This window comes from Polaromonas sp. (genome assembly GCF_036676035.1).
GTDB lineage: Bacteria > Pseudomonadota > Gammaproteobacteria > Burkholderiales > Burkholderiaceae_C > Polaromonas.
In genome coordinates this window covers 1-51,524 of the sequence record NZ_JAKFDR010000065.1, presented here as the reverse complement: position 1 = coordinate 51,524, position 51,524 = coordinate 1, and the positions used below count along the sequence as shown (strand labels likewise).

General features: G+C 62.3%; 53 protein-coding genes and 1 riboswitch. Of the genes, 34 read left to right on the top strand and 19 right to left on the bottom strand.

The features are described 5' to 3' along the window. The coding region (locus tag V6M61_RS11055) for an ABC transporter substrate-binding protein (protein ID WP_332776628.1) at window positions 1–832 on the top strand (832 nt) is incomplete at its 5' end. Window positions 833–854: 22 nt separating this feature from the next. Here the strand turns inward: V6M61_RS11055 and V6M61_RS11050 are convergent. Continuing rightward, the gene (locus V6M61_RS11050) at window positions 855–1,757 is read right to left on the bottom strand and encodes a LysR family transcriptional regulator (protein WP_332776627.1); all 903 of its coding nucleotides are present in this window, start codon (window positions 1,755–1,757) and stop codon (window positions 855–857) included. 132 nt (window positions 1,758–1,889) lie between these two features. Here V6M61_RS11050 and V6M61_RS11045 point away from each other — a divergent pair, with 132 nt between their 5' ends. Together V6M61_RS11045 and V6M61_RS11040 are read left to right on the top strand one after the other, a co-directional pair. Continuing rightward, window positions 1,890–2,882 carry a tripartite tricarboxylate transporter substrate binding protein gene (locus V6M61_RS11045; protein ID WP_332776626.1) on the top strand — a complete coding sequence of 331 codons (993 nt, stop codon included), beginning with the start codon at window positions 1,890–1,892 and terminating at the stop codon, window positions 2,880–2,882. Window positions 2,883–2,893: 11 nt separating this feature from the next. Continuing rightward, window positions 2,894–4,066, top strand: coding sequence for a M20 aminoacylase family protein (locus V6M61_RS11040; RefSeq protein WP_332776625.1), 1,173 nt, complete (start codon window positions 2,894–2,896; stop codon window positions 4,064–4,066). Window positions 4,067–4,210: 144 nt separating this feature from the next. Here V6M61_RS11040 and V6M61_RS11035 read toward each other — a convergent pair whose 3' ends face one another. From V6M61_RS11035 to V6M61_RS11025, 3 genes are all read right to left on the bottom strand, one after another. Further along, window positions 4,211–6,439: a malate synthase G gene (locus tag V6M61_RS11035; RefSeq protein WP_332776624.1), complete on the bottom strand. Its 2,229-nt coding sequence runs from the start codon at window positions 6,437–6,439 to the stop codon at window positions 4,211–4,213. A gap of 48 nt (window positions 6,440–6,487) precedes the next feature. Next, window positions 6,488–7,228: a haloacid dehalogenase type II gene (locus V6M61_RS11030; RefSeq protein WP_332776623.1), complete on the bottom strand. Its 741-nt coding sequence runs from the start codon at window positions 7,226–7,228 to the stop codon at window positions 6,488–6,490. Window positions 7,229–7,304: 76 nt separating this feature from the next. Then, a complete protein-coding gene (locus tag V6M61_RS11025) occupies window positions 7,305–8,054 on the bottom strand; it encodes an IclR family transcriptional regulator (protein ID WP_332776622.1) in 750 nt (249 codons plus the stop codon). A 97-nt stretch (window positions 8,055–8,151) separates the two neighbouring features. Between V6M61_RS11025 and V6M61_RS11020 the strand changes: the two genes are divergently transcribed. The 3 genes from V6M61_RS11020 to V6M61_RS11010 are packed head-to-tail and all read left to right on the top strand — an operon-like array spanning window position 8,152 to window position 11,288. Next, the gene (locus V6M61_RS11020; protein WP_332776621.1) at window positions 8,152–9,093 is read left to right on the top strand and encodes a hydroxymethylglutaryl-CoA lyase; all 942 of its coding nucleotides are present in this window, start codon (window positions 8,152–8,154) and stop codon (window positions 9,091–9,093) included. Beyond that, the gene (locus tag V6M61_RS11015; RefSeq protein WP_332776620.1) at window positions 9,086–10,288 is read left to right on the top strand and encodes a CaiB/BaiF CoA transferase family protein; all 1,203 of its coding nucleotides are present in this window, start codon (window positions 9,086–9,088) and stop codon (window positions 10,286–10,288) included. The genes V6M61_RS11020 and V6M61_RS11015 overlap by 8 nt, the downstream gene beginning before the upstream one ends. 4 nt (window positions 10,289–10,292) lie before the next feature. Further along, window positions 10,293–11,288: a Bug family tripartite tricarboxylate transporter substrate binding protein gene (locus tag V6M61_RS11010; RefSeq protein ID WP_332776619.1), complete on the top strand. Its 996-nt coding sequence runs from the start codon at window positions 10,293–10,295 to the stop codon at window positions 11,286–11,288. Between the two features lie 294 nt (window positions 11,289–11,582). Here V6M61_RS11010 and V6M61_RS11005 read toward each other — a convergent pair whose 3' ends face one another. Together V6M61_RS11005 and V6M61_RS11000 are read right to left on the bottom strand one after the other, a co-directional pair. Further along, complete coding sequence (locus V6M61_RS11005; RefSeq protein WP_332776618.1) at window positions 11,583–12,233, bottom strand: MAE_28990/MAE_18760 family HEPN-like nuclease; 651 nt, start codon at window positions 12,231–12,233, stop codon at window positions 11,583–11,585. Then, the gene (locus tag V6M61_RS11000) at window positions 12,230–13,339 is read right to left on the bottom strand and encodes a DUF262 domain-containing protein (protein ID WP_332776617.1); all 1,110 of its coding nucleotides are present in this window, start codon (window positions 13,337–13,339) and stop codon (window positions 12,230–12,232) included. Before V6M61_RS11000 ends, V6M61_RS11005 begins: the two co-directional genes overlap by 4 nt. Window positions 13,340–14,016: 677 nt before the next feature. Here V6M61_RS11000 and V6M61_RS10995 point away from each other — a divergent pair. Next, window positions 14,017–14,175: a hypothetical protein gene (locus tag V6M61_RS10995; RefSeq protein WP_332776616.1), complete on the top strand. Its 159-nt coding sequence runs from the start codon at window positions 14,017–14,019 to the stop codon at window positions 14,173–14,175. A gap of 42 nt (window positions 14,176–14,217) precedes the next feature. Here V6M61_RS10995 and V6M61_RS10990 read toward each other — a convergent pair whose 3' ends face one another. Beyond that, window positions 14,218–14,655, bottom strand: a complete 438-nt coding sequence (locus V6M61_RS10990; RefSeq protein WP_332776615.1) for a methyltransferase family protein — start codon at window positions 14,653–14,655, stop codon at window positions 14,218–14,220. Between the two features lie 231 nt (window positions 14,656–14,886). Here V6M61_RS10990 and V6M61_RS10985 point away from each other — a divergent pair, with 231 nt between their 5' ends. Then, the gene (locus V6M61_RS10985) at window positions 14,887–16,818 is read left to right on the top strand and encodes a hypothetical protein (protein ID WP_332776614.1); all 1,932 of its coding nucleotides are present in this window, start codon (window positions 14,887–14,889) and stop codon (window positions 16,816–16,818) included. Window positions 16,819–17,492: 674 nt separating this feature from the next. On the opposite strand, the gene V6M61_RS10980 is transcribed toward V6M61_RS10985, so the two are convergent. The 3 genes from V6M61_RS10980 to V6M61_RS10970 all read right to left on the bottom strand — a co-directional run bounded on the left by V6M61_RS10980 (window position 17,493) and on the right by V6M61_RS10970 (window position 19,280). Next, window positions 17,493–17,897, bottom strand: coding sequence for a type II toxin-antitoxin system VapC family toxin (locus V6M61_RS10980; protein WP_332776613.1), 405 nt, complete (start codon window positions 17,895–17,897; stop codon window positions 17,493–17,495). Between the two features lie 9 nt (window positions 17,898–17,906). Beyond that, window positions 17,907–18,227 carry a type II toxin-antitoxin system Phd/YefM family antitoxin gene (locus V6M61_RS10975; RefSeq protein WP_332776612.1) on the bottom strand — a complete coding sequence of 107 codons (321 nt, stop codon included), beginning with the start codon at window positions 18,225–18,227 and terminating at the stop codon, window positions 17,907–17,909. A gap of 114 nt (window positions 18,228–18,341) precedes the next feature. After that, window positions 18,342–19,280 carry a LysR family transcriptional regulator gene (locus V6M61_RS10970; RefSeq protein WP_332776611.1) on the bottom strand — a complete coding sequence of 313 codons (939 nt, stop codon included), beginning with the start codon at window positions 19,278–19,280 and terminating at the stop codon, window positions 18,342–18,344. Window positions 19,281–19,394: 114 nt separating this feature from the next. On the opposite strand from V6M61_RS10970, the gene V6M61_RS10965 reads away from it, so the two are divergent. From V6M61_RS10965 to V6M61_RS10905, 13 genes are all read left to right on the top strand, one after another. After that, complete coding sequence (locus V6M61_RS10965) at window positions 19,395–20,333, top strand: ketopantoate reductase family protein (RefSeq protein ID WP_332776610.1); 939 nt, start codon at window positions 19,395–19,397, stop codon at window positions 20,331–20,333. Window positions 20,334–20,352: 19 nt separating this feature from the next. Then, on the top strand, window positions 20,353–20,751 hold the full coding sequence (locus V6M61_RS10960; RefSeq protein WP_332776609.1) for a VOC family protein: 399 nt from the start codon (window positions 20,353–20,355) through the stop codon (window positions 20,749–20,751). A 30-nt stretch (window positions 20,752–20,781) separates the two neighbouring features. Further along, complete coding sequence (locus tag V6M61_RS10955; protein WP_332776608.1) at window positions 20,782–21,285, top strand: MaoC family dehydratase; 504 nt, start codon at window positions 20,782–20,784, stop codon at window positions 21,283–21,285. A 51-nt stretch (window positions 21,286–21,336) separates the two neighbouring features. Then, on the top strand, window positions 21,337–22,569 hold the full coding sequence (locus tag V6M61_RS10950) for a CaiB/BaiF CoA transferase family protein (RefSeq protein ID WP_332776607.1): 1,233 nt from the start codon (window positions 21,337–21,339) through the stop codon (window positions 22,567–22,569). Window positions 22,570–22,600: 31 nt separating this feature from the next. Beyond that, entirely contained in the window at window positions 22,601–23,446 is an 846-nt protein-coding gene (gene aroE, locus V6M61_RS10945; RefSeq protein WP_332776606.1) for a shikimate dehydrogenase, read from the top strand. 54 nt (window positions 23,447–23,500) lie between these two features. Further along, window positions 23,501–24,190: a TetR/AcrR family transcriptional regulator gene (locus V6M61_RS10940; protein WP_332776605.1), complete on the top strand. Its 690-nt coding sequence runs from the start codon at window positions 23,501–23,503 to the stop codon at window positions 24,188–24,190. A gap of 117 nt (window positions 24,191–24,307) precedes the next feature. Beyond that, window positions 24,308–24,847: a TRAP transporter small permease gene (locus V6M61_RS10935; RefSeq protein ID WP_332776604.1), complete on the top strand. Its 540-nt coding sequence runs from the start codon at window positions 24,308–24,310 to the stop codon at window positions 24,845–24,847. Between the two features lie 17 nt (window positions 24,848–24,864). Further along, window positions 24,865–26,145, top strand: coding sequence for a TRAP transporter large permease subunit (locus tag V6M61_RS10930; protein ID WP_332776603.1), 1,281 nt, complete (start codon window positions 24,865–24,867; stop codon window positions 26,143–26,145). Window positions 26,146–26,240: 95 nt separating this feature from the next. Next, complete coding sequence (locus V6M61_RS10925; RefSeq protein ID WP_332776602.1) at window positions 26,241–27,248, top strand: TRAP transporter substrate-binding protein; 1,008 nt, start codon at window positions 26,241–26,243, stop codon at window positions 27,246–27,248. A 100-nt stretch (window positions 27,249–27,348) separates the two neighbouring features. Beyond that, window positions 27,349–28,410, top strand: coding sequence for a Gfo/Idh/MocA family protein (locus tag V6M61_RS10920; RefSeq protein WP_332776601.1), 1,062 nt, complete (start codon window positions 27,349–27,351; stop codon window positions 28,408–28,410). A gap of 21 nt (window positions 28,411–28,431) precedes the next feature. Then, window positions 28,432–28,878, top strand: a complete 447-nt coding sequence (gene aroQ, locus V6M61_RS10915) for a type II 3-dehydroquinate dehydratase (RefSeq protein ID WP_332776600.1) — start codon at window positions 28,432–28,434, stop codon at window positions 28,876–28,878. Then, window positions 28,875–29,708 carry a shikimate dehydrogenase family protein gene (locus tag V6M61_RS10910; protein WP_332776599.1) on the top strand — a complete coding sequence of 278 codons (834 nt, stop codon included), beginning with the start codon at window positions 28,875–28,877 and terminating at the stop codon, window positions 29,706–29,708. Before aroQ ends, V6M61_RS10910 begins: the two co-directional genes overlap by 4 nt. Window positions 29,709–29,861: 153 nt before the next feature. After that, window positions 29,862–30,758, top strand: coding sequence for a DMT family transporter (locus V6M61_RS10905; protein ID WP_332776598.1), 897 nt, complete (start codon window positions 29,862–29,864; stop codon window positions 30,756–30,758). 161 nt (window positions 30,759–30,919) lie between these two features. Here V6M61_RS10905 and V6M61_RS10900 read toward each other — a convergent pair whose 3' ends face one another. Then, a complete protein-coding gene (locus tag V6M61_RS10900; RefSeq protein WP_332776597.1) occupies window positions 30,920–31,336 on the bottom strand; it encodes a lysozyme inhibitor LprI family protein in 417 nt (138 codons plus the stop codon). Window positions 31,337–31,354: 18 nt separating this feature from the next. Further along, window positions 31,355–32,326, bottom strand: a complete 972-nt coding sequence (locus tag V6M61_RS10895; RefSeq protein ID WP_332776596.1) for a hypothetical protein — start codon at window positions 32,324–32,326, stop codon at window positions 31,355–31,357. A gap of 300 nt (window positions 32,327–32,626) precedes the next feature. On the opposite strand from V6M61_RS10895, the gene V6M61_RS10890 reads away from it, so the two are divergent. After that, window positions 32,627–33,541 carry a LysR family transcriptional regulator gene (locus tag V6M61_RS10890; protein ID WP_332776595.1) on the top strand — a complete coding sequence of 305 codons (915 nt, stop codon included), beginning with the start codon at window positions 32,627–32,629 and terminating at the stop codon, window positions 33,539–33,541. 4 nt (window positions 33,542–33,545) lie between these two features. Here the strand turns inward: V6M61_RS10890 and V6M61_RS10885 are convergent, their stop codons facing one another. Further along, window positions 33,546–34,220 carry a LysE/ArgO family amino acid transporter gene (locus V6M61_RS10885; protein ID WP_332776594.1) on the bottom strand — a complete coding sequence of 225 codons (675 nt, stop codon included), beginning with the start codon at window positions 34,218–34,220 and terminating at the stop codon, window positions 33,546–33,548. A gap of 134 nt (window positions 34,221–34,354) precedes the next feature. On the opposite strand from V6M61_RS10885, the gene V6M61_RS10880 reads away from it, so the two are divergent. Both V6M61_RS10880 and V6M61_RS10875 read left to right on the top strand, forming a co-directional pair. After that, entirely contained in the window at window positions 34,355–35,269 is a 915-nt protein-coding gene (locus tag V6M61_RS10880; RefSeq protein WP_332776593.1) for an HTH-type transcriptional regulator ArgP, read from the top strand. Window positions 35,270–35,301: 32 nt separating this feature from the next. Further along, the gene (locus tag V6M61_RS10875; RefSeq protein WP_332776592.1) at window positions 35,302–35,580 is read left to right on the top strand and encodes an acylphosphatase; all 279 of its coding nucleotides are present in this window, start codon (window positions 35,302–35,304) and stop codon (window positions 35,578–35,580) included. Here the strand turns inward: V6M61_RS10875 and V6M61_RS10870 are convergent. Beyond that, window positions 35,577–37,091 carry an MFS transporter gene (locus V6M61_RS10870; protein WP_332776591.1) on the bottom strand — a complete coding sequence of 505 codons (1,515 nt, stop codon included), beginning with the start codon at window positions 37,089–37,091 and terminating at the stop codon, window positions 35,577–35,579. The two genes, V6M61_RS10875 and V6M61_RS10870, sit on opposite strands and share 4 nt — an antisense overlap. A gap of 152 nt (window positions 37,092–37,243) precedes the next feature. Here V6M61_RS10870 and V6M61_RS10865 point away from each other — a divergent pair, with 152 nt between their 5' ends. Beyond that, window positions 37,244–38,140: a LysR family transcriptional regulator gene (locus tag V6M61_RS10865; protein WP_332776590.1), complete on the top strand. Its 897-nt coding sequence runs from the start codon at window positions 37,244–37,246 to the stop codon at window positions 38,138–38,140. Window positions 38,141–38,201: 61 nt separating this feature from the next. Here the strand turns inward: V6M61_RS10865 and V6M61_RS10860 are convergent, their stop codons facing one another. Further along, the gene (locus V6M61_RS10860; RefSeq protein WP_332776589.1) at window positions 38,202–39,506 is read right to left on the bottom strand and encodes a D-amino acid dehydrogenase; all 1,305 of its coding nucleotides are present in this window, start codon (window positions 39,504–39,506) and stop codon (window positions 38,202–38,204) included. Window positions 39,507–39,727: 221 nt separating this feature from the next. Next, window positions 39,728–39,819, bottom strand: a riboswitch (glycine riboswitch). A 107-nt stretch (window positions 39,820–39,926) separates the two neighbouring features. Between V6M61_RS10860 and argS the strand changes: the two genes are divergently transcribed. The 8 genes from argS to V6M61_RS10820 all read left to right on the top strand — a co-directional run bounded on the left by argS (window position 39,927) and on the right by V6M61_RS10820 (window position 48,561). After that, window positions 39,927–41,612, top strand: a complete 1,686-nt coding sequence (gene argS / locus V6M61_RS10855; protein WP_332776588.1) for an arginine--tRNA ligase — start codon at window positions 39,927–39,929, stop codon at window positions 41,610–41,612. A 53-nt stretch (window positions 41,613–41,665) separates the two neighbouring features. Next, window positions 41,666–42,301 carry an SPOR domain-containing protein gene (locus V6M61_RS10850; RefSeq protein WP_332776587.1) on the top strand — a complete coding sequence of 212 codons (636 nt, stop codon included), beginning with the start codon at window positions 41,666–41,668 and terminating at the stop codon, window positions 42,299–42,301. A gap of 107 nt (window positions 42,302–42,408) precedes the next feature. After that, window positions 42,409–43,143 (top strand): thiol:disulfide interchange protein DsbA/DsbL, encoded by a 735-nt coding sequence (locus V6M61_RS10845; protein WP_332776586.1) that lies wholly within the window; start codon window positions 42,409–42,411, stop codon window positions 43,141–43,143. 161 nt (window positions 43,144–43,304) lie between these two features. Further along, window positions 43,305–43,937, top strand: a complete 633-nt coding sequence (lptA, locus tag V6M61_RS10840; RefSeq protein ID WP_332776585.1) for a lipopolysaccharide transport periplasmic protein LptA — start codon at window positions 43,305–43,307, stop codon at window positions 43,935–43,937. Window positions 43,938–44,185: 248 nt separating this feature from the next. After that, complete coding sequence (gene lptB / locus V6M61_RS10835) at window positions 44,186–44,959, top strand: LPS export ABC transporter ATP-binding protein (RefSeq protein WP_332776584.1); 774 nt, start codon at window positions 44,186–44,188, stop codon at window positions 44,957–44,959. A gap of 142 nt (window positions 44,960–45,101) precedes the next feature. Beyond that, window positions 45,102–46,637: an RNA polymerase factor sigma-54 gene (locus V6M61_RS10830; protein ID WP_332776583.1), complete on the top strand. Its 1,536-nt coding sequence runs from the start codon at window positions 45,102–45,104 to the stop codon at window positions 46,635–46,637. 79 nt (window positions 46,638–46,716) lie between these two features. Beyond that, window positions 46,717–48,042, top strand: coding sequence for a THUMP domain-containing class I SAM-dependent RNA methyltransferase (locus V6M61_RS10825; RefSeq protein ID WP_332776582.1), 1,326 nt, complete (start codon window positions 46,717–46,719; stop codon window positions 48,040–48,042). Between the two features lie 108 nt (window positions 48,043–48,150). Next, window positions 48,151–48,561 (top strand): putative toxin-antitoxin system toxin component, PIN family, encoded by a 411-nt coding sequence (locus V6M61_RS10820; RefSeq protein ID WP_332776581.1) that lies wholly within the window; start codon window positions 48,151–48,153, stop codon window positions 48,559–48,561. Between the two features lie 99 nt (window positions 48,562–48,660). Here the strand turns inward: V6M61_RS10820 and V6M61_RS10815 are convergent, their stop codons facing one another. Genes V6M61_RS10815 through V6M61_RS10800 form a run of 4 tightly spaced genes read right to left on the bottom strand, consistent with a single transcriptional unit; the run spans window position 48,661 to window position 50,074 of the window. After that, window positions 48,661–48,984: a type II toxin-antitoxin system HicB family antitoxin gene (locus V6M61_RS10815; RefSeq protein ID WP_332776580.1), complete on the bottom strand. Its 324-nt coding sequence runs from the start codon at window positions 48,982–48,984 to the stop codon at window positions 48,661–48,663. Then, window positions 48,981–49,229, bottom strand: a complete 249-nt coding sequence (locus tag V6M61_RS10810) for a toxin HicA (RefSeq protein ID WP_332776579.1) — start codon at window positions 49,227–49,229, stop codon at window positions 48,981–48,983. Before V6M61_RS10810 ends, V6M61_RS10815 begins: the two co-directional genes overlap by 4 nt. Window positions 49,230–49,280: 51 nt before the next feature. Continuing rightward, on the bottom strand, window positions 49,281–49,802 hold the full coding sequence (locus V6M61_RS10805; RefSeq protein WP_332776578.1) for a GNAT family N-acetyltransferase: 522 nt from the start codon (window positions 49,800–49,802) through the stop codon (window positions 49,281–49,283). Further along, the gene (locus V6M61_RS10800; RefSeq protein WP_332776577.1) at window positions 49,802–50,074 is read right to left on the bottom strand and encodes a type II toxin-antitoxin system TacA family antitoxin; all 273 of its coding nucleotides are present in this window, start codon (window positions 50,072–50,074) and stop codon (window positions 49,802–49,804) included. Before V6M61_RS10800 ends, V6M61_RS10805 begins: the two co-directional genes overlap by 1 nt. Before the next feature lie 151 nt (window positions 50,075–50,225). On the opposite strand from V6M61_RS10800, the gene V6M61_RS10795 reads away from it, so the two are divergent. Continuing rightward, window positions 50,226–51,053: a UPF0149 family protein gene (locus tag V6M61_RS10795; RefSeq protein WP_332776576.1), complete on the top strand. Its 828-nt coding sequence runs from the start codon at window positions 50,226–50,228 to the stop codon at window positions 51,051–51,053. Window positions 51,054–51,524: the final 471 nt, after the last annotated feature.

Sequence of the window (51,524 nt, the reverse complement as noted above, 5' to 3'; positions counted from 1 at the left end):
CTTCACGCAGGCCACGGCCATGCCCAAGGTCGCCCGCTACATCAGCGAGCAGGCCAAGCTCAAAAGCATTGCCATCATTTACGTGAACAACGACTTCGGCAAGGGCGGCCTGGACATGATCAAAAAGGCGCTGGAGCACTCGCCCACGGCCATTGCCGCCGAAGTCTCCACGGATTCCGGCCAGGTGGATTTTTCCGCCGCCGTCCTGAAAGCCAAGCAGAGCAATGCCGAGGGCGTCTTCGTCTATACCAACGAGGAAGAGTCGGCCCGCGCCCTGCGCGAGTTGCGCAAGCAGGGCTGGAACAAACCCATCATTGGCGAAACCACGCTGACCGGGCAAAAAGTGATTGAACTGGCCGGCGAGGCCGCCAACGGTGCGGTGGCGCACGTGGGCCTGACGGTCGATGCGCCGGTGCCGGCGATCCGGGCTTTCAGCGCCAAGTTCGAGAAAGAGTACAAATATGTGTCCGACCACAACGGCATGAAAGGCTACTCCGGCATCTACATCCTGAAGGCCGCGATTGAAAAGGCCGGCAAGCTCGATCGCAAGGCCGTTGCCGATGCGATGCGTGGGCTCAAGGTCAACAGCGACCGCTACCCCGGCGCGCTGATGTACACCGAATTTGATGGCAAGGGCGATCTGGACCGCCTGAGCTTCATGGTCGCCGTCAAGAATGGCCGGCAGGAAGTCATTGCCTTCGTGCCGCCGCTGGGCCTGGTGAAGACGGCGGCTGTTCCTGCCGCGCCGGCCACGGCTGAAGCCAAAAAAGCCGCCGCGCCGGCAAAACGCACCGAGGCTTCCGCCAAGCCAGCGCAAGCCGCCGCCCGCTAATCGTCAGGCCTGTATCGGCGTCTCAGTCGCGCAGCCGCTCAGCCACAAACTGGCGGAACAAACCCATAGCCGGCGCCTCGGTGCGCCCGGCCAGCGTGACGAACGCAAAGAGCGGGCCGTTGATCAGCTGGGGGTCGGTCGCCAGTTCGACGAGCTGGCCCGCCTCGATGCCGGCGCGTGCGGCTGCCAGGATGCCAAGGTAGACCGCGTCCGAGGCCTTGACCGTCTCGATCAGGCTCGTGATGTCGTCGCAACGCAGGCTCACGGCCTGCTGCGGGTCGGCCCGCGGCCCGAAGCGGTTGACCAGGGCATGCGCCACTTCCGTGCTGAGCGGCGTCGAGGCCAGCGGGTAGCGCAGCATGTCGTCAAAAGACACTGGCCTGCCGACCTGCAGCAAGGGGTGGCCGCGGCGGCAGACAAAGCCGGCCCGCATTTCGGCCAAGCGCTCAATGGTCAGGTCAGGGGCCGGCGCAATGTTGCGCACCTCGACCACCAGTGCATCCAGCGTGCGCTGGCGCAGCTGAACCAGCTGCAGTTCAATGGCGCCGGACATGATGCTGACGCGTACGTCCGGGTGCTGCTGCGCGATGTGTACCAGAAACGGTGTCGTGAGCATCGCGCCCGGCCCCGAGCCCAGCCCGACGCGGATCGCACCGACGCTGCCCTGCTTGAGCAGCTCGGCGCTGCGGCGCAGCTCGGCCGCTTCGAACACCATGCGCCGGGCGCGCACAGCCACAGCCTCGCCCAATGGGGTGAGTTCGTTGCGCTTGCCCGTGCGGTCGATCAGGCGGGCGCCCAACTCGTCTTCCAGCACCTGGATGCTGCGGCTCAGGGCCGACTGCGTCAGGTGCAGTTGCTCGGCGGCGCGGCTGAACGAGCCGGTTTCCGCCACGGCCAGCAGGTGTTCCAGTTGTCTCAGGTTCATTGGCTTTGTCTTGGTAATGAGTTATTTTGCTGACAATCACAAAAATTATGCATTAGACAAATATCCCGGGGGTTTCTAGTATTTGCCTGTATCACCCGTGCAACCCCCATCCACTGTTTGACAGGAGACAACGTGAACGCACCACTCGCATTGACCAAAAAACTCGGCACGCTGCTGGCGGGTCTGCTGCTGGCCGGCGCCGCGACGGCGGCCGACCCCTACCCGTCCAGGCTGCTCACCCTGATGGTGCCCTACCCGGCGGGCGGCCTGTCGGACGCGATTGCGCGCGCCATCAGCGTGCCGCTCGGCAAGGCGCTGGGCCAGCAGGTCATCGTGGACAACCTCGGCGGGGTCAGCGGCGCGCTGGCCGCGCAAAAGGTGCTCAATGCCCCGGCCGACGGCTACATGCTTTTCCTCGGCTCGCCGAATGAGGTGATCCTGTCGCCGCTGGCCAATGCCGCGGTCAAGCTGCGCGCCGAAGACTTCAGGCTGCTGACCCAGCTCACCGTCAACCCGCTGGTGATGTTGGCGCGCAAGGACCTGCCGGCCAACTCGATCGACGAGATCGTGGCACTGGGCAAAAGCGCCGGCAGCAAGGGCCTGACTTACGGCAGCGTGGGCGTGGGCTCGATGTACCACCTGGTGACCGAAAGCATGGCGCAGCAGACCGGCATCCGCGTCACCCATGTGCCGTACAAGGGCGGTGCCCCGCTGCTGCAGGACATGGGCGGCGGCAATGTGGACATTGCCATCCTGCCTTATGCCACCAGCTACCGCGGCCTGGCCGATCAGGGGCGGCTGAAGCTCGTGGGCTGGGTTGGTGACCAGCGCAGCAAGCTCGACAGCACCATCCCCGCCTTTGGCGAAGGCAAGGTGCTGAAAAATTTCAACCAGCAGATCTGGGCCGGCATCATGGTCAAAAAGGGCACGCCGGAGGATGTGGCGGTGCGCCTGCATAAGGCCTTGGCCGAGGTGATGCAGGACGCCGAGGTGCGCAAGGCGCTGGAGGCGACCGGCTCGGAAGTCGCCAAAACCAACAGCCTGGTCGAGGCCAGCAAGCTGCTGGAGGCCGAAACCGCCAAGTTCCGCGCCATGGCCAAAAGCATCAATCTGCAGCCGCAGTAAAGGCCGCCACCATGCATGCTGTACTCGATGCCCTGAACGCGCAGGCCGATGAATTCATTGCGGTGCGGCGCGACATCCACCGCCACCCCGAGCTGGGTTTCCAGGAGCACCGCACCAGCGACCTCGTCGCCGAGCGGCTCGCGCAATGGGGTTATGCGGTGGAACGCGGCCTGGGCGGCACCGGCCTGGTCGGGCAGCTGAGGCGCGGCAGCGGCACCAAACGGCTGGGCTTGCGCGGCGAAATGGACGCGCTGCCGATTGTCGAAGCCACCGGGCTTGCGCACGCGAGCTGCCACGCCGGCGTGATGCACGCCTGCGGCCACGACGGCCACACGGTCATGGTGCTGGCCGCGGCCAAGTACCTGGCCGAGAAAGGCGAGTTCAACGGTACGCTCAACCTGATCTTTCAGCCTGCCGAGGAAGGCTTGGGCGGCGCCAAAAAGATGATGGATGACGGCTTGTTTGCCAAGTACCCGTGCGACGCGGTCTTTGCGATGCACAACATGCCCGGCCAGCCGCAGGGCCGGTTGCTGCTGCGCGATGGCGCGGCCATGGCCTCGTCCGACAATGTGAGCATCACGCTCGAAGGCGCAGGCGGCCACGGTGCGCTGCCGCACCACGCGGTTGACCCCGTGGTGGCGGCGGCCAGCATCGTGATGGCGCTGCAGACCATTGTGTCGCGCAACGTCGACCCACTGCAGACGGCCGTAGTCTCCGTGGGCGCGCTCAACGCCGGCAAGGCCGGCAACGTGATCCCGCAAACCGCGAGCTTGCAGCTCAGCGTGCGCTCGCTCGACCGGGACGTGCGCGAGTTGCTGGAGCAGCGCATCAAGGCGCTGGTCCATGCGCAAGCCGAGAGCTTTGGCGTGCGCGCCAGCATCGACTACCGGCGCGGCTACCCGGTGCTGGTCAATACCCCGGCCGAAACCGAATTTGCCCGCAAGGTGGCGCTGGAACTGGTGGGTGCGGATCGCGTGGAGTTGCATGCCCGCCCGCTCACCGCCAGCGAAGACTTCGCCTTCATGCTCGAGCAGGTGCCCGGCAGCTACCTGCTGATCGGCAATGGCGATGGCGACAGCGTCGGCGCCTGCATGGTGCACAACCCGGGCTATGACTTCAATGACGCCAACCTGCCCCTGGGCGCGGCCTACTGGGCGCTACTGGCACAACGCTTCCTGGTCTGAGGCAGCTCCACAGTGCCATGAAAGAGAACGGCGCCCGAGGGCGCCGTTTTTTTCTCACCGTATTTTCAAGCCAAACCGGCTGTTAGTCCTTGTAAACACTGTGCAAATAGCTATCAAATAGATAGCGTTTATGTGCTGACCCGTTCAAGCCGCCCCGGCCTTGACCTTCAGCCGCCAGGCATGCAACAGCGGCTCGGTGTAGCCGCTGGGCTGCTCCAGGCCCTTGAACACCAGGTCGCAGGCGGCCTTGTAGGCGGCGGACTTGTCGAAGTTGCCGGCCATGGGCTTGTACAGCGGGTCGCCGGCGTTCTGGCCGTCGACCACGGCGGCCATGCGGGCTAAGGTTTTCTGCACCTGGTCCTTCGTCACCACGCCGTGGTGCAGCCAGTTGGCGATGTGCTGGCTGCTGATGCGCAGCGTCGCGCGGTCTTCCATGAGGGCGACGTTGTGGATGTCGGGCACCTTGGAGCAACCGATGCCCTGGTCGATCCAGCGCACCACGTAGCCCAGGATGCCCTGGGCGTTGTTGTCGAGCTCCTGCTGCCTGGCCTCTGCGCTCCAGTCGGGCGTGGCCGTGACGGGGATTTGCAGCAGCCCATTGAGAAGGTTGTTGCGCTCCTTGTTGGCATCGGTCTTCTCCAGCTCCTTCTGCACCTTGCTGACCTTGACCTGGTGGTAGTGCAGCGCATGCAGCGTGGCGCCCGTGGGGCTGGGCACCCAGGCGGTATTGGCGCCGGCCCGGGGATGGGCAATCTTTTGCTCCAGCATGGCCTTCATCAGGTCGGGCATGGCCCACATGCCCTTGCCGATCTGCGCCTTGCCGCGCAGGCCGCAGGCCAGGCCCACGAGCACGTTGTTCTTTTCGTAAGCGTTAATCCAGACGCTGGTTTTCATGTCGCCCTTGCGGATCATCGGGCCGGCCTGCATGGCGGTGTGCATCTCGTCGCCGGTGCGGTCCAGGAAGCCGGTGTTGATGAAGGCCACGCGGCTGGCCGCCGCTGCGATGCAGGCCTGGAGGTTGACGCTGGTGCGGCGCTCTTCGTCCATGATGCCGAGCTTGACGGTGCTGTCGGGCAGGCCGAGCACTTTTTCCACGCGGCTGAACAGCGCGGCCGCGAACGCGACCTCCGCCGGGCCATGCATCTTGGGCTTGACGATGTACACAGAGCCCTTGCGCGAGTTCTTGATGCCGGGCTTGCCCTTGCGTTTGAGGTCGTGCATGGCAATCGTGGTGGTGATCATCGCGTCCAGGATGCCTTCGGGAATTTCACGGGTGCTGCCGTCCGCGGCGGTGTAAAGAATGGCCGGGTTGGTCATCAGATGGCCGACATTGCGCACGAACATCAGCGAGCGGCCGTGCAGCGCCAGCGGTTTGCCCTTGGGCGATGTGTACTCGCGGTCGGGGTTCAGGCCGCGGGTGAAGGTCTTGCCGTCCTTGGTCACACTTTCGGTCAGCGTGCCCTGCAAAATGCCGAGCCAGTTGCTGTAGGCCAGCACCTTGTCGTCGGCGTCCACCACCGCCACCGAATCTTCGAGGTCGAGAATGGTGGACAGCGCCGCTTCGACGACGAGGTCGCAGACGCCAGCCGCATCCAGCTTGCCAATCGGTGTGGCGCGGTCTATCCGGATGTCGATGTGCAGGCCGTTGTGCTGCAGCAGCACGGATGACGGCGCGGATGCCTTGCCCTGGTAGCCGATGAGCTGGCCGGCGTCTTCGAGCGTGGTGGTTTCAAAGCCCTTTTTGCCGCCCTTGAGCGTGACAACCAGTTTGCCGCCCTTGACCGCGTAGCCGGTCGAGTCGATGTGCGAGCCTTTTGTCAAGGGTGCGGTGCGGTCCAGCACGTAGCGCGCGTATTCAATCACTTTGGCGCCGCGCACCGGGTTGTAGCCCTTGCCCTTTTCAGCGCCGTCTGTCTCGGCGATGACGTCGGTGCCATAGAGCGCGTCGTACAGGCTGCCCCAGCGCGCATTGGCGGCGTTGAGCGCGTAGCGCGCGTTCAGGATGGGCACCACCAGTTGCGGGCCGGCCTGCTTGGCCAGTTCGGCGTCCACGTTCGCCGTGGTGATGCTGACCTTTTTGGGCTGGGGCACGAGGTAGCCGATTTTCTCCAGAAAAGCGCGGTAGGCCTTCATGTCGGTGATGGGCCCGGGGTGGGCTTTGTGCCAGGCGTCGAGTTCGGTTTGCAGGCGGTCGCGCTCGGCCAGCAAGGCAATGTTCTGCGGCGCCAGGTCTGCCACGATGGCGTCAAAGCCTTTCCAGAATGCATCGCTGGCCACGCCGGTACCGGGGAGCACCTTGTCTTCAATAAAGCGGTAAAGCCCGGTCGCCACCTGGAGGCGGTGGCTGGCGGTGCGTGCGGTGTCGGTCGTCATGTTGTGGTTCCTTGTGAAAAATGAAATGAGGATGTGAAATCAGGCGCCTCAGGCAGGCATTTTTTGCTGCGGCAGGCCGGGCATGGACAGCACATCGCGCAGGTTGCTGCCGGTGTACACCGGCTGCGTGCCGAGCTCTTCAAACGGCAAGTGATAGCGGTTGACCCACAGCGTCTGGTAGCCGTACCAGGTGGCGGCCAGCGCGTCCCAGCTGTTGCAGCTGACAAAAGCAATCTGCCGTGCCTCAAAGCCGGTGGCCTGCGGGCCCAGCGCGTAGGCGTCGGGATGGGTTTTGTATTTGCGGATGCCATCGACACTGAGCACATGGTCCAGCAGGCCCTCGAGTCCGGCGGATTTGACAGCCACCTCAAGCAGGGCCGGATCACCGTTGGACAAGATGCCGGTGACGATGCCGCGCTCTTTCAGCGCCTGCAGCACCGGCTTGTTTTCAGGAAAGGCCGACAGATGCCGGTACTGGTTCATCAGCTGCTGCTCGCGCTCGGGTGTCAGCGCCAGCTCAAGCTTTTTGCAGGCGTAGCGCAGGCCGGCGCGCGTCAGCTCCCAAAAGGGCTGGTAGTGCGTGCCGTGGTTGCTGGTGGTCACCAGGCGCGTGTATTCAATCTGCTTGTCGCGCCACAGCACGCTCAAAGCCTGGCCGTGGCCGGGAAACAGCTGCTCCGCCAGCAGGCCCACGCTGTACACGTCAAACAGCGTGCCATAGGCGTCAAACAGCACGGCGCGGATGGCGCGCTGCGGACTGGCCGGGTGGACGGGGCGGGATTTTTCCATCCCCTTACTGTATTTGATACTTAAGCAAAGATTAATTAACGAAAATTTGTTTAATCCGTGACTTTTATCGGCGTAATCAAACCTGGCCGCTGAGTTTGCGCGCTGATTCGAGCACTGGTTTGACGTACCGGGCCTTGTAGCGCGAGGCCGGCATGGTCAGCGTGAGGGCGCCCGCCAGCGTGCCGTCGGCCTTGAAGACCGGAGCCGAAATGCCCGCCACCTCGGCCAGCCGGTCACCTACGGCGGCGTAATAACCTTGCTCGCGGATTTTGGCGTACAGCGGCTTGTTTTTGGCGCCGTTTTCGCCCGTGGCCCTGGCCATTTCTGCGTCGAACGCTATCAAAATGCGAGCGCCCGTACCACGGTTGCCGGGCAGCACATCACCGGCCTTGAGGTGGTCGCGAACCGGGTGCGGTGAATCCACCCGGTACAGGCACAGCCGCACCATTCCCGAACCCTGCCCTTGGCGCACATGGTAGGCCGCGCTTTCGCCGGTCGCGGCCACCAGCTCGCGCAGCACCGGCAGCACCAGCCGGTCGAGTGAAAACGAGGCGGCATAAATGGCGTTTAGGCGGGCCACCTCGCTGCCCAGGCCATAGCGCCCATCATCCAGGCGCTGCATCAGCCGGGCATGCTCCAGCGAAGCCAGCAGCCGCAGCACGGTGCTTTTATAGAGCTGCGTGCGGCTGGCCAGCTCGCCCAGGCTCAAAGACGCATCACCCGGGCGAAAAGCCGACAGCAGGGTCAGCGCACGGTCTACCGCTGCGGCGCCGCCGGGGGCGGCGTGGGTGTCGGCGACGGATTCAGTCTGGGCTTTGCGGGGCATGGGAAAACCTTTAGGGGGTGGCTTGACAAGTATGCAGGGGATGCATCATTATTTCATTAGAAAGAATATTGTTCTATCTTACAGAATATCAAAAAACATGCAAGCCAACCCTGAGCCCCATGTGCTGATCAGCGAAGTCGGTCCGCGCGACGGCCTGCAGTCGGTCAAGGCCACCATGCCCACAGCCGACAAGAAGCGCTGGATCACCGCTCTGTATGACGCCGGCCTGCGCGAGATCGAGGCCTGCTCGTTCGTGCCGGCCAAGCTGCTGCCGCAAATGGCCGACGCCGCCGAAGTGGTGAAACACGCGCTGACCCTGCCGGGCCTGACCGTGATGGCCCTGGTGCCCAACCTGCGCGGCGCGCAGGCCGCGCTCGAAGCCGGCGTGCACAAGCTGACGATTCCGGTGTCGGCCAGCGCCGCGCATTCGCTGGCCAATGTGCGCAAGACGCGTGAAGAAATGATCGACGAGGTGCGCCGCATCGCCGCCCTGCGCAAGGAGATCGCGCCCGGCGTGAGGATCGAGGCTGGCATCTCCACGGCCTTTGGCTGCACGCTGCAAGGCGATGTGCCGGAAGATGAGGTGATCCGGCTGGCCACCCAGTGCATTGCCGCCGGGGCCGACGAATCAGGGCTGTCCGACACCACCGGCTACGCCAACCCCGCGCAGGTGCGGCGCCTGTTCAGGCGCTTGCACGCCGAGATCGGCAGCCAGGCCGGCGCGGCGCACATGCACAACACGCGCGGCCTGGGCCTGGCCAACTGCCTGGCGGCCTATGACGAAGGCGTGCGCACGTTTGACGCATCGCTGGGCGGTCTCGGCGGCTGCCCGTATGCGCCGGGCGCTTCCGGCAATGTGGTCACCGAAGACCTGGTGTTCATGTTCGAGGCCATGGGCGTCCGCACGGGCGTGAACCTTGAACAACTGATGGCCGCGCGCGCGCCCCTGCAGGCGGGTTTGCCGGGCGAGCCCCTGTACGGCATGACACCGGAAGCAGGACTGCCCAAGGGCTTTGTACAAGGAACCGTGAATGTCTGAACAAAAACAAGCGCAGAAACAACTACCTTTGGCGGGTATTCGCGTGGTCGAATTCACCCACATGGTGATGGGCCCGACCTGCGGCATGGTGCTGGCCGATCTGGGGGCCGAGGTCATCAAAGTCGAGCCGATCGCGGGCGACAACACCCGCAAGCTGCTCGGCTCGGGCGCGGGCTTTTTCGCGCTGTTCAACCGCAACAAAAAAAGCATTGCGCTCGATCTGCAGACGCCGCAAGGCAAGGAAGCGGCTTTAAGGCTGATCGCCACGGCCGACGTCGTGAGTGAAAACTTCAAGCCCGGCACCATGAAAAAGCTCGGGCTTGATTACGCCAGCCTGTCCAGGCTGAACGAGCGCCTGATTTACGTGAGCCACAAGGGCTTTCTGCCAGGCCCCTACGACCACCGCACCGCGCTCGATGAAGTGGTGCAGATGATGGGCGGCCTGGCCTACATGACGGGCCGCGCGGGCGACCCGCTGCGCGCCGGCACCAGCGTCAACGACATCATGGGCGGCATGTTTGGCGCCATCGGTGTCATGGCTGCGCTGGCCTCGCGTGCGAAGACCGGCAAGGGGCAGGAAGTGCAGGCTGCCCTGTTCGAGAACAATGTGCTCCTCGTGGCCCAGCACATGATGCAGTTCGCCGTGACGGGCCAGGCCGCCGACCCGATGCCCAGCCGCATCTCGGCCTGGGCGGTGTATGACGTGTTCACCGTCAAAGACGGCGAGCAGATTTTTCTGGCGGCGGTCAGCGACACGCAGTGGGCGCTCTTTTGCGACGCGTTCGGCTTTGAAGACCTCAAGGCCGACCCGCGTCTTGCCAGCAACAATGACCGTGTGCGGGCACGCGAATGGATGATGCCCGTGCTGCGTTCGCGCCTGGCGGCGTACAGCGCCGCGAACTTAAGCGCGGTGTTTGAAAAGAATGCCTTGCCGTTCGCCCCCATCACGCGCCCGCAGGACCTGTTTGACGACCCGCACCTCAATGCCACAGGCGGCCTGGCGCCGCTGACCCTGCCCGATGGCCGCGCCACCCGGGTGCCGCTGCTGCCGCTGACGCTGGACGGCGAGCGCCCCGGCGTTCGCCTGAACCCGCCGCGCCTGGGCGAGCACAGCACCGCCTTGCTGCAGGAAGTCGGCTACAGCGCCGCAGAAATCGAATCCCTCAAATCCAGCCAGATCACCCAAGGAGACTGAACGCATGAAGATCACCCCTAGCCGCCGCACACTGATGGCCTGTGCCGTGACGGCGGGCCTTGCCTGCATCGCCGGCCCCGCGCTGGCCCAAGCCCCGTGGCCTAGTAAACCCATCCGCATCATCGTGCCCTTCCCGGCGGGTGGCCCCACCGACATCACGGCGCGCGTGCTGGGGCAAGCCATTGGCGAGTCGCTGAAAACACCGGTGGTTGTTGAAAACAAGGCGGGCGGCCACGGCTTCATTGGCGTGGGCGAGGCCGCCAAAGCCCCCGCCGATGGCTACACCCTGATGATGGCCAGCATAGGCACCATGGCCATCAACCCCAAGCTGCACGAGAAAATTCCCTACGATGCCAACCAGAATTTTGCTCCGGTGTCGCTGGTGGTGACGGTGCCCATCGTCGTGGTCGTCAACCCGCAGGTGCTGCCGGTGGGCACCCTGCCGGAACTCGTCAAACACCTCAAGGCCAACCCCGGAAAGGTCAATTTCGCATCGGCCGGCAACGGCGGCTCATCCCATCTGGTGCCGGAATACTTCAAGCACCGCACGGGCACCTTCATGACCCACATTCCCTACAAAGGCTCCGGCCCGGCGATTGGCGATGTGGTGGCGGGCCAGGTGCAGCTGATGTTTGACACCTTGCTAACCAGCACGCCGTTTGTGAAAAGCGGCAAGCTCAAGATGATAGGCGTGACCACCGCGCAGCGCCTGCCGCAGTACCCGGATGTTCCCACCGTGAGCGAGGCGCTCAACATGAAGGACTTTGAAGCCTCGTCCTGGTATGCGCTGTACGCGCCTGCCGGCACGCCGCCCGACATCGTTAAACGTCTGTCGGCCGAGGTGGACGCCGCACTCAAGCAACCGGCCGTCGCCAAGCGCCTGACCGACCTGGGCGCCGTGCCGGTGGGTGGTTCGCCCGAAAAGCTTGCTGCCTTTCAACGCGTCGAGCAGGAGAAATGGGGCAAGGTGATTCAGGCGGCGAAAGTCAAGCCGGATTGATCCGGCCTGTCCCTGCAGTTTGCTATCAATTAAGTAGCCGTTTGCGCCCTAATTTAAAGGGCTGGAGGCTTGTTCTTACCTCAAGATCAATGGAGTGTGAGGCTGTTTTTCGAATGAGCGAATGCGACCAAAGCCGGTCGATCAATCCTTCCAGCTTGGGTGTCTGCGCTGCAGCGGAAGCGGGCACTCACGTTTGGTTGGAGCAGTGGAGCTATCAGCTAGGAGCAGACATTGTCGATCTGCGTTCACCCATCAGTGGTGCTTGTAGACACCAACAAAGTTTGTCGGTACTGTCTACGACACGGCCTTGTAGCCTTTAAGGTAAATGCGATTTTCAAGAGCGTCGCCAAAGCTACGCATAAGGTTGATTGTCTTGTCTACGAGTTCCACCAAATCTTCAACGCTGACAAATGTGTCCTCACCGTGAGCTATTGCATTACGCCTTTTTAGCAGCATGACGTCGATAAACGTTTGCTCGTCTTGGTAGCTATCTATCGAGAGGCCGCAGATTAAGCAAATATCTGAAAATACGTCGAAACTAAGATTGGAGCGCGTGTTGACGAGGTCGTGATTCACTCTCGAGAACTTAAGATTACTTGCATCGAAAATGTCGTCGATCAACGAGCACAGCTCTGTCACGCTTCCTCTTGATGAAGACAGTGATGAAAGCCGAGGGAGAAAGTAATTGCGCAAAAACTGGCGATTGAGTTCGCCATAGGAGAATTGTCGAAGCGCTATGTGTTCAAGATATTTTCGGGCTGCAAAGCGAACATAGCCTTCCCAGTGGGCATAGCAGATAGTAACTAGCGCTCTGAGAAGAACTTTCTTCTGGATGGTATCTGCACGAGTAATCGCAGACTTCAGGTCGGAAATTTCTCTGATGCGCCATGTACGATCTTCAACAAGCTGATGCGAGAGGTCCGCTTCAGTTCGCGGTTTACTCATGGGCGGAACCAACGTGCACCGAATGGGACAGTACGCTGTATTCGGGTGGTTCCACGCAGTCCCGGCGACGTGAAGCTGTTGGCCTCGGCTTGGTGCCAGAAGTCTTGTAGTCGCTGCCGTACAAAAGCAATGGGATCAGCTTGGGCAAGAATATCGTCAAGGTTCTTTGCCACTCCCACCGCAATTCCTTCCAGGCCAACCAGTCCAACTTTTCCTACGTGCCGATCACCGTCAAATCGCCGAAGTGCATCGCGGCCTCCAGCGGCGTTCAGCAAGTCGAAGGTTTGATTCATCACCTGTATGACTTTAATCGCATCCCCAGATGTGGCAAGCTTGACGATTCCGTCATCGATGAACTCCTCTACGTCTAGTATTCCGTCATAGGGCAGATTCGCGTGAACGAGGAACCTGACGGTCAACTCCATATGGCGCTGTCTCTCAGTCTGCTCCTCCGAAACGTCAATCACAGTGGTGAAGGCTGGACGTTCAGCTGCTGCCTTTATGGCTCGAAAGTAGTCTCCGTTGACCATCAACATAATGCAATTACGAAGCTCCTGGGGATTTGCCTGTGTACCACCCGCGTTGAGTCTCTGAAATAAGTCATATTTCGTTTGATCATCACTGGGCCTCTTGAGAATTTCGACGCCAATTCGTGCCCGTCGAATCGCTAATTGATAACTCTTTTCTAGTGCGACCTGCTCTTCAAGCGAAGCGCTGGTAATTTTGTCTGAGGATTCCCATACTACGTTGTGCAGAGAAGGAAGGTACTTTGTCGCCTCCAGGATCGACGGTGCCTGCTTGCCTCCCTCTGGGTTTTTTAATTGCCCCATGAACTCCAAAATTGTGGAAATCCTTTGAAGTCCGTCAATTAGCTCCCATTTTCCATCCCCCTTTTCAAAAACGAAGATAGAGGGAAGAGGGATGCCGAGCAGCAACGATTCAATGAGTTTTGATTTCTGACCAATATCCCATCGAAACAGACGTTGAAACTCCGGATCGATGATGATCTCTTCAGTTTCGTACATGCTCACAATCTCACCGATTGACATCTGGTAAGCATCGGTACGCACGAGACGTTGGGCTTGAGTAATTTCTTTAGTAAGCATGTGTGCGTAACCTTTAAATTGTGCTGAAAAAGAATCCCACGATTGTTCTCCGCAAGGGTCTAATAAGCTCTTTGGTCCTATACCAGTTTAGCAATGTCGTTCCTTAAGCCCTATTTGCCTCACATATCACTAGTAAGGTCGGGCGCTCTGGGGCACTCGCGAAAACTGGATGACCATTTCAGTTTTTTCTCGCCCCTCGGCGATGCACGCTTTACCGTTGGGCGTTGACCGACAGCAGTCTTGGTGCAACACGCCATTTCTCTATGAAATCGGCCTATAGCCCAGGTGAAACGGGTGCCACGAGCTATCAAAAACAGAGCATTTTCAGTTTGCCCCAACCTGCTGCTGGGCTCCCAGCGCCAGGAAGGCTGCACGTGAAGCAACCGTGTAGACGCGTCGGGCGCTGCCTGTGCGGGCCAGCCGGCCACATGCTGCTGCGTGAGTTCACAGCCTAAAACGCTATCAAATCAGGAGCTACTTGCACCCGTACTGTCTGGGCTGGAGGCACTTCTCATGAACAACTCGGCGCACACGCCACGCAGCCAGCGGTTGGCCGCATCGTGGTGGTAGCGGGCATGCCAGTACTGCTTGACGGTAAATCCCGGGATGGCTAGCGGGCAAGGCAGCACGCGCCCGCCGGCACGCCACCGGAGCTGGTCAAGCGCCTGTCGGCTGAAGTGGACGCCGCACTCAAGCAACCGGCCGTCGCCAAGCGCCTGACCGACCTGGGCGCCGTGCCGGTGGGCGGCCCGCCCGAAAAGCTGGCCGCCTTTCAACGCGTCGAGCAGGAGAAATGGGGCAAGGTGATTCAGGCGGTAAAAGTCAAGCCGGATTGATCCGGGGCCCTCTACCTATAACTGGATAGTTGCCTGCCGTCCTTAAAACAGCCCAGGCAAAAAGCGTTTGCTCCTGAGAGCGTAGGCGGCATACCCAGGATGTTTCTCGCGCATCCATCGCTCTTCGAGTGTTGATTTCATGAGCAGGACAATTGCCAGCATTGACCATGTACCCCACCCTATGAAGGAGCTGGACGTCCACGCCAGCGCTCCTGCGCCCAGAAGCACCGCCGTGTACATGGGATGGCGAATCCACCGATAGGGCCCGGTTGTAACCAAAACGCCCCGAAGCTTGGGAGTAGGGCGGATGTTGAAGTTCCCCGGCCTGTTGTGAACAAGCGCCCACACGACGAGCGCGACGGAGATCACCGCCATCATCAACGCTCCTGCGGGAACGATGCCCTGCAAAACCGCAGGTGCCGCTAACGCTGCCAGCACGAAAAGTAGGCCGAATTGCAGAGCCACCAACAAGGTACCCATCAGACTTCGATTCAAAGCGGATAACAGTAGTATGTTCGCACTTTTCGAGCGGAAGATGCAACGAGGCATGCCGGGTGGCGCAGACAAACCCCGGCTCCATCTTGAGCTACCGCTTTGGGCCAAAGCGGACCTCACCGAGGAGTGGGCCGCTTTGACCTAGAATCGTTGGCCGCATATGCGTGGGATTCAAATCTCTCTAGGCATGCACCAACCGACTTAGGAGCACGTGCGATGGCAATCGCCCAAGAGGTCCTTGAGACTGGACGCCAGGTCGCCGCCGTCAGCGCAGGGACGCTTTCAGCCGACTTACGAGCGGGAATCGAACGGTATGTCGGCTGGCCGTACAAGGTAGCGTCTGCCAGCGTTGTCGATGGCGACGGCGCGGTGTCGGATACCTTTGCAGCCGTCGTGTACGCGGCGAAGGAAAAGGCACCGGCTGCGGCTCCTGCGCAAATACCGGCGGATTCCGCCGCAGTCGTTGTTGACGCGACCGACGGCCTGATGATCGACAACTTCCGGGCAGCTTACGCGCGCGTTGCACGCGCGAAGCGGTTGAAGAAATCGCCAGCACCGAAGCTGGATACGCCGACGACGACCGTAACACTCGGCGTGATCTACGCTCAGAGGTCGGATTTGCCGCTGGAGGCTTTTGCCGAAGAGCTTGAGCGGCTCAACGCCGCGACTCCGAGCAGGGAATGGCCCGACATGATCGTCGTTGCCTCGATGGGCGCGATCCAGTATGCGGCGCAGTTCCCTGGAGAGTCACTGAGCGGCGACTATCTGCCGCCGGCAGAAGGTGCGCTCAACAACTACATACCGGCGGTCTACGTCGTGATTGTCCTGAGGCCAACGGGCATGTTCACCTTTAACAAGATGATGTCTTTTGTTGTCGCGCACCTTGGCATCTTCTCGCCGGGCGCGAAGCTTTCCAACTTCACCGAATTTCTGGACGGCGTACCGAAGACGGCTGTGGTGATTTCCGGCTATCAGTACGACCTCAAGGGCAACCTAAATCCCGTTCCAAGCAATCAGTACCAAGACCGCTTTGTGCCGGCTCCACCGTTCCAGATCACGGACCGGCGCGGGCAGCGCTTGGCCACGATTCAACTTATCCCATGGCAGGACGGAGGCACGATCCTTCTTAAGGGTAAGTTGCCACTGCTCGGCCTGCTGCCGTTCTTCGGGAGGCATGACATACTGAAGGCCGGAGTTGTCACCCGGCCGGACGATTTGCAAATTTCGTATGTCCTACCAATTACGCCGGCAGATTTTGACGACATGCTGACTCGGTTTCAGCAACGGTCAAACATGCTGGTAAAGCAACCCCAGAGTCAGTGGATTGTTCAGAAGCTCGCCGACGAGGGCTCTGCGTCGCCCTTCATGGCGCGTCTGTTCATGGGCCTCATGCGGCTGCGCGACGCCGTTTATTCCGATCTTGTAGCGCGCGAAAGCTTCGACAAGGCTTTTGACTTCGTCCCCACCTCGCTTTTCACGGCGCGAACAACGGCTAAAGAAATATCCGAGCTCTGGGCAGGACACGCGCGCAAAGTCGCCGCCGGGGAAGTCGTACGTCGGCAAGGTGTGGCAATCCACATTGACGAGAACATCGACAAGGAACTCAGGAAGCAGGTGGAGCACTTCCTGAACAGCGCCGCACGCGTCATCAAGCAAGGCATGCAGGGACTCACGACGCAGCTTGGCGTAGACATCGGCTTCATGTTCAAGCAGCAACCTGCCTTTGAACGCGGTATTGCTGCACTGAAGGCAACTGATCCGCTGCTGGCAGATTATCTAGAGAAGAGCCGGCAGACGTGGTCAGAGCGGCTTATCAAGAGTCGCATCGACCTTGAGCACAACAACTGGTCCTTGCCACGCGTCACGTATGACACTTCTGGCGCGAACATCGTCGCAGTCGAGCCCCTCGTCGCCGGTCAGCTAGTCACGGAATTTGTACAAGCGATGCTTGACCGCGTGTGTTGTTTTGTTGAGGCCGTAACTGCACATTGCATACAACAAAAGATGGCGGCGCCGATTACCATCACGGAAATCCCGTTGGCGGAGCGTCGTTCGGAAGCGCCCGAGCGCTTCCAACTCACTCTTGCCGTAGGCGGCCAGCCTCGCTGGAATATTTCCTACCAATCCTCTTCGTTCGAAAAGGTGTGAGAGCGGGCATTGCGTTGAAGTCGCATCGCCTATCCACGGGTCGTTAATGTCCGCACTTGGCCGACAGCAGTCTTGGTGCAACACGCCATTTCTATATGAAATCGGCCTATGGCCAAGGTGGAACGGGCGAAACGAGCTATTAAAAACAGAGCGTTTTCAGTTTGCCCCAACCTGCTGCTGAGCTCCCATCGCCAGGAAGGCTGCATGTGAAGCAACCGTGTCGGCGCGTCGGGCGAGGCCTGTGCGGGCCAGCTGGGCACATGATGCTGCGTTAGCGCATGGTCGAGGACGCTATCAAATCAATAGCTTGTTGCGACCATGTTGTCTGGGCTAGAGGCAATACTGTTCAGTTATTCGCCATGAGCCGGAATGGCAAAACGTTGACTTGTCATTGCGGGCTCGACCCGCAATCCATGGATCCCGGATCGAGTCCGGGATGACAAACCAGGGCAAGGGCTTAACTGAGCGGCAAGCATGTTCAGCACAGCCCTGGAGGCGTTGTAACCCATCACGTTGACGATGCGTGCGCAAGAAGTTTGTGTCCATCACACGCTGAACGGCATCGATGCTGATGGCCTTCAGCTCACGGTGGTGGTCCCCGGCTACGCCCAATACAGTTCAGTTAGTCACCACACTCCGTTCAGGGTGAACGGCTTAACTAAACGGTATCGCAGCTACGCCACAAATGGATTCAACACCCCAACGCCGCAGCCATCGAAGTCGCGCACGTTGCGGGTGACGATGGTTAAAGCATGAATTTGGGCGGTGGCCGCAATCAGCATGTCGGCTTGGGTGCGGATGTGGCCCCGCGTCTGCAACTGACCTCGCAACTCACCTGCACGTCCGGCAATGTCAGCGGTCACGGGCAAGACTTCATGGCGCATCAGGAAGGCATCGAACCAGGCCAGCAGGCGAGCGGTGGGGCGCCACGTCAGGCCGAACATGATCTCGTCAACGGTGATGACTGAGATCGTCAGGCGCGGTGCTAGCTGTTGGCGGCTCTGCAGCCATGACAGCACGCCCGCATCGGGTTGCTGACGCATCAACTCGCTCAGGATATTGGTGTCGACCAGTTGCATGGCGGGCTTTCAACGCGGGGGCGCGATGTTGCTCACGGCTTCTTCCTCGAGCATTTGTAAAAAAGCGTTGGGTCGCTCTGCCGCCCCTCGTGCGGGAAGATCCAGCCCCTGCAGTCCAGCTTCTCGCAGGGCTGCTCTCAGGTCGTCGAACTGTGCCGTCAACGAAGACTCACGCTGTGCGCTGCGCCATTGCTTGAATTGTTCAAACTCGGTTGCGTTGACCAGCATGGCGACCGGTTTTTCGCGGTTGTAAATGGCTTGAGGTTCTTGTGCGGACAAGCGCACCACCTCAGAAAACTGCTGTTTGGCTTGGGCGATATTCCAGCTCATGATATGTCCATATCTTAAGTGCTTAATGGGCATTATAAAGGTCTATTAGCTAATCTGCCCATTTGGTTGAAAACCCAGGACGCATCAAAACTAATAGCTAATAACGCTTTGTTTTCAAGGGCTAGAGCCACTTTTAATGAACAACTCGGCGCACACGCCGCGCAGCCAGCGGTTGGCCGCATCGTGGTGGTAGCGGGCGTGCCAGTACTGCTTGACGGTGAAGCCGGGGATTTCAAACGGGCAGGGCAGCACGCGCAGGCCGCTTGACCCGGTAGAGCGGGCCAGGGTTTCGCCGATGTGGCGGGGCAGGGTGGCGATCAGGTCGGTGGTGGACAAAATGGCCGACAGGCCCAGGAAGCCCGGCAACTCCAGCAGCACCCGGCGCGAGACCTGGTGTGAGGCCAGGGCGCTGTCCAGCAGCTGGTAGCCGGTGCCGGAACTGATGGCGATATGCGCCTCGGCCTGGTAGACGTCCAGGTTCCAGTCGTCACCCGACTCGCTGACTACCCGGGGATGCCGGGCGTTGGCCAGGCAGATCCAGTCCTGGCCGTACAGCGTCTGCTGGTAAAAGCCGGCGTCCAGCCAGGGCAGATAGCCCAGCGCCAGGTCGGCCTCGCCCGCCTGCAGGGCGCGCGCCAGGTCGCCGTCAATGCGCCCGGCTTCCAGTGCCACGCCTGGTGCCACGGCCCGAACGTGCGACAGCAGCCGCGGCAGCAGCGTGATGTGGCTGGCGTCCGTCATGCAAATGCGAAAGCGCCGGCGGGCGGTCGGCGGGTCAAACTCGACGCCGGACTCGGCCAGCCGCTGCAGGCCGCCCAGCACCTCGCGCACCGTGCCCATCAGCGCATCGGTGCGCGGCGTGGGCAGCATGCCCTCGGCCGTGCGCACAAACAGCGGGTCGTTCAGCTGCTTGCGCAAGCGGGCCAGCCAGATGCTGACCGTGGGCTGGCTCTGCCCCAGGGCTTCGGCCGAACGCGTGACGCTGCGGGTGGTGTAAAGCTGGTCCAGCAGGCGCAGCAGCTTGATATCGAGCAAATCAAGGTCCTTGTCCATACCCTCTATTGTCTATCTCTATTGCGTTTTGCAATGATATGTATTGCACCCATTGCATGGACAGCATGGACGGGTCTGCCCAGAATGCGCTCCTGAACCACGAAGGAGCTTGTAGTGAAGATTTGTGTTCTGGGCGCCGGCGCGCTGGGCTGTGCCATCGGCGGCGTGCTGACCGAGGCCGGCCATGAGGTCTGGCTGATCAACCGCAATGCCGCGCAGGTCGAGGCCATGAACAGCCGGGGACTGATCCTGCGCGATGGCGGTGTCGACCGCAGCGTGCCGGTGCACGCCGCCACCACGGCCCAGGGCGTGGGCATGGAGACGGGGGCGGTGGACCTGGTGATCGTGCTGGTCAAGTCCTTCGACACCCGTCAGGCCATGCAGGACGCCCATTCGCTGGTGGGGCCCGACACGGTGGTGCTGTCGCTGCAAAACGGCTTGGGCCATGAGGACATCCTGGCCGAGATCGTGGGCCGCCAGCGCGTGCTGGCCGGCAAAACCTATGTCGGCGGCACGCAGCTGGCACCGGGCCATGTGCTGGCCGGCACGCGCGGCAAGCAGACCCATATTGGCGAGCTGAGCGGCGCCATCACCGACCGCGCACGCGCCATTGCCAAGACCTTCAACCAGGCCGGGCTGCGGACCACCGTCAGCGACAACATCCTGGGCACCATGTGGGACAAGTTGCTGGTCAACGTGGCCACGGGCGCCTTGAGCGGCATCACCGGTCTGCCTTATGGCGGCTTGTACCAGGTGCCTGAAGTGGGGGCCTGCGCCGTGGCCGCCGTGGCCGAAGCCATGGCCGTCGCCCGCGCCAGCGGCATCCGGCTGGACACGACCGAGCCGCGCCACGCCTGGGTCAAGGCGGCCGAGGGCCTGCCCCCCGAGTTCAAGGCGTCCATGCTGCAAAGCCTGGAAAAAGGCTCGGTCACCGAGGTCGATTACGTCAATGGCGCCGTGGTGCGCCAGGGTGCGAAGTGCGGCGTGCCGACCCCGGTCAACCAGGCCCTGGTGGCCTGCATCAAGGGCATAGAGCGGGGCCTGGCCCGCTGAATTTCAGGACTGACAAACCATGACCTTTTCGAACCAATCCTACGTTGAGCATGTCGCCGTGCGCGTGAAAGACATCCACTGGCATATCCGGTTTTTCCGCGAGGTGCTGGGCATGACCGTGCGTGAAATCGATGGCCCGGCCGAGGCGCCCCGCCAGTACTGGACGGTGGGCGGCCTGCAGCTGATGGCCACGCCCGGCTTTGAAGCGCCGCCGTCCAACGACGCGGGCTGGCTGGCGCACCTCGGCATCATGGTGAGCGACCTGGAGGCCGCTTTGCGAAACGCCAGCGGCTGGGGCGTGAAAGCGCTGCCGCAAGGCCGCAACTGGCTGCAGCTGCCCGACGGTCTGGCCATCGAGTTGATTCAGGCCAGCGGCAATGCCGTGGCTGAAGTGCTCGCCGTCAACCCGCGTGCCTGATCGTATTCATCGACTGACAAGACCCTTCCCATGTCCAAACCCAACATCCAGTTCGCCACCCCTGAAAAATACTGGGACGATGCCAAAGTCGGCGACGCCTGCACCAGCCCAACTTACACCGTCACCGCCGAGCGCATTGACGCCTACGCCGAACTCACTGGCGACTTCACACCCGTGCATGTGGATGAAGCCTATGCCAAGGCTTCGCACTTTGGCTGCCGCGTGGCACATGGGCTGATGGGCCAGTCGGTCGCCGACGGCCTGAAAACCCAGAGCGAGTACCGCTTCCTGCCCGGCATGTCGCTGGGCTGGACTTGGGACTTTGTGCTGCCCATCAAGATCAACGACACGCTGCATGTGAAGTTTCACGTCGGCAGCATGCGGCCGTCCAGCAGCAAACCAGGCTGGGGCATTGTGGTGCTGCCCGCCGAACTGATCAACCAGCGCGGCGAAGTGGTGCAGAAAGGCGAGCACCGCCTCATGGTGCCGCGCCGTCCCACTGCTGCCAGCATTCAAAACAGAGATTTGCTATGAAATTTGTAGCTATTTGCGCAATAAATACAAGGGCTAACACTGGATTTTGTTATGAATAAAGCAACCCAAGCGCTGCCGCTGACGGGCATCCGCGTCATCGATTACAGCCACTTTCTGGCCGGGCCTTACCTGTCGCGCTGCCTGGCGGCCATGGGGGCCGAGGTGATCAAGGTGGAGCGCCCCACCACAGGTGATGCCGGGCGCCAGCACGCGTACTTCATCAACGGCCAAAGCGGCTACTTTTTGCAGCAGAACATGGGCAAACAAGGCCTGTGCATCAACCTCAAAGACCCGCGCGGTCTGGCGATGATGCACAAGCTCACCGACACGGCCGATGTGTTTGTGGAGAACTACCGCCCCGGCGCGCTGAAAAAACTGGGCCTGGGTTACGAAGAACTGTCCCGGCGCAACCCCGGTCTGGTGTACTGCTCGGTGTCCGCTTACGGTCACACCGGTCCCGACGCGCATCGCGCCGGTTTTGGCCTGATTGCCGAGGCCAAGAGCGGCATCATGGCCATGGTCGGCGAGCCCGGCCAGACGCCGCCGCTGCTGCGCGTTTCATTGGGCGACATGTACACCGGCATTCATGGTGTGGCCGCGGTGTGCTCGGCGCTGCTGGGCCGCGTCAAATCGGGCAGGGGGCAGCACATTGACCTGTCCTTGTACGACTGCCTGGTGTCCATGCACGACTATGCGGTGCAGTGCTACACGCTCTCGGGCGGCAAAGAGATTGCGCAGCAAACCGGGCACGACATGCCCCAAAGCACGCTGTACGGCGTGTTCACCGCCAGCGATGGCCACCTGGTGATTGCCGCACAGGTGGACGACGCCTGGAAGCGCTTTGCCTTGGTTGTAGGCGGCGAAGCACTGGCTGCAGATACACGCTTTCACAATGCCGACGGGCGCAACCAGAACCGGGTCGAAATACTGGCGTTGGCCAAAGCCTGGGTGGCGGCGCGCACCGTGGCCGAGTGCCTGGCCGCGCTGGACACGATTGACGTGCCCAGCGCCAAGGTGCAAAACATTGAAGAAGTGCTGAACGACCCGCAAATTCAGGCCAGAGGCATGGTGATTGAGCAAGAGCACCCGGTGCTGGGCAAGATCAGGTTGCCCAATCTGCCGTTCAATTTTTCAGGCTGCGACACCACCGTCACAGTGCCTGCGCCGCTGATGGGCCAGCACAACCGCAGTATTGCCAGCGACCTGGGGTACAGCGCGGACGACATTGACGCCTTGCTCAGCGATGGCGTGCTGTACGCCGAGGACGCCGTCAGCCAACTCTGATTGACCCAAGCACGCACACAGGACCCCTCACATGACTGACCGTTATGCCGTTATTGGCAACCCCATCCAGCAAAGCAAATCGCCGCTGATCCACGGCATGTTTGCGCAGGCCACCGGGCAGGACATTGAATACACCGCGATTGAAGGGCCGCTTGACCGATTTGCTGGTGCCGTCGACGCCTTTCGCGCGGCGGGCGGTCTGGGCCTGAACATCACCGCACCGTTCAAGCTCGACGCCTTTGCCTACGCCACCGAGCGCTCTGAACGGGCGCAGCTGGCCGGCGCCGTCAACGCCATGAAGTTTGACGGCGAGCGCGTGCTGGCCGAAAACTTTGACGGCGTGGGCCTGCTGCGCGACGTGACGCACAACCTGGGCTGCCCGCTCAAGGGCAAGCGCGTGCTGCTGCTGGGTGCCGGTGGCGCCGCCCGGGGCGCGCTGCTGCCCTTCCTGGGGCAGGACCCGGCCGAGTTGGTGATTGCCAACCGCAGCATCGACAAGGCGCATGAGCTGGCGGCCATCGGCGCGCGGCAGGGCCGGGTGCGCGGCTGTGCCTACGTGGAGCTGGTCGGGCAGAGCTTTGATGTGGTGTTCAACGCCACGTCCGCCAGCCTGCGCGGCGAGCTGCCGCCGGTGCCCGCTACCGTGTTTGCACCGAACTGCCTGGCCTACGAGCTGGCCTATGGCAAGGGGCTTACCCCGTTCCTGCGGCTGGCCAGCAACGCCGGTGTGAAGCAGCTGGCCGATGGCGTCGGCATGCTGGCCGAACAGGCGGCCGAGGCCTTTGTCTGGTGGCGTGGCGTGCGGCCGGACACCCGCGCCGTGATCGACAAGCTGACCGTCCCGCTGGTGTGGGCAACGGGATGTACTGAACTGTGACCTTTCTCTGGATGGCCGCTTTTATGTCCGCGCATGGCCCCCTATACTTCAGGAATGAACGAGTTAGTACATTCTGTCCGCGCCGCCAAAGCAGCGGCCAGGTCTGCGGCCACGACGTCACCAACGCCCCGCACCAACGACCCGGCGCGCACCATGGCAGGCATTCTGGAAGTGGCCACAGCGGAGTTCGCCAGCAAGGGGCTCAGCGGCGCGCGCATCGACGAGATTGCGGCCGCCACGCGTACCAGCAAGCGCATGATCTACTACTACTTCGGCAGCAAGGAAGGGCTGTACATCGCGGTGCTGGAGGACGCCTACCGCCGCATGCGCAGCATCGAGGCCGGGCTGCATCTGGAAGACCTGGCGCCGGAAGAAGCCTTGCGCCGGCTCGCCGCCTTCACCTTCGACCACCACAGGAGCAACCCGGACTACATCCGGCTGGTGATGTCGGAAAACATGCAGCGCGGCGAGTACCTGGCGCAGAGCAAGATCATTCAGGAGCTCAACGTCCCGGCCATCCAGGCGATTCGCAGCCTCTACGACCGGGGTGTGGCGGCGGGCGTGTTTCGCGCCGGCCTGGACCCGCTGGACATTCACGCCACGATCTCGGCCCTGACCTTTTTCAATGTCTCGAACGAGCACACCTTCAGCCTGATTTTCAAGCGCGACACGCGCTCGCCCGAAGTCATCGCCGCCCGGCGCGACAGCGTGGTCGAGACCGTTGTGCGCTTCGTGCGCAAGTAAGCCGGCCGTTCGCTGTTCCCGGCCCTTGGACGGCCAAGGGCTCAGGGTTTTCACTGATTCAAATAAAACTAACCAGTTCGTACATTATGGATTCGTGGTAAATTCAGGAGACAAATCGTGATCCAGAAATTAATAGACAAGTACTGTCAGGCGCTGTCCTGGCTGATGGTTGCCAGCCTGGCGCTGATGGTGGTGCTGGTGTTCACCAACGTGGTGCTGCGCTACGCAGCCAACTCCGGAATTGCGGTGTCCGAAGAGCTGTCGCGCTGGTTGTTCGTGTGGCTCACGTTCCTGGGCGGCATCGTGGCCCTGAATGAAGGGAGCCATCTGGGCACCGATACCCTGGTCTCCCGCCTGTCGGTGCGAGGCAAGAAAACCTGCCTGGTCATCGGCCATGTGCTGATGCTGTTCATCTGCTGGCTGCTCTTCAAGGGCTCGCTGGACCAGGTCAAGATCAACTGGGACTCCACCAGCGCCGCAATGGAAACCTCGATGGCCCTCTTTTACGGCTGTGGGGTGGTGTTTGCCGTCTCGGGCGCCGTGATTCTGCTCAACCACCTCTGGCGGCTGGTAAGTGACCAGCTCTCGGAGGATGAGCTGATTGGCATTCGGGAGTCCGAAGAGGAGCCCATTGACGTGCCCAAGCCCGTGCAATGAACTGACGGAAAAGCATCATGACCATCGCTGTTTTCCTCGGTTCCCTGCTTGCCGCCATGGCGCTGGGCGTCCCTATCGCCTTCTCGCTGCTGCTCTGTGGCGCCGCCCTGATGTGGCACATGAACATGTTCGACGCGCAGATTCTGGCGCAGAACGTCATCAACGGTGCCGACAGCTTTCCGCTGCTGGCGGTGCCCTTCTTCATGCTGGCTGGCGAGGTGATGAACACCGGGGGCCTGTCCCGGCGCATCGTCGACTTTGCCATGGCGCTCGTTGGCCACATCAGAGGCGGCCTCGGCTATGTGACCATCATTGCCGCCTGCCTGCTGTCGGCCCTGTCGGGCTCGGCCGTGGCCGATGCGGCGGCGCTCACGGCCCTGCTGCTGCCCATGATGGTCAAGGCCGGGCATGACAAGGCACGTAGCGGCGGCCTGATCGCGGCCTGCGGCGTGATCGGCCCCATCATCCCGCCGTCCATCGGCTTTGTGATCTTTGGTGTGGCCGCCAACGTATCGATCAGCAAACTGTTCCTGGCCGGAATCTTCCCCGGGCTGGTGCTCGGTGCAGGCCTGTGGTTCACCTGGTGGTGGGTGACACGCCGCGAGCAACTCGAAACCCCGCCCCGCCGTTCGGCTGGCGAAGTGTGGTCGGCCATGCGCAAGGCCGGCTGGGCGTTGATGCTGCCGGTGATCATTCTGGTGGGGCTGCGCATGGGCGTCTTCACGCCGACCGAGGCGGCCGTGGTGGCGGCGGTTTACGCGCTGTTCGTCGCGGGTGTCATCTACCGCGAGCTGAGCATCAAGCAGTTGTACGAGGTCTTTCTCGCAGCGGCCAAGACCACGGCCGTCATCATGTTCCTGGTTGCCGCTGCGATGGTCTCGGCCTGGCTCATCACCGTGGCGCAGTTGCCCGCGCAAGTCGTCAGCCTGCTGGAGCCGCTGCTGGGCAGCCCCACGCTGCTGCTGATGGCCATCATGGTGCTGGTCATGATTGTCGGAACCGCCATGGACATGACGCCCACCATCCTGATCCTGACCCCGGTGCTGATGCCGCTGGTCAAGGCGGCCGGCATTGACCCGGTGTACTTCGGTGTGCTGTTCATCATCAACAACTCCATCGGGCTCGTGACCCCGCCCGTGGGCACGGTGCTCAACGTGGTGGCGGGCGTGGGCCGCATGAAGATGGACGATGTGACGCGCGGCGTGCTGCCCTTCATGGCCGTGCAGTTCGCGGTCATGTTCCTGATGGTGCTGTTCCCGCAGATCGTCATGTGGCCCGCACGTTTGCTCTACGGCTGATCTGATCTGATTCTCAGGGTGCGGGGCGTGTCTGGTACGCCATGTCCTGCACCTTAAATCGTTTGCGTACTGAGAATTTTTACTAGGAGACAAGCATGAAACGTCTGATTCTAAAAACGCTGGTAGCCGCCGTTGCCCTGGCCGCCTTCGGCATGGCCAGTGCGCAGGACATCAAGGAGCACACGATCAAGTTTGCGACCCAGAACCCCAAGGGCCATCCGATCGTGACGGGCATGGAAAAATTCGCCGAGATCGTCACCGCCAAATCCGGCGGCAAGATCAAGGTCAATCTGTTCCCCGGCGGCGTGCTCGGTGGCGATGCGCCCAACGTGTCGGCGCTGCAGGGTGGCACCATTGAAATGGCGTCCATGAACTCGGGCATTCTGGCCAGCCAGGTCAAGGAGTTCGCCGTTTTTGACTTCCCCTTCCTGTTTGCCAACGGCAAGGAAGCCGATGTCGTGGTCGACGGGCCGTTCGGCAAGAAGATGCACGACAGGTTGCAGGAAAAAGGCATCGTGGGCCTGACCTACTGGGAGCTGGGCTTTCGCAACATGACCAACGGCAAGCGCGCCATCAACAAGGTGGAAGACTTTGCCGGCCTGAAAATCCGCGTGATCCCGAATCCGATCAACCTGGACTGGGTCAAGGCGCTGGATGCCAACCCCACGCCCATGGCTTTCCCCGAAGTCTATGGCGCGCTGGAGTCCAAGGCGCTGGACGGACAGGAGAACCCGTTCTCCGTGATCCAGGCCAACAAACTCAATGAAGTCCAGAAGTACCTGACGGTGACCAACCACGTGTACAACCCGCAGTCCGTCATCATCAGCAAGAAGTTCTGGGACACGCTCACCAACGACGAGAAAAAGCTGCTGGGCGAGGCTGCTGTCGAAGCCGGAAAAACGCAGCGCCAGGCCGCGCGTGAGGCCGCAGGCTCAGCGCTGGAGGCCCTCAAGAAGGCCGGCATGCAGGTCAACGAGTTGCCACCGGCTGAAATGACCAAGCTGCGCGACAAGATGAAGCCGGTGATTACCAAGTACTCCGCCAGCGTGGGCGAGTCCACGGTCAACGAACTGATGGCCGAGCTGGCCAAGGCCCGCAAGTAAGCCGGCCAAGCGCTCACCCGCTGCGGCCAGCCCGCGCGGGTGGCCCGCGCATTGACCGTCCATCAACTTGTTCAGAGCACTGGCCAGAAAGCACCCTGACATGAGCAAAACCCGCATCGCCGTCGCGGGCGCCGGCTACATCGGCCAGGCCCACATGAGCGTGGCGCTGAACAGCCCGACCTGTGCACTTTCCGCCATCGTTGACCCGTCGCCCGCCGCCGTGGACGTGGCCGCCAAAGCCGGTGTGCCCTTGTACACCTCGATCGAAGAACTGCTGGCCAAAGACCGCCCCGACGGCCTGATCCTGGCCACGCCGAATCAGCTGCATGTGCCGCAAGCCCTGCAGTGCGTTGCGGCAGGGCTGCCCATCCTGCTGGAAAAACCGATCGCCACCACCGTGGCCGAAGGCGCAGAGCTGGTCAAGGTGGTCGATGAAACCGGCGCCAAGGTGCTGATTGGCCACCACCGCGCGCACAGCCCCATCATGGCGAAGGCCAAGGAAGTGGTCGATTCCGGCAGGCTCGGCCAGCTGGTGGCGGTGATGGGCAGCGCCACCTTCCTCAAGCCCGACCATTACTATGCCGACGCACCGTGGCGGCGAGAGCTTGGTGCCGGCCCCATCCTGCTCAACATGATCCACGAGGTGCACAACCTGCGCATGCTGTGCGGCGACATCGTGGCGGTGCAGGCCTTTGCCTCGCACGCCACGCGCGGCTTCCCGGTGGAAGACACGGTGGCCATCAACCTGCGCTTTGCCAATGGCGCACTCGGCACCTTCATGCTGTCGGACACCGCAGCCTGTCCGCGCAGCTGGGAGCAGACTTCTCAAGAAAACAAGGCCTACCCCACCTACGAAGATGAAGACTGCTACGTGATTGCCGGCACCAACGGCAGCCTGTCGATTCCCACCATGCGCCTGAAGACTTACCCACGGCCGGAAGACCGCTCCTGGTGGAAGGCGTTCGAAGAGGGCGTGGTCGGCATGGTGCGCGACGACCCGCTCAAGCACCAGCTCGAGCACTTCGGCGCGGTCATTCGCGGCGAGGCCCAGCCGCTGGTCAGCGCGCGCGACGGCCTGCTGAACCTGCGCATCACCGAGGCCATCGCCGAAGCTGCCCGGACCGGGCAAGTTGTCCATCTGCCCACTGCTGATGCCGACTAATCAACAAAGAAAGAGATCAACATGAAAATCCTCATGCTTCACGGCATCAACCACAACATGTTCGGCAAGCGCGACCCCGCGCAGTACGGCACGATCACGCTGGACGAGATCAATGCCAGCCTGCAGGCCCTGGGCCGGGACCTTGGCGTCGAGGTGGAACATTTCCAGACGAACAGCGAGCGCGAGATGTGCGAGCGCATTCACCAGGGTTTCGTCGACCAGGTCGATGCCGTGCTGATCAATGCCGGCGCCTGGACCCATTACAGCTACGGCATCCGCGACGCCCTGGCGATTCTGACCTGCCCCATCGTCGAGCTGCACATGTCCAACATCCATGCCCGCGAGGCTTTCAGGCACGTGTCGGTGTTTGCCGAAATCGTCAAGGGCCAGATTTGTGGTTTCGGTGTGGACAGCTATTTGCTCGCGCTGCGCGCCGGTGTCTCTGCTGCACAAGCGGCCAAAAAATGATCAACGGCAACACGGAACTCATCGCCCACATCGGCTACCCCACGCATGCCTTCAAGGCGCCGATGATTTACAACCCCTGGTTCGAGCAGGCGGGCATCAATGCCGTGGTCGTGCCCATGGGCTGCAAGGCGCAAGACTATCCGGTGTTCCTGCGCTCGGTGTTCAAGCTCGCCAACATCCGTGGCGCGCTGATCACCATGCCGCACAAGGTGAGCACCGTGGAGCTGCTTGACGAGGTCACGCCCACCGTGAAAATCGCCGGCTCGTGCAATGCCATCCTGCGCCGCCCCGATGGCAGCCTGCTGGGCGACATGTTCGACGGCGCCGGTTTTGTGCGCGGTGTGCAGCGCAAGGGCCTGCAGCTTGGCGGGGCCCGGGTGCTGGTGGTGGGCTGCGGCGGCGTGGGTTCGGCCATTGCCGCGTCGCTGGCGGCGGCAGGGATCGGCGCCATTGGCCTGTACGACGCCAATCCTGCTTCCGCCCAAGCGCTGGGCGATCGCCTGGGCAGGCATTATTCGGCGCTGCAAGTCAGCACCGGCAGCAAGGACCCGGCCGGCTACGACCTGGTGGTCAACGCCACACCCATGGGCATGAATGAAGGCGACCCGCTGCCGATGGATGTCTCGCGCATCGCGCCATCGACTTTTGTGGGCGAGGTGGTGATGAAGAAGGAAATGACGGCTTTTCTCAGCGCGGCCCAGGCGCGCGGCTGCGCCGTGCAGGTGGGTTCGGACATGCTGTTCGAGCAGATTCCGGCCTACCTCGAATTTTTCGGCTTCGGCACCACCACGCCCGAGGTGCTACGCTCGGTAGCTCGCCTGAGCTATTGAACCTACGGAAACACCCCATGAATGAGGCGCAGCAAGCACCTGAAATCCATGCAGCGCCGTGGGCGGTGAGGTCGCTGATGCAAATCGGGAACACATGAGCCGCCGGGCCGTTCCCAAGGCGAATACCGCAGCGCATGGCGCGGAGGTCACCCAATGAGCCGCTCCAGCGGTACCCGGCAAGGCGTGTTGCTGGTCGTCGGGGCGATGGCCTGCTTTGCAGTGCTGGACACCATGGCGAAATACGTCAGCACCACCGTGCCGCTGGTGGTGGCCATGTGGTCGCGCTATATGTTCCAGGCCTGCTTCACCGGCGGGGTGCTGCTGCCGCATCGTGGGCGCGGCCTGTTCAAAACGCGCCACCCCTGGCTGCAGCTGGTACGCGGATTGCTGCTGGTGTTGTCCAGTTCGCTGGCATTCATCAGTCTGCGAACCCTGCCGGTGGGCGAATTCACTGCCATCCTGATGCTCGCGCCCATGCTCATTACCGTGGTGTCCGCAAGCTCGCTGGGCGAGCGTGTGTCGGTGCTGCGCTGGCTGCTGCTGTCGGGCGGTTTGGCCGGCGCCCTGATCGTGATCCGGCCCGGGGCCGACGATTTCCAGTGGGCCATGGTTTTTCCGCTGGCGCTGGTGGTGGCCAATGCGGCTTTTCAGCTGCTGACCAGCTATCTCGCCCAGAAGGACGATCCCGGCACCATGCACTTTTACACCGGGGTGGTGGCCACCGTGCTGGCAACGCTGGCCCTGCCGTTTGCCTGGGAGACGCCGGGCAGCGCGGGGCTGTGGGTCCTGCTGGCGCTGCTGGGGGTTTTCAGCACGCTGGGCCACTACCTGCTGATCCTGGGTTATGGCCGGGCCAGCCCGGCCACGCTGACACCCTACCTCTACTTCCAGATTGCGTTTGCGACGCTGGCGGGCTGGCTGGTGTTTTCGCATGCACCCGATCGCTGGTCGGTCATGGGCATCGTGGTGATCGCGGTCTGCGGGGTGACCAGCACTTGGTTGTCGGGGCAAAAGAATGGGCGCTTGTCAGAAAGCGAACCCACGCTCTGAAGCTGCATGGCGTGGTGGCCACTCAAGAATGGCAGAAGAAGGTCAGCTGTTGGCACCCCGGCGAACTCCGTTATGTGGGTACACGGCAGACGGCCTTGCCAAACTATCGGTCAGTTTCTTGCACTTGTGGGGGAGTCCCTGTAATGGGTTAGGCAATCCTTTCATGTGCGGTAGTTCATGAAAGAGTTGAGCTCTTCAATGCGGCGCTCGGCGTGAGACCGCATGCAATTGTTGTAGAGGGCGGTTTGAAGTGAACCGTTTGTGTACCAAACCTGAATTGCACTGCATTCAGCTTGCCTGAACGACACCCATGCCCGCTGTGCTGCAATGAGTTTGGGCTTGAGATTTTCCAGGCGCACTGGATTCTCCTTAGTAATCTCATCGAGCTCACTAAGCAATTGCTTGTAGCGCTCATTGAGCTGCCGCTCAGCGACATCAAGTTTTCTTTGCGAGCACGCGGTATCCTGGATTGAACTGCCAGTTGGCCCGCACAGCTCACCGGCATAGACCCCCGAAGTGCAGGTGAGGAACGTGACGAGTCCCAACAAGCAGCGTGGCAATTGAGCGAATAATTGCATGAGCTGCCTAGCGAAGGGTTAGGCCTGTGATAGATAAGCAAGCCCATCTGCAATGGCCGAGGAGGCAAGAATGATCGCGAATAGCACGGCACTCGCGATGACAATCGCCAGCGCCAAGCTGTTGATTGGATCCTCGGCCACCTTGAGAAATTTTCTTGCGGAAACACCAATTCGATCTAGTCTCACTGCCGCAAACAAAATGAGATAGCCCAGCACGTAGAGCCACAACCATACGGAAGTGAGCAGGCTGGAAAGGAACAGTACCGGCTCTGGAAAGGCGTAGACGATTTCGGTAAGTAGGCCGCCTTTGATGTCAAAGTTGCCGCCACCTCGTGAAACCAGCATGTCTGCCGATAGTGGTTGGAGGAGCTCGATGCCGATTGGCAACCCAGCGGGATTGAGCCACACTCGAAGCGAGTCCAACAGGCCGAGTGCCCCGTTGCCGGGATGTACAAGTAGCTTCGCGGCGGTGAACAGAAAGTAGAACACCAGCACGGAAGCCACGAGGTCTATAGCGACCGCAGACATGAGCCAGAGCCTTCCTTTGCCTACTGCTGCCCGTGCGATTGCGCGCGTGACACAAACACATAGATAGTCGGCGACAAGTGAAGCTGCGAGCAATACACCGGCGCTCTGCAATATCAGTTTCCTCGATATGTTGCTGCCAAGCCAACTGCTGTAGTTGGGATAGAGGGCGATGCAGGCTGCGAGTACGCCAGTTGTCCAAAAGATGCTCAGCACAACAGACCGTATCAGTGCTTTCCATGAAAACAGCTTTGGTCCAAAGTATCGATCTGAAGCTCGAAGGAAATAGACAAACGCACCTCGCATGGCCGGGAGCAATTTGCGCTCAAGCAAGAGTTGTCGTAACTGTTGCTTCGTTAGTTCAGACGAGCCCTTCTCGGCGAGATGGGCCATGTAGTAGCAGAAGGCAGCGATTCCGGCCAAAGCGGGGAAGAGAACTTTTGCGAGACTAAGAGTGGTAGTCATGCCAATGTGCGTAAAGGGCCTAACGATATGGAAGTGAAAACCGTCTTATGAACAAGGCCGTCGTGCATCCGGCGCCCCTCCCATAAAAAATTTGCAAGTGCTTGATTTATATCAGATTGCTCCGTACCGATACCCGCGCCACCACCACGAAAATTCCCGCTAAACCCTGCAAACCTGCGTACGAACAAGGTTCAGTGCGCTAGGAGTCGTGGCGGCTATTGGGGCCGGCTTAAAAGTACGAATTGTTGGAATCGCTGTTGAAAAATGGCTGATTCAGAACATTTGTGCACATAATCCGGGATGGACAAACTCAAGCAGCTCGAATCCTTTGTTTCGGTCGCCACCAAAGGCAGCCTGACGGCGGCCGCCAAAGCCGAAGGCGTGGCGCCGGCCATCATGGGGCGGCGGCTTGATGCCCTGGAAGAGCGGCTGGGTGTGAAGCTGCTGGTGCGCACCACGCGGCGCATCACGCTCACGCACGAGGGCAGCGCCTTTCTGGAGGACTGCCAGCGCCTGCTGGCTGACTTTGCCAATGCCGAGGCCAGCGTGTCGGCCGGTGGCGTCAAGGCCAGCGGTCATTTGCGGATTACCGCGCCTGCCGGCTTCGGGCGCCGTCATGTGGCGCCGCTGGTGGCCAAATTTCACGAGCAGCACGACGATGTGACCATCACGCTCAACCTGAGCGACCGCGTGGTGGACCTGGCCGGCGAAGGTTTTGACTGCGCGGTGCGCGTGGGCGACCTGCCCGACTCCTCGCTGGTCAGCGTGCGCATGGCCGACAACCGGCGCCTGTGCGTGGCCACGCCGGCTTACCTCAAGCGCCACGGCACGCCGCAGCACCCGACCGAACTGGCGAAGTTTGATTGCCTCACGCTATCGAGCGATGCCTCGCAGACGCGAGGCTGGGCGTTCCAGGTAAAAAACGAAGTGATCCACCTCAAGCCCGGTGGGCCGCTGGATTGCTCTGACGGGCAGGTGCTGCACGACTGGTGTCTGGCCGGTTACGGCATTGCCTGGCGCAGCACCTGGGAAGTCGAAACTGAAATTGCCGCGGGCCGGCTGGTGCCCGTGCTCGAAGAGTTTGCCGCGCCGCCCAACGGCATTTACGCGGTGTTCCCGCAGCGCAAGCACTTGCCGCTGCGCGTGCGTTTATGGATTGATTTTCTCAAGCACCATTACAGCCAGCCGGATTTCTGGCGCTCGGCGGCTGCTTAGAGTTCTACAGCAAACCGATCAGCAGCCAGGCGGCGGTACCCCACATCATCACCGCCACCAGGCCGTCCAGCGCGCGCCAGATGCGCGGTGAGTCGAGTCGGCGGCCCAGCCACCACATGGCCAGGCCAAGCGCCGTGAACCACAGCAGCGAGCCCGCCGCGGCACCCAGGCCAAACACCGCGTTGTCGGGTTGTGCGTAGGCCAGCGAGGCCGTGCCAATGACCACGGCGGTGTCCAGCCAGGCGTGCGGGTTGAGCCACGACAGGGCCAGCGCCAGCGTGATGGCTTGGCGCCGGGACACCTGGGCTGCGGCGCCGGGCGTGGCCGACGGCTGGCCCGGGGCGGTTTCCATGAAAGTCGGCGTGACAGGTGGTTTGAGAAAGCGCTGCATGGCCTGGGCGCCGTAGGCCAGCAAGACCACCACGCCCGCGCCAACCATGGCCCCCTGCAGTTTGTCCGACAGGCCGCCGAGCTGCGCCAGCCCGAGCACGCCGGCCGCAATCAGCACCACGTCGGTCGCGATGCAGACGGCGATGGTCAGCCACAGGTGCTGGCGCAGCAGGCCCATGCGCATCACATGCGCGTTTTGCGGGCCAATGGCCATGATCAGGGACAGGCTGAGCACCAGGCCGGCGAAGAAGGCCGGGGCCAGGAAGACGGGTGTGGAGAAAGCGGGCATGGTGATTTTCTGCGTGACGGCGGCTTGATTAAAGAGGAAGTGTCCTGAGAAATCACCATCCATTAAATGAAATTAAGTTAAATTAGTGTTGGTCAATAAAAATTTAACCAAAAGAGCCCGCCAAACCAATCACCATGCTGGATGCCCGTCAACTCGATGCCCTGGCGGCCGTGATCGAACACGGCAGCTTCGGGGCGGCCGCCAAAGCCCTGAGCCTGACGCTGGCTGCGGTGTCGCTGCGCATCAAGTCGCTGGAAGACACCCTGGGCCAGCGCCTGCTGGTGCGCGGCAAACAGGTGCATCCCACGCCGGCCGGCCAGGCGCTGCTGGGCCATGTCAAACAGGTGCGCTTGCAGGAGGCCGATCTGGTGGCCAACCTGCAAGGGGGGCGCGGCGCAGGCGGCAAAGCTGCGCCGCTGCAAAGCCTGAGCGTGGCCGTCAATGCCGATTCGCTGACCGGCTGGTTCCTGGCCGGGGTGGCCCCGGCGCTGCAAAAAAACCGGCTGCTGCTTGACATCGTGGTGGACGATCAGGACCACACGCATGACGCGCTCAAAAGCGGCGACGTGGCCGGCTGTGTGACGACGCTGGCGCAATCGATACGGGGCTGCGTGGCCGAGCCGCTCGGCGTCATGCGTTACCACTGCATGGCGGCGCCGGCGCTGGTGGACAAGTGGCGTGCCGGCAAGGGGGCGGTGGTGCCGCAGCGCCTGCTGGCCAGCCCGGCCGTGATTTTCAACCGCAAGGATGCCCTGCAGGATGCCTTTTTGGCGCAGCACTTCCAGCTGCGCGATGCGCTCTACCCGCGCCACTTTGTGCCCGCGGTGGATGCCTTTGAACTGGCGCTGGAGCTGGGCATGGGCTGGGGCATGGTGCCCGAGCAGCATCTGGTGGCCAGAGCCCATCGCCCGCCGCTGGCCGAAGTGCTGCCCGGCCAGACGGTGGACGTGGCGCTGTACTGGCAGCACTGGGCGCGCGAGCCCGTGCTGGCCCAGCGCCTCACGCGGGCCGTGAAGGAGGCCGCCCGAACGCGGCTGCGCCAGGCGTAAGGACGGCTCTTACTCAGCAAGAAGGATGAAAAATGGCAAAACATTTGCGCATCGCCGGTCTGGTCCAGGGCATCGGCTACCGCGCGGCCTTCGCAGCGCAAGCCCACGCACTCAAGCTCTCCGGCTGGGTGCGCAACCGCCTGGATGGCTCCGTGGAGGCCACCGTTGCCGGCGACGCCCTGGCCCTCGAGAACATCATCGATTGGGCTGGGCATGGACCAGCCGGCGCGCAGGTGCGCAGCGTGTCGGTGGTCGAGGTAGATGATGCGCTGGTGACGGATGGGAAGTTTCACATAGGGCCGACGGCCTAGTCCGCCTGCAACCCGGCTTGCGGAGCAAGTGCCCGATTGCGCCATGTGCGGCGGTAAGTTCCAACCGCGATGGCGAGCGCGAAGACGATCAGAATCGCCGCGACTGCGAACGTGATCTGCATGCCGGTGGCAACGGCCTCGGGATGCGCCGTTGTGATGTCGGTCGTCATTGAGGCGAACGCGAACACAGCACCCATCACGGATGCACCGGTGATGAGCCCGAGATTGCGCGACAGGCTGAGCATGCCGGAAATGACGCCCCGCTGGTCCGCACGGACATCCGTCATGACGGCGGTGTTGTTGGCCGTCATGAACAGCGCATAGCCGACGGTGATGACGACGATGGGGGCGATATAGCCAGCGATACCGGGGATGCCGGGTGTTGCCGGCGCCATGGATAGCACGAAGGAGCCGGCCGCTATGGCGATGAGCCCCACGATGGTCATGCGTTGGGCGCCAAAACGATCTGCCATGCGGCCGGCCGGCACACCGGCCAGCGCGGCGGCAAACGGACCGACCGACAAGACGAGCCCGACAAGCGCCGCGTTGAGCCCGAGCGAGCGGGAGAGATAGAACGGCCCGACCACCAGCGTCGCCATCATCACCGTCGAGACGAGCGCACTCATGGCGAGGCTTGCACTCAGCAGGGGATCGCGGAACATCGCCAAGCGGATTAAAGGGGATGCGGCTCTCGCCTCGGCGCGCACGAAGAGGCCGACGCCGAGGGCAGCAGGCAACAGCAGCGCCATGTTGAGCGGACCGAAACTGCCGCGCCCGTCATGATGACGAATGGTCATGGCGAGTGCATAAGCCGCGAGCGTCAGGGCCAGCAGCAGCGTGCCCATAGGGTCGAAACCAGCACTGTCAGTCTTCGGCCCCCGGCGATCAACCGGCAGGTAGCGAAGCGCGAGAAAAAAGGTCAGGATACCCAGCGGAACGTTGACGAGAAAGATGGCCCGCCAACTGAGTCCGGCGATCAGAACGCCGCCAAGCGATGGACCGAGAGCGGTGCCAATTGCGGACATTGTTCCGAGCAAGCCCATGGCGCTACCGGTCTTTGCCTTAGTAACCGTCTCACCGACAAAGGCCATGGTGAGGGCCATCATGACGGCGGCTCCCAGGCCCTGTGCCGCCCGGGCAACAATCAGCAGCCAGAGCGTGGGCGCGACGCCGCACAGGACCGATGCCCCCGTGAACAGGAAGATGCCGGCCAGCAGCAGCCGCCTGCGGCCGGTGATGTCACCGAGCCGTCCGGCGCTGACGATCAGGGTGGTGATGGCGAGGAGATACGCGAGGACGACCCACTGGACTTCCTGGAAGGAGGCGTTGAACGCCTGTGCCAAGGTCGGCAAGCCCACATTGGCGATGCTGGTGCCGAGCGAGGACAGCAGCATGGACAGCGAAAGGCTGGCGAGTGCCCACCGAACCGAAGGTGTCCGGTCCGCGCTTCCACTTTCATTTTCACTTTCAGCGACTGCCTCATCTCGTTTTGCAATGATTGACTTCAACATGAACTCCGCTTTCTGCTCCGTTTACTGGCGACTCCGAAATGGAGCTGCTATGCAAGCGTAGTTCTTTGCCTGGTATAGCGGAAGGCGCACGATTTGCACTTTATTCGTGCGTTTGACGCCATATCACGATCAAACTGCGCTATGGTCAATGCATGGCTACACCCGATCTCAACTTGCTTGTCACCCTGGATGTGCTGCTCGCAGAAGGCAGCGTGGCGCGCGCAGCCCAGCGCTTGCGGCTGAGCCCGTCGGCGATGAGCCGGGCGCTGGCGCGGTTGCGCGAGACGACGGGCGATCCGCTGCTGGTCAGGGCCGGGCGCGGCCTCGTTCCCACGCCCCGGGCGATAGCACTGCGCGAGCAGGTCGGCCAGCTCGTGCAGGACGCGGAAGCGGTGCTGCGCCCCGTGGAGAAGCTCAAGCTCAAGAAGCTGGTCCGAACCTTCACGCTGCGGACCCGCGAAGGCTTTGTGGAGAACTTCGGACCAGACCTGATTGCCCGCGTCAGCCAGGAGGCGCCCGGCGTGCGGCTGCGCTTCGTGCAGAAGTCAAATAAAGACAGCGCCCCACTTCGCGACGGAACCGTCGATCTGGAAACCGGCGTTGTAGGGAAGACGACTGCACCAGAGTTGCGTGTGCAGGCCTTGTTCCGGGACCGCTTCATCGGCGTCATGCGAGCGGGGCACCCGCTGAGCCAGGGCGAGATCACGCCGGCCCGTTATGCGGCCGGCAGGCACATCGGTGTCTCGCGGCGGGGTCTGGGCGCGGAGCCGGTGGATGAAGCCTTGGTGCCGCTCGGGCTGCAAAGGGAGATCGCCACCATCGTCGGCGGCTTTTCGGCCGCGCTGGCGCTGGCCAGGGCCTCCGACCTGATCGCCAGTGTTCCCGAACGGCATACCGGAAACCTGCGCGCCGGCATGCACAGTTTTCCCCTTCCGGTCCCCACGCCGGAGATCACGGTGTCGTTGCTCTGGCACCCGCGGCTGGATGCCGATCCGGCGCATCGTTGGCTGCGCGGGTGTGTTCGGGATGCCTGCGCGGCGATCCGCTGAAGGGGTAAGCCTCCCGCAGGCAGATCGCTAGCGCAGCCGCGCAAATCGGGTGGCAGCCGGTTCACGCCTGTGTTGCGGGCTTGCCCAGTGACACAAGTTTGCGCTCGGGCACCCGGCCGGTGAAGGCAAAGTCCACCTGCGGCGCACGCCCGCTGACGATGTCGGCAATCGCGGCGCCCGAGCCGCAGGAGTGCGTCCAGCCCAGCGTGCCATGGCCGGTGTTGAGGAACAGGTTGATGGTTTGGGAGCGGCCGATGTAGGGCACGTTGGACGGCGTGGCCGGGCGCAGGCCGGTCCAGTACTGCGCGTTCCGGCCGTCGGTCATGTCAGGGAAGAGCTGGCGCACGCGCCGCACAATCGCCTCGCAGCGCACCAGGTTCAGCTCGGTGCTGTAGCCGTTCAACTCGGCCGTGCCCGCAATGCGCAGGCGGTTGCCCAGGCGCGAAAACACCAGCTTGTACTCGTCATCGGTCAGCGACACGTGGTAGGACGCGGCCTCGTTGATGACCGGCAGCGTGACCGAATAGCCCTTGGCCGGGTAAATCCGCAAGGTCTGGCCCAGCAGCTTGGCCCATTGCGGGCTGTAGGCGCCCAGGCACATCACATAGGCATCGGACTTGAGCTTGCTCACCACGCCTTCGGCATTGGCAATCTGCACCGCCGTCAGCGTATCGCCTACCTTGTGCGCGCCGACGATGCGGGTGTTGTACAAAAAATTCACACCCGCGTCTGCGCACAGGGCGGCCAGCTGGCGCGTGAAGGCGTGCGCGTCACCCGATTCGTCGCTGGGCGTCATGCTGCCACCGACGATTTGCGCGCGGCTGGCCGCCAGCGCGGGCTCGATGGCCACGCATTCGTCGGGCGTCTTCATGTCCAGCTCGCAGCCGTACTCGCGCATCACGGCGGCCGGGCCCTGGGCGTCGGCGTACTCCTGCTCGCTGGTGTAGAAGTGCAAGATCCCTTCGGTCTTTTGCTGGTAGTCCATGCCGGTGTCGGCGCGCAGTTGTTGCAGCGTGGCCCGGCTGTACAGGCCCAGGCTCACCATCTGCTTGATGTTGTGGCGGGTGCGGCCCGGCGTGCACTGGCGCAAAAAGTCCAGGCTCCACAGCCACTGGTTCAAATCGGGCCGCAGGCGAAACAGCAGCGGCGCGTCTTCGCGCATCAGCCATTTCAGCACTTTCATGGGGGCGCCGGGGTTGGCCCAGGGCTCGGCATGGCTGACCGAAATCTGGCCGCCATTGGCAAAGCTGGTTTCCAGGCCGGCACCCGGCTGGCGGTCGACCACGGTGACCTCGTGGCCGGCCTGGCGCAAAAACCAGGCGGACGTGATGCCGGTCACGCCGGCGCCTAAAACTGTGACTTTCATAGCAGAACTCCAAAGAAAACAAGGCAACAGGCCAATACTGGCGTGCGCAAGCAGCTATGAAATTGATAGTGAATTTCAGGGCGGCAGCGTGCACCAGTGCTGGTGCCGCTCCCACTGTCCTTGGTACCTGAGAGATTCAGCCCGTGTCAGCGGGTGCTGAGCTGCGGGCTTTGCTCCTTCGGTGGCGGCAGCTTTGCGCTGCAGCTCTCTCCAGATTCGGCATGTTTCATTCAATACAGGGGCCTGAGCGATCATGGGAGATTGCGCCTTCGGCGGCGGGTGCAGGACACCCGCGCTCTCTTGAATGAAGCCCGATTCTCGCATATTGCCCGGGCGCCGGCCAGAAGCGCATAAGCGCCTCGGGGGGCAGTGCATTACACGCAGTGAAAAGCGTGGGGGCCACACCTTTAAAATCGCTTTATGCTTCAAATCAAACAAGACCTGCTGGACGCCCTGGGCCAGGCCCTCAAAACCATGGCGCCTGACAGTACCGTGGCGGCCGCGTTCGAGTCGCCCAAGGTGGCGGCCCATGGCGACTTTGCCTCTACAGCGGCCATGCAGTTGGCCAAACCGCTCAAGCTCAACCCGCGCCAGGTGGCGGAAAACCTGCGCGCGCTGCTGCTCCAATCCGCAGCGTTTGCGCGCTGGGTCGACAGCATAGAGATTGCCGGCCCCGGCTTCATCAATTTCCGGCTCAAGCCGGCCGCCAAGCAGGAAACCGTGCGCGAGGTGCTGGCGGAGCAGGCGCAGTACGGCGTCCAGCCTGTCGCCAAGGACCGGCACATGCTGGTCGAATTTGTCTCGGCCAATCCGACCGGCCCGCTGCACGTGGGCCATGGCCGGCAGGCCGCGCTCGGCGATGCGATCTGCAACCTGTTTGCGACGCAGGGCTGGGATGTGTACCGCGAGTTTTATTACAACGACGCCGGCGTGCAGATCCAGACCCTGGCCACCAGCACGCAGGCCCGCGCCAGGGGCCTCAAGCCCGGCGACGCCGGCTGGCCCGACCCGGCCTACAACGGCGACTACATTGGCGAGATTGCCAATGACTTTCTGGCCCGCAAAACCGTCCGCTCGGACGACCGCGAGTTCACCGCCTCCGGGGATATCGAAGACCTGGACGCCATCCGCCAGTTTGCCGTGGCCTATTTGCGCCACGAGCAGGACCTGGACCTGCAGGCCTTCTCGGTCAGATTTGACAACTACTACCTCGAGTCCAGCCTGTACAGTTCGGGCCGCGTGGACCGTGCGGTGCAAAAGCTCAAGGACGCGGGCAAAACCTATGAGCTCGATGGGGCGCTGTGGCTCAAGTCCACCGACTACGGCGATGACAAAGACCGCGTCATGAAAAAGAGCGACGGCAGCTACACCTACTTTGTGCCCGATGTCGCCTACCACCTGGCCAAATGGGAGCGGGGCTACAGCAAGGCCATCAACATCCAGGGCATGGACCACCACGGCACCATCGCCCGCGTGCGCGCCGGCCTGCAGGCGGCCGGCGAGGGCATTCCGGCCGGCTACCCCGACTACGTGCTGCACACCATGGTGCGCGTGATGCGCCACGGCGAGGAAGTGAAGATCTCCAAGCGTGCCGGCAGCTACGTCACGCTGCGCGACCTGATCGAGTGGACCAGCAAGGACGCGGTGCGCTTCTTCCTGCTCAGCCGCAAGCCCGACACCGAGTACGTGTTTGACATTGACCTGGCGCTGGCCAAAAACAATGAAAACCCGGTGTACTACGTGCAGTATGCGCATGCGCGCATCTGCTCGATTCTCAGCACCTGGGCCGCTCAGGGCGGTGGTGAGAGCCAGCTCAAAGGTGTGGACCTGTCGCCCCTGGACAGCCCGCAGGCGCAGACGCTGATGTTGCTGATTGCCAAATACCCCGAGATGCTGACCGGGGCGGCAACGGGTTTTGCGCCGCATGATGTGGCGTTCTACCTGCGCGAACTGGCCGCCTGCTACCACAGCTATTACGATGCCGAGCGAATTTTGGTCGATGACGAAGCCGTCAAGCTGGCGCGGCTGGCGCTGGTCGCGGCCACCGCGCAGGTGTTGCACAATGGACTGGCAGTGTTGGGCGTGAGTGCGCCCCGCAAGATGTAAGCAAACATAAATAAATAAAGCCGAAGTGGGCAAGCAAGGAAACTGGGCAAGCTATGAGCAAACAACGAGGCAATACCCTGGTGGGGTTCATCATCGGGGCGCTGGTGGGGCTGGGGGCCGCGCTGGCGGTGGCGGTGTACATCACCAAGGTGCCGGTGCCCTTCATGAACAAGGGGCAGCAGACACGCAACCCTGACCAGGATGCCAGCGAGGCCAAGAAGAACAAGGACTGGAACCCCAATGCGGCCCTGTCCGGCAAGAACCCGGTCAAGCCCTCTGAGGCCTCGGGCCCGGTCACCAACAGCCCCGTGCCGCCAGAGCCCGCCACCACCTCCAAGCCCGTGGCCGACCCGGCGGCCGCCAAAACGGCGAAACCGGCCGTGTCTGCCGATCCGCTGGGCGATCTGGCCAGGGAGAAGGCAGACGCCGCGCCGGCGGGCGCTGGCGTGGACCCGTTCAATTACTTCGTGCAGGCCGGGGCTTTTCGCACCCCTGAAGATGCCGAGCAGCAGCGCGCCAGGCTGTCCCTGCTGGGCTTGCAGGCCAAAGTCACCGAGCGCGAACAGTCGGGCCGTACCGTGTACCGCGTGCGCCTGGGCCCGTTTGACAAAAAAGAGGATGCCGACAAGGTCAAGGAAAGACTGGACAGCAACGGCATTGAAACCGCCCTGGTCCGGACCCAGCGTTAACCCGGGCGCTGAACTTTTTTGAACCGGGCTATCAAACCTCTAGCCCGACGCCCTGAAGCCGCTGTTACAGCGGCGGGTGTTTTCCGAAAACCCAGGAGAAAAACTTGATGCAACGACGTGAATTTTCGCTTTCAGCCGCCTCTGTAGCCGCAGCCACCACCTTGGGCACGCTGGCGCTGCCCACCCTGGCCCAGGCGCAGGGCGCAGGACTGAAAGAAGGCTCCGACTACCTGGTGCTCGACAAGCGCGCGCCGGTGGAGGCCCCGGCGGGCAAGATCGAAGTGGTTGAGTTTTTCTGGTACAGCTGTCCGCACTGCAACGTCTTTGAGCCCCAGCTGGAAGAGTGGATTAAAAAAGCACCGGCAGATGTCGCGGTGCGGCGCGCGCCGGTGGCTTTTCGCCCCGACTTTGAACCGCAGCAGCGTCTTTATTTTGTGCTCGAAGGCCTGGGCAAGGTCGAGGCGCTGCACAAAAAAGTGTTTTACGCGATCCATGTGGAAAAACAGGCGCTCAACACGGCCGAGAGCATTGCGGCCTGGGCTGCCAAGCAGGGCCTCGACAAGGCCAAATTCGTCGAAATGTACAACTCGTTCACGGTCAGCACCAAGGTTCGCAAAGCCACCCAGCTGCAGGACGCCTTTGCGGTAGACGGCGTGCCTGCATTGGGCGTGGATGGCCGTTACTACACCTCCGGTACGCTGGCGAAAACCATGCCGCGCGCGCTGCAGGTGGTCGATGCCCTGGTGGCTGAAGTGCGCAAAACCCTGCCCAAGGCAGCGCCTGCCGCCCCGGCTGCCAAAAAACCGGCTGCTCAGCCTCAGCCGGCCAAAAAGGCGGGCTAGCCAGCGCGCCGGTCCGGGCGGTCAGCCCGCACATACCGCAGACCCGTTAGTCCCGCGCCCAGTGCCGGTTTAACGGGTTTTTTTGTGGGATTTTCGCGGGCGCCGTGGGTGGCAGCCGCTACAATTGTCAGGAAAGCTGGCAAAAGCAAGATTTGTGCCTTATGAAAAAACCTCTTCTCTCAAGCTGCCTGCCTTGGCTTCTGGCGCTGACCCTGTCGACGGCGGCGCTGGCCGAGAAAGCCGACCGCGACAAGCCCATGAATGCCGAGGCCGATGCCTTGCGCTATGACGATCTCAAGCAAACCAGTGTGTTCACGGGCAAGGTGGTGATTACCAAGGGCACCATCATCATCCGCGGTGAACGGGTGGACGTGAAGCAGGACCCGGAGGGCTACCAGCAGGCGGTGGTGACCGCCGCGCCGGGCAAGCTGGCTTACTACCGCAGCAAGCGCGACGGGGTGGACGAGTTCATCGAAGGCGAAGCGGAAATCATCGAATACGACAGCCGCCCCGACAACGTCAAGTTCATCAAACGGGCGATATTGCGCCGTTACATGGGCGCGGCGCTGGGCGACGAAACCACCGGCTCCCTGATCGTCTATGAAAACACCACCGATGTGTTCACGGTCGATGGCGGCGTGCAAAACCGCACGGCAGCCAATCCCGGCGGCCGGGTCCGGGCCCTGCTGTCCCCCAGAACACCGGCTTCGGCCGCTGCGCCGGCCCCTGCACCATCGGCCACATCGGCCCCCAGCCTGCGCCCCAGCAGCGCACTGGGCAACGAGAAGAAATAAACCTAGAAACCGCAGTTGACCGCTCATACTCCGCTGGCAAGACCGCATGAACACACACTTATTCGCTCACGCACGAGTTCACCTTTTGGCGGGCAGCGCTACGCACCCGATTGAGCCGCCCTGGCGCGCGCTGGCGGCGTTGCTCCTCCTTGCGGGCATTAGCCCGCAGCGTCGTCACGCCTTGCCAGCCCACCCCATGACGGCCCACTCGGGCGCGTCCAACTGCGGTTTCTAGGTTAAACAAGACGATGGATTTGGCAAGCAATACGGCGTCCGCCCCACCCAGCCGCCTGGTGGCGCAGGGCCTGAAAAAGTCTTACGGCCGCCGTCTGGTGGTGCAGGATGTCTCGCTGGCGGTGCAAAAAGGCGAGGTGGTCGGCTTGCTGGGCCCCAACGGCGCGGGCAAGACCACTTCGTTTTACATGATTGTCGGCTTGGTGCGCGCCGATGCGGGCGAGATCACCATCGACGGCCAGTCGGTCGAGCACATGCCGATTCACCGGCGCTCGCGGCTGGGCCTGAGCTACCTGCCCCAGGAGGCCTCGATTTTTCGCAAGCTCACGGTGGAAGAAAACGTGCGCGCCGTGCTGGAGCTGCAGCATGACGCGTCGGGCCGCCCACTGAGCCGCGATGAGATCCAGCACCGGCTCGATGCCCTGCTGCAGGACTTGCGGGTCGACCACCTGCGCGACTCGCCGGCGCCGGCGCTTTCGGGCGGCGAGCGCCGCCGGGTCGAGATTGCCCGGGCGCTGGCCACCCAGCCGCGCTTCATTTTGCTCGACGAGCCGTTTGCCGGTATTGACCCGATTGCCGTGATCGAGATCCAGCGCATCATCGGTTTCCTGAAATCGCGCGGCATTGGCGTGCTGATCACCGACCACAATGTGCGCGAGACCCTGGGCATTTGCGACCACGCCTACATCATCAGCGATGGCCATGTGCTGGCCACCGGCACCCCTTCGGAAATTGTTGACAACGCAGATGTGCGCCGGGTGTACCTCGGTGAACACTTCAGAATGTAATGGCTCCCCCCCGTCGTTGGCTCACTTCGTGTAGCCCCTTCCCCCCTCAAGGGGGCTGCGCCTGCGGCCCGGCAGAGCCGGTTCCGCGGCCCATGCTTGAAAAATCCACCCAGGCCAGCTTTTGTGTATACGTGGAGGGGCCGTGAAACAAGGCCTGTCATTACGCGTCTCGCAGCACCTGGCGCTCACGCCGCAGCTGCAGCAGTCGATTCGCCTGCTGCAGCTGTCCACGCTGGAGCTGAGCCAGGAAGTCGAGCAGATGCTCGACGAAAACCCGTTTCTGGAACTGGCCGAAGAAGCCGCGCCGCGTGAGGAGTTTGGCTTGGCGCAGGCCGACACGCCGGTCAGTCAGGATAACCATGAGTTCGAATCCGCTACAGATTCCATAGCTGCTGGTGCAGAAGATACAAGGGCTGAAGGCCAAAATGATCTGGAAGTCAGCTCGGAGCCCCGGCTCGAGGACAGCTGGGACGAAGACGGCAGCGTGGAAGCCGCGCCGGATGACAGCGAATGGGGCGGCGACGCGCCCCCGCGCAAAAGCAATGCCGATGACAGTGAGGCCGAAGCGTCCGATCTGGCCAGCAGCCAGGAGTCCCTGCAGGAACACCTGCACCGGCAGGCGCTTGGTTTGCGTTTGTCCGACGAAGACAAGGCGGCCCTGCATTTCCTGATCGAGTCGCTCAACGACGATGGCTATCTGGAAGACAGCCTGGCCTCGCTGGCGGCCGGCCTGGCAGGCGATGACCTGGAGCAGGCCGAAGAACTGGAGCAGCATTTTGCGATGGTCCTCAAGCTGCTGCAGCACATGGAGCCGGCGGGCGTGGGCGCGCGGCATCTGGCCGAGTGCCTGAGCCTGCAGTTGCTCGACTGCAAAAACACCGAGGAGGCCCGGGCGGCGCAGGCCATCTGCCGGCAGCCCATGGAACTGCTGGCCAAGCGCGATGTGAAACGCCTGGCGCACCTGTGCGGGTTTGGCGAAACCGCCATCAAGGGCGCCATTGCCCTGATTGGCCGGTTGGACCCCAAGCCCGGCCGCCGTTTCGTCAATGTGGAGCGCAACCTGATCGTGCCCGATGTGATCGTCGTCAAGTCGGGCCGCGGCTTCAAGGTGCAGCTCAACAGCGACGTGATGCCGCGCCTGCGCGTGCACGACATCTATGCCAACGCCATCAAGCAGCACAAGGGCCAGAACGGCCAGGCCCTGCAGCAGCGGCTGCAGGAGGCGCGCTGGTTCATCAAGAACATCCAGCAGCGCTTTGACACCATCCTGCGCGTGAGCAGCGCCATCGTGGAGCGGCAGAAAAACTTCTTCACGCATGGCGAGCTGGCGATGCGTCCGCTGGTGCTGCGCGAGATTGCCGACGAGCTGGGCCTGCACGAGTCCACCATCTCGCGCGTGACCACGGCCAAGTACATGAGCACGCCCTACGGTACGTTTGAGCTGAAGTACTTCTTTGGCTCGGCACTGGGCACCGAGACCGGTGGCAATGCGTCCAGCACCGCCGTGCGTGCGCTGATCAAGCAGTTTGTCGCGTCGGAGAGCGCCAAAAAGCCGCTGTCCGATAACCAGATTTCCGAAATGCTCAAGGAACAGGGCATTGAATGCGCGCGCCGCACCGTGGCCAAGTACCGCGAGGCTTTGCGCATCGCGCCTGCCAACCTGCGAAAATCACTGTAATGACCCCCACGCTTATCACTTCGTGTACTGCACTGCCCCCCGAGGGGGCTATAGCGCCTTGGGGCGGCCCGGCGGCGCTATGAACCAACTTCAATTGTTTTTGCCGTGTGCTGCCGGCGTCGAAGAGCTGCTGGCGGCCGAGGTCAAGCGGGTGACCGGCATCCAGGGCAAGGCCTGGCGCGCCGGCGTGCAGCTGCAGGCGTCGTGGCGCGACGCGATGCAGCTCAACCTGCACAGCCGCCTGGCCCAGCGCGTGCTGATCGAGCTGCAGCACAACCAGTACCGCAGCGAGCAGGACCTGTACAACGCTGCGGCTAGCGTAGCCTGGGAAATCTGGTTCACGCCCAGGCAGACCTTCAAGGTCGAGATCACCGCGCAGCACAGCCCGCTGACCAGCCTGAACTTTGCAGCGCTCAAGATCAAGGACGCGATTGCCGACCGCTTTCGCGCCAAGTTCGACGTGCGCCCCGATGTGGACACGCGCTGGCCCGACGCGCGCGTGTATGTGCACCTGACGACCGACACCGTCACCATCTACATCGACACCTCGGGCGAGCCGCTGTTCAAGCGCGGCTGGCGCGAAGACAAGGGTGACGCGCCGCTGAAGGAAACCCTGGCCGCCGCCATGATCGCCGCCAGCGGCTGGGACCAGTTGTGCAAGGACGGTGTGCCGCTGTACGACCCCTGCTGCGGCTCGGGCACCATCGCGATTGAGGCCGCGCAAATCGCCTGCAACATGGCGCCGGGGCTGAACCGGCGCTTTGCCTTCCAGAAATTCTTGCCGTTTCAGGGCCATGTCTGGGACGGCCTGTTGAACCAGGCCGAGGCCGCCATCACCGCGCCCAGCGCCCCGGTGTTTGGCAGCGACGTGTCGTTCCGCATGGTGGACTTTGCCGAGCGCAATGCCGAGCGCGCCGGCGTGGCCCATGCCGTGCAGCTGCGCGGCGGCGACGCACTGCAGCGCATGCCGCCCGCGCCCTCGGGCGTGATGCTGGTGAACCCCCCCTACGGCGAGCGGATTGAGGTGGCCGGCGTGGCTGGTGTGCCGGGTGGCCAGCAAAGACAGCAGGGCATGGACGAGTTTGGCCAGCCCGTGCCGAGACCGCAAGGCCGCGCGGGCGGGGTAGGCCGTGAGCAGGCGCAAACCGAAGACGGCACAGACTTCTTTGCGCAGCTGGCCACACACTGGAAAAAGAATTACGCGGGCTGGACCGCCCATGTGCTCACGCCCGACCTGAAGCTGCCGGGCAAGATGCGCCTGAAGGAGTCGCGCCGCGTGCCCATGTGGAACGGCCCGATTGAATGCCGCCTGTTCCGTTTTGACATGGTGGCGGGCTCCGCGCGGGGCAAGCCCGCATCCACGCCCGGTCTTGCTCCCTCTCCCGCTGGGGGAGGGCAGGGGTGAGGGCGGTGCATCACAGGCTTGCCTACAGGCGCGCCATGGTCTTGGGCGCATGAGCCGCCGGGCCGCTCCCAAGGCGAATACCGCAGCGCGTAGCGCGGAGGTTACCCGATGAGCACTCGTCCCATCGTCCTGGACACCAACATCGTCCTCGATGTGTTTGTGTTTAACGACGCGGCGGCGCAACCGGTCAAACAGGGGCTGGAAACCGGTGAACTCGACTGGCTGGCCACCCAGCCCATGCGCGATGAACTGGCGCGCGTGCTGGCCTATCCGCAAATCGTCCCGCGCCTGGATTCTTGCAAGCTGAGCGCAGACGACGTGCTGGCAGCCTTTGACCGACATGCCCGACTGATTGAGGTTGCCGGCAAAGCCAGCGTCATCTGCAGCGACCCGGACGACCAGAAGTTCATCGACCTGGCGGTGGCCGAGCAAGCCATGTTGCTGAGCAAGGACCGCGCCGTGACTTCCATGTCAAAAAGGCTTCTGGTCCGTGGAGTACGAGCACAAGCGGCTATTTAATTCATAGCGTCATGCGCAATGGGAACGGCGATCCGAGACGATTTTCTGGAAATTAAAATTTAATCGCTGGAGTTTGTGACGGGCAAGATATTGCAAGACTCACGCCGCTAACTTCGCGCTTGCCAATCGATTCAGACTGACCCCTTGCTCCGCTGCCATCAGTGCCAGGTTGCGGTGAAGTTGCGGCGGGATGCGTACTCGGAACTCGCCACTGTAGTGCTTCTCAGCCATCGCTTCGGGTACCGGCTCGCCGCTGGCCTGCATGTCTGCCACCACGTCGGCCACTACTTTACTAATGCCTTTGAGCGCGGCCTCGGGTGTTTTTGCCAGCCAGCTTAGCGACGGAAATTCGGCGCACAGGCCCACATGTTCGCCGTCTTCGGGGGACCAGGTGACGCGGTAGGTGTAGTGCTTGATGTTCATGATTTGCCTTGCAGTTTGTCAATGGCTTGCAGGACCTGTCTGACCTGGTAGGGCTTGGCCTTGCCTTTTGCGTTCTGGATGTTGACGCGCGGGTCGCCGGGCCAAGGAGTCTTGAAGATGGCGTGGCTGCTGCCGCTTTGCCGTGGCTTGCCGAAGTAGGCCATGCACACCTTTTTCAGGTCACTGAACCCCACGTTGGCGGGCTCCAGGCGCATCTGTTCCAGAAGTTTTTCCACGCTCGCCATATTCCTGATATGGTGCCACTATTGGCACCATTAGTCAAACCTAAGTTCGGTTCAGGCGAGCGTCTTGCGAATATCCTTGGTCAGCAAATACAGATGGGCCGCATCAATAGGCGAAGGCTCAAAACCGTAGCCCTGGTAAAAGCGCGCGGCCGCCTCGTCCTTGGCATGCACCATCAGCGCGCGGCAGCCAATGACCTCGCAGGCTTGCAGGTATTTCAATAGCGCACTCTGCAACAGGCTGCGCCCCACGCCTTGGCCTTGCGCACGCACATCCACCGCCAGCCGCGCCAACAGCAGCATGGGAATGGGATGGCGGGCCAAGCCTTTGCTCACGCGCTGCGGCACTGCTGCATGTTCAACCGATGCGGCCGCCAGGCTGTAGTAGCCAAACACCCGCCCCTGTGCCAAGGTCACGAAAGTGCGGGCGCTGCCGTTGGTCTGGTTGGCCAGCGCGTAGCGTTGCAAAAACTGGTTGAGCGCCGCTGCGCCGCAGTCAAAAGCCTGGGTGTCGTGCGCAGCCGCAAGAGGCTCGGGCTGGCTGAAGACCAGTGCCTGCTCAGATGGCTCGGCCATCAGGCAAATACGCTGGGCTTGGCAAACAGCCGTTTGAGTCCAGGCAGTTCACGCGCCGGGGCGTCCAGCGCCTGGTTGAGGGCCTTCATTTGGGGCTCGGTCAGCGTGAAACGCGTTTGATCGCCCAACACGCGCGCGGCCGCATCACGCGACGCATTCAAGACAAAGGCGCTGAGGGTCTGGTCCTGCAGCTGGGCTGCTTTTTCCAGAGCGGCTTTGAGTTCTGCCGTGGCGCGGATTTCAATGCGTTCGGCTCGGGTGGAGGCATTCATGGACAGAGGGTTTATCAAGAACGATGTGTAGGTATTATCCGTACAAATTCCGTACATGTCAAACTGCTGCTGGCCGGGCGGCAGGCCACATGGCAGCGCTACACTGCCCACCATAAGAGCCTCGCGCGAGGCTCGGCATCTTATTTCCCCCATGAACCCTCCGTCCTCACCTCCATCCCTCTCCAGCGCAAGCGCAACCCCCCTGCTCGGCCCTGAGGCCTTTGACGAGCTGGACGCCATTCTTGACGAGTTGCGCACGCGCTACGACGAAACACCGCAGTGGGAATTCTGTGAAGGCTTCATGGCGGCCGTGATCTGCTCGCGCCGCCCGATTGCCGAGGACGAATACCTGTCGGTGCTGCTGGCCACGCCCGCCCCCGGCGAAGCGCCCGATGCCGAAGGCGGCTCGTTCGCCAGCGACGCGCAGCGCGAGCGCTTCCTCGCTCTGTGGAAGCAGCGCTGGGACGAGGTCGAAACGGCGCTCGATTCCCAGGTGGACTCGCTGGAAGACGACCGCTGCTACCACCCCGAAGTCATGGACATTCGCGGCGCCGTGGCCGACATGCCGCCCGAGGAGCAGGCCGGTTTCAAGGGCGAAGAGCTGCCGGCCTTCGCCCAGGTCTGGGCGCTGGGTTTCATGTTTGCCGTCGAAAGCTGGCCTGAAGAATGGGCGGCGCCGCGCGACAAGGATGCCGCCCAGTGGCTGGACGGCGCCCTGCAGGCCATCGTGGCCATGACCGAAGACGACGAGGCCGCGCCTGAAGTGTCACCGCTGAGCGAAGACGGCGCGCCCAGCACCAGCATTGCCCGCCTCAACGCTTTTGGCGAAGCGATCTGGGCGGTGTATGACCTGCGCGAGCTCTGGAAAACACTGGGCCCCAAGGTGGAGACCGTGCGCAAAGAGGCCACGCCCGGGCGCAACGACCTGTGCTATTGCGGCAGCGGCAAGAAATACAAGAAGTGCCACGGCGCGGGGTGATGCTGGGGCCTGAAGATGGGGGCTTGATTGCTTCTTATTTTGTAGCGGATGGCGCCCGTATTTAAAGGGCTAGAGGTCGATTTGATGGTCAAAAGGGGGTTTTGACTTTCAAAGCGGGGCAGCGCAGCTCAACGTTGTGGTTGCACGACGTGGAACAGGTCAACGCAGTACTCGGTCGTTGCAATGACGACTTGAACATTGGGCAATGCGCACCTTGACAGCGCCACGCTGCCTCGTGTCCTGTGGCCGTGCGAAAGATATTTCCAGGCAACCGCCTCTGCCGATCCGGGCTCGTCCAACAACCGGTTCAGATCGTGGCTCGCTTCGCGATCACGATCTAACCTTATTCGTTGAGGCTGTAAAAAAACTCCTGGCACGACGTTTGCGGTACATGCGGCCAAGGAGATCGCAACCATGGCCCGCTACAAGCCCCAAGACCACAACAGCCTGCTGTTACCGGTGGTCTTGTCT

What these genes read in the sequence shown, in the direction of transcription:
- V6M61_RS11050 (WP_332776627.1), bottom strand. Translation starts at nt 1,757, where the DNA reads ATGAACCTGAGACAACTGGAACACCTGCTGGCCGTGGCGGAAACCGGC.
- V6M61_RS11040 (WP_332776625.1), top strand. Translation starts at nt 2,894, where the DNA reads ATGCATGCTGTACTCGATGCCCTGAACGCGCAGGCCGATGAATTCATT.
- V6M61_RS11035 (WP_332776624.1), bottom strand. Translation starts at nt 6,439, where the DNA reads ATGACGACCGACACCGCACGCACCGCCAGCCACCGCCTCCAGGTGGCG.
- V6M61_RS11030 (WP_332776623.1), bottom strand. Translation starts at nt 7,228, where the DNA reads ATGGAAAAATCCCGCCCCGTCCACCCGGCCAGTCCGCAGCGCGCCATC.
- V6M61_RS11025 (WP_332776622.1), bottom strand. Translation starts at nt 8,054, where the DNA reads ATGCCCCGCAAAGCCCAGACTGAATCCGTCGCCGACACCCACGCCGCC.
- V6M61_RS11020 (WP_332776621.1), top strand. Translation starts at nt 8,152, where the DNA reads ATGCAAGCCAACCCTGAGCCCCATGTGCTGATCAGCGAAGTCGGTCCG.
- V6M61_RS11015 (WP_332776620.1), top strand. Translation starts at nt 9,086, where the DNA reads ATGTCTGAACAAAAACAAGCGCAGAAACAACTACCTTTGGCGGGTATT.
- V6M61_RS11010 (WP_332776619.1), top strand. Translation starts at nt 10,293, where the DNA reads ATGAAGATCACCCCTAGCCGCCGCACACTGATGGCCTGTGCCGTGACG.
- V6M61_RS11005 (WP_332776618.1), bottom strand. Translation starts at nt 12,233, where the DNA reads ATGAGTAAACCGCGAACTGAAGCGGACCTCTCGCATCAGCTTGTTGAA.
- V6M61_RS11000 (WP_332776617.1), bottom strand. Translation starts at nt 13,339, where the DNA reads ATGCTTACTAAAGAAATTACTCAAGCCCAACGTCTCGTGCGTACCGAT.
- V6M61_RS10990 (WP_332776615.1), bottom strand. Translation starts at nt 14,655, where the DNA reads ATGGGTACCTTGTTGGTGGCTCTGCAATTCGGCCTACTTTTCGTGCTG.
- V6M61_RS10985 (WP_332776614.1), top strand. Translation starts at nt 14,887, where the DNA reads ATGGCAATCGCCCAAGAGGTCCTTGAGACTGGACGCCAGGTCGCCGCC.
- V6M61_RS10980 (WP_332776613.1), bottom strand. Translation starts at nt 17,897, where the DNA reads ATGCAACTGGTCGACACCAATATCCTGAGCGAGTTGATGCGTCAGCAA.
- V6M61_RS10975 (WP_332776612.1), bottom strand. Translation starts at nt 18,227, where the DNA reads ATGAGCTGGAATATCGCCCAAGCCAAACAGCAGTTTTCTGAGGTGGTG.
- V6M61_RS10970 (WP_332776611.1), bottom strand. Translation starts at nt 19,280, where the DNA reads ATGGACAAGGACCTTGATTTGCTCGATATCAAGCTGCTGCGCCTGCTG.
- V6M61_RS10960 (WP_332776609.1), top strand. Translation starts at nt 20,353, where the DNA reads ATGACCTTTTCGAACCAATCCTACGTTGAGCATGTCGCCGTGCGCGTG.
- V6M61_RS10955 (WP_332776608.1), top strand. Translation starts at nt 20,782, where the DNA reads ATGTCCAAACCCAACATCCAGTTCGCCACCCCTGAAAAATACTGGGAC.
- V6M61_RS10950 (WP_332776607.1), top strand. Translation starts at nt 21,337, where the DNA reads ATGAATAAAGCAACCCAAGCGCTGCCGCTGACGGGCATCCGCGTCATC.
- aroE (WP_332776606.1), top strand. Translation starts at nt 22,601, where the DNA reads ATGACTGACCGTTATGCCGTTATTGGCAACCCCATCCAGCAAAGCAAA.
- V6M61_RS10940 (WP_332776605.1), top strand. Translation starts at nt 23,501, where the DNA reads ATGAACGAGTTAGTACATTCTGTCCGCGCCGCCAAAGCAGCGGCCAGG.
- V6M61_RS10930 (WP_332776603.1), top strand. Translation starts at nt 24,865, where the DNA reads ATGACCATCGCTGTTTTCCTCGGTTCCCTGCTTGCCGCCATGGCGCTG.
- V6M61_RS10925 (WP_332776602.1), top strand. Translation starts at nt 26,241, where the DNA reads ATGAAACGTCTGATTCTAAAAACGCTGGTAGCCGCCGTTGCCCTGGCC.
- V6M61_RS10920 (WP_332776601.1), top strand. Translation starts at nt 27,349, where the DNA reads ATGAGCAAAACCCGCATCGCCGTCGCGGGCGCCGGCTACATCGGCCAG.
- aroQ (WP_332776600.1), top strand. Translation starts at nt 28,432, where the DNA reads ATGAAAATCCTCATGCTTCACGGCATCAACCACAACATGTTCGGCAAG.
- V6M61_RS10910 (WP_332776599.1), top strand. Translation starts at nt 28,875, where the DNA reads ATGATCAACGGCAACACGGAACTCATCGCCCACATCGGCTACCCCACG.
- V6M61_RS10905 (WP_332776598.1), top strand. Translation starts at nt 29,862, where the DNA reads ATGAGCCGCTCCAGCGGTACCCGGCAAGGCGTGTTGCTGGTCGTCGGG.
- V6M61_RS10900 (WP_332776597.1), bottom strand. Translation starts at nt 31,336, where the DNA reads ATGCAATTATTCGCTCAATTGCCACGCTGCTTGTTGGGACTCGTCACG.
- V6M61_RS10895 (WP_332776596.1), bottom strand. Translation starts at nt 32,326, where the DNA reads ATGACTACCACTCTTAGTCTCGCAAAAGTTCTCTTCCCCGCTTTGGCC.
- V6M61_RS10890 (WP_332776595.1), top strand. Translation starts at nt 32,627, where the DNA reads ATGGACAAACTCAAGCAGCTCGAATCCTTTGTTTCGGTCGCCACCAAA.
- V6M61_RS10885 (WP_332776594.1), bottom strand. Translation starts at nt 34,220, where the DNA reads ATGCCCGCTTTCTCCACACCCGTCTTCCTGGCCCCGGCCTTCTTCGCC.
- V6M61_RS10880 (WP_332776593.1), top strand. Translation starts at nt 34,355, where the DNA reads ATGCTGGATGCCCGTCAACTCGATGCCCTGGCGGCCGTGATCGAACAC.
- V6M61_RS10875 (WP_332776592.1), top strand. Translation starts at nt 35,302, where the DNA reads ATGGCAAAACATTTGCGCATCGCCGGTCTGGTCCAGGGCATCGGCTAC.
- V6M61_RS10870 (WP_332776591.1), bottom strand. Translation starts at nt 37,091, where the DNA reads ATGTTGAAGTCAATCATTGCAAAACGAGATGAGGCAGTCGCTGAAAGT.
- V6M61_RS10865 (WP_332776590.1), top strand. Translation starts at nt 37,244, where the DNA reads ATGGCTACACCCGATCTCAACTTGCTTGTCACCCTGGATGTGCTGCTC.
- V6M61_RS10860 (WP_332776589.1), bottom strand. Translation starts at nt 39,506, where the DNA reads ATGAAAGTCACAGTTTTAGGCGCCGGCGTGACCGGCATCACGTCCGCC.
- argS (WP_332776588.1), top strand. Translation starts at nt 39,927, where the DNA reads ATGCTTCAAATCAAACAAGACCTGCTGGACGCCCTGGGCCAGGCCCTC.
- V6M61_RS10850 (WP_332776587.1), top strand. Translation starts at nt 41,666, where the DNA reads ATGAGCAAACAACGAGGCAATACCCTGGTGGGGTTCATCATCGGGGCG.
- V6M61_RS10845 (WP_332776586.1), top strand. Translation starts at nt 42,409, where the DNA reads ATGCAACGACGTGAATTTTCGCTTTCAGCCGCCTCTGTAGCCGCAGCC.
- lptA (WP_332776585.1), top strand. Translation starts at nt 43,305, where the DNA reads ATGAAAAAACCTCTTCTCTCAAGCTGCCTGCCTTGGCTTCTGGCGCTG.
- lptB (WP_332776584.1), top strand. Translation starts at nt 44,186, where the DNA reads ATGGATTTGGCAAGCAATACGGCGTCCGCCCCACCCAGCCGCCTGGTG.
- V6M61_RS10825 (WP_332776582.1), top strand. Translation starts at nt 46,717, where the DNA reads ATGAACCAACTTCAATTGTTTTTGCCGTGTGCTGCCGGCGTCGAAGAG.
- V6M61_RS10820 (WP_332776581.1), top strand. Translation starts at nt 48,151, where the DNA reads ATGAGCACTCGTCCCATCGTCCTGGACACCAACATCGTCCTCGATGTG.
- V6M61_RS10815 (WP_332776580.1), bottom strand. Translation starts at nt 48,984, where the DNA reads ATGAACATCAAGCACTACACCTACCGCGTCACCTGGTCCCCCGAAGAC.
- V6M61_RS10810 (WP_332776579.1), bottom strand. Translation starts at nt 49,229, where the DNA reads ATGGCGAGCGTGGAAAAACTTCTGGAACAGATGCGCCTGGAGCCCGCC.
- V6M61_RS10805 (WP_332776578.1), bottom strand. Translation starts at nt 49,802, where the DNA reads ATGGCCGAGCCATCTGAGCAGGCACTGGTCTTCAGCCAGCCCGAGCCT.
- V6M61_RS10800 (WP_332776577.1), bottom strand. Translation starts at nt 50,074, where the DNA reads ATGAATGCCTCCACCCGAGCCGAACGCATTGAAATCCGCGCCACGGCA.
- V6M61_RS10795 (WP_332776576.1), top strand. Translation starts at nt 50,226, where the DNA reads ATGAACCCTCCGTCCTCACCTCCATCCCTCTCCAGCGCAAGCGCAACC.